58 protein-coding genes and 1 tRNA gene (1 of these 59 running past the window's edge) are annotated in these 56,195 nt (G+C 54.8%); 31 read left to right on the top strand and 28 right to left on the bottom strand.

The features are described 5' to 3' along the window. A protein-coding gene (gene acs / locus WCX19_RS08165) for an acetate--CoA ligase (protein ID WP_373006981.1) crosses the window boundary here: on the bottom strand, positions 1-1,280 show its 5' portion. 619 nt of this gene lie to the left of the window's left edge; the window shows 1,280 of its 1,899 coding nt (coding positions 1-1,280); its start codon is at positions 1,278-1,280; its stop codon lies off the left edge, out of view. A gap of 220 nt (positions 1,281-1,500) precedes the next feature. Here acs and WCX19_RS08160 point away from each other — a divergent pair, with 220 nt between their 5' ends. The 7 genes from WCX19_RS08160 (at position 1,501) to WCX19_RS08130 (ending at position 8,051) form a co-directional block, all read left to right on the top strand. Continuing rightward, a complete protein-coding gene (locus WCX19_RS08160; protein WP_373006979.1) occupies positions 1,501-2,412 on the top strand; it encodes an ADP-ribosylglycohydrolase family protein in 912 nt (303 codons plus the stop codon). A gap of 126 nt (positions 2,413-2,538) precedes the next feature. Then, on the top strand, positions 2,539-3,525 hold the full coding sequence (gene argC, locus WCX19_RS08155; RefSeq protein WP_373006977.1) for an N-acetyl-gamma-glutamyl-phosphate reductase: 987 nt from the start codon (positions 2,539-2,541) through the stop codon (positions 3,523-3,525). Positions 3,526-3,536: 11 nt separating this feature from the next. Then, a complete protein-coding gene (gene argJ, locus WCX19_RS08150; RefSeq protein ID WP_373006975.1) occupies positions 3,537-4,694 on the top strand; it encodes a bifunctional ornithine acetyltransferase/N-acetylglutamate synthase in 1,158 nt (385 codons plus the stop codon). After that, positions 4,694-5,566: an acetylglutamate kinase gene (gene argB / locus WCX19_RS08145; protein ID WP_373007017.1), complete on the top strand. Its 873-nt coding sequence runs from the start codon at positions 4,694-4,696 to the stop codon at positions 5,564-5,566. Before argJ ends, argB begins: the two co-directional genes overlap by 1 nt. A 73-nt stretch (positions 5,567-5,639) precedes the next feature. Continuing rightward, a complete protein-coding gene (locus WCX19_RS08140) occupies positions 5,640-6,077 on the top strand; it encodes a thioredoxin family protein (protein WP_373006973.1) in 438 nt (145 codons plus the stop codon). A gap of 185 nt (positions 6,078-6,262) precedes the next feature. Next, on the top strand, positions 6,263-7,129 hold the full coding sequence (locus WCX19_RS08135; RefSeq protein ID WP_373006971.1) for a cytochrome c biogenesis CcdA family protein: 867 nt from the start codon (positions 6,263-6,265) through the stop codon (positions 7,127-7,129). 121 nt (positions 7,130-7,250) lie between these two features. Next, the gene (locus tag WCX19_RS08130) at positions 7,251-8,051 is read left to right on the top strand and encodes an EFR1 family ferrodoxin (RefSeq protein WP_373006969.1); all 801 of its coding nucleotides are present in this window, start codon (positions 7,251-7,253) and stop codon (positions 8,049-8,051) included. Positions 8,052-8,198: 147 nt separating this feature from the next. Here WCX19_RS08130 and WCX19_RS08125 read toward each other — a convergent pair whose 3' ends face one another. Next, positions 8,199-8,498 (bottom strand): chorismate mutase, encoded by a 300-nt coding sequence (locus WCX19_RS08125; protein WP_373006967.1) that lies wholly within the window; start codon positions 8,496-8,498, stop codon positions 8,199-8,201. A gap of 108 nt (positions 8,499-8,606) precedes the next feature. On the opposite strand from WCX19_RS08125, the gene WCX19_RS08120 reads away from it, so the two are divergent. The 3 genes from WCX19_RS08120 to WCX19_RS08110 all read left to right on the top strand — a co-directional run bounded on the left by WCX19_RS08120 (position 8,607) and on the right by WCX19_RS08110 (position 10,597). Next, positions 8,607-9,269 (top strand): peptidase M50, encoded by a 663-nt coding sequence (locus tag WCX19_RS08120; RefSeq protein ID WP_373006965.1) that lies wholly within the window; start codon positions 8,607-8,609, stop codon positions 9,267-9,269. Positions 9,270-9,722: 453 nt separating this feature from the next. Then, positions 9,723-10,358 (top strand): hypothetical protein, encoded by a 636-nt coding sequence (locus tag WCX19_RS08115; RefSeq protein ID WP_373006963.1) that lies wholly within the window; start codon positions 9,723-9,725, stop codon positions 10,356-10,358. Between the two features lie 32 nt (positions 10,359-10,390). Beyond that, entirely contained in the window at positions 10,391-10,597 is a 207-nt protein-coding gene (locus tag WCX19_RS08110; RefSeq protein WP_373006962.1) for a hypothetical protein, read from the top strand. A 58-nt stretch (positions 10,598-10,655) separates the two neighbouring features. Here the strand turns inward: WCX19_RS08110 and WCX19_RS08105 are convergent, their stop codons facing one another. From WCX19_RS08105 to WCX19_RS08080, 6 genes are all read right to left on the bottom strand, one after another. After that, positions 10,656-11,267: a flavodoxin family protein gene (locus WCX19_RS08105; RefSeq protein ID WP_373006960.1), complete on the bottom strand. Its 612-nt coding sequence runs from the start codon at positions 11,265-11,267 to the stop codon at positions 10,656-10,658. Continuing rightward, positions 11,264-11,890, bottom strand: coding sequence for a flavodoxin family protein (locus WCX19_RS08100; RefSeq protein WP_373006958.1), 627 nt, complete (start codon positions 11,888-11,890; stop codon positions 11,264-11,266). Before WCX19_RS08100 ends, WCX19_RS08105 begins: the two co-directional genes overlap by 4 nt. 416 nt (positions 11,891-12,306) lie before the next feature. Then, positions 12,307-12,951, bottom strand: a complete 645-nt coding sequence (locus tag WCX19_RS08095; protein WP_373006956.1) for a peroxiredoxin — start codon at positions 12,949-12,951, stop codon at positions 12,307-12,309. A gap of 15 nt (positions 12,952-12,966) precedes the next feature. Continuing rightward, positions 12,967-13,359, bottom strand: coding sequence for a carboxymuconolactone decarboxylase family protein (locus tag WCX19_RS08090; RefSeq protein WP_373006954.1), 393 nt, complete (start codon positions 13,357-13,359; stop codon positions 12,967-12,969). Between the two features lie 6 nt (positions 13,360-13,365). After that, on the bottom strand, positions 13,366-13,491 hold the full coding sequence (locus WCX19_RS08085) for a desulfoferrodoxin FeS4 iron-binding domain-containing protein (protein ID WP_373006952.1): 126 nt from the start codon (positions 13,489-13,491) through the stop codon (positions 13,366-13,368). A gap of 134 nt (positions 13,492-13,625) precedes the next feature. Continuing rightward, positions 13,626-13,865: a hypothetical protein gene (locus WCX19_RS08080; RefSeq protein ID WP_373006950.1), complete on the bottom strand. Its 240-nt coding sequence runs from the start codon at positions 13,863-13,865 to the stop codon at positions 13,626-13,628. 132 nt (positions 13,866-13,997) lie between these two features. On the opposite strand from WCX19_RS08080, the gene WCX19_RS08075 reads away from it, so the two are divergent. Beyond that, a complete protein-coding gene (locus WCX19_RS08075; RefSeq protein WP_373006948.1) occupies positions 13,998-14,615 on the top strand; it encodes a flavodoxin family protein in 618 nt (205 codons plus the stop codon). A gap of 133 nt (positions 14,616-14,748) precedes the next feature. On the opposite strand, the gene radC is transcribed toward WCX19_RS08075, so the two are convergent. Then, the gene (gene radC, locus WCX19_RS08070; RefSeq protein WP_373006946.1) at positions 14,749-15,411 is read right to left on the bottom strand and encodes a DNA repair protein RadC; all 663 of its coding nucleotides are present in this window, start codon (positions 15,409-15,411) and stop codon (positions 14,749-14,751) included. Between the two features lie 178 nt (positions 15,412-15,589). Between radC and WCX19_RS08065 the strand changes: the two genes are divergently transcribed. Beyond that, positions 15,590-16,093, top strand: coding sequence for a rubrerythrin family protein (locus WCX19_RS08065; protein WP_373006944.1), 504 nt, complete (start codon positions 15,590-15,592; stop codon positions 16,091-16,093). 67 nt (positions 16,094-16,160) lie between these two features. Here WCX19_RS08065 and WCX19_RS08060 read toward each other — a convergent pair whose 3' ends face one another. Then, a complete protein-coding gene (locus WCX19_RS08060; protein ID WP_373006942.1) occupies positions 16,161-17,459 on the bottom strand; it encodes a LamG domain-containing protein in 1,299 nt (432 codons plus the stop codon). Positions 17,460-17,583: 124 nt separating this feature from the next. Here WCX19_RS08060 and WCX19_RS08055 point away from each other — a divergent pair, with 124 nt between their 5' ends. Next, positions 17,584-18,735 carry an FAD-dependent oxidoreductase gene (locus WCX19_RS08055; RefSeq protein WP_373006940.1) on the top strand — a complete coding sequence of 384 codons (1,152 nt, stop codon included), beginning with the start codon at positions 17,584-17,586 and terminating at the stop codon, positions 18,733-18,735. 527 nt (positions 18,736-19,262) lie between these two features. On the opposite strand, the gene tfrB is transcribed toward WCX19_RS08055, so the two are convergent. Both tfrB and tfrA read right to left on the bottom strand, forming a co-directional pair. After that, entirely contained in the window at positions 19,263-20,726 is a 1,464-nt protein-coding gene (tfrB, locus tag WCX19_RS08050; RefSeq protein WP_373006938.1) for a fumarate reductase (CoM/CoB) subunit TfrB, read from the bottom strand. Next, positions 20,723-22,351, bottom strand: coding sequence for a fumarate reductase (CoM/CoB) subunit TfrA (tfrA, locus tag WCX19_RS08045; RefSeq protein WP_373006936.1), 1,629 nt, complete (start codon positions 22,349-22,351; stop codon positions 20,723-20,725). The genes tfrB and tfrA overlap by 4 nt, the downstream gene beginning before the upstream one ends. Positions 22,352-22,412: 61 nt before the next feature. Here tfrA and WCX19_RS08040 point away from each other — a divergent pair, with 61 nt between their 5' ends. From WCX19_RS08040 to WCX19_RS08020, 5 genes are all read left to right on the top strand, one after another. Further along, entirely contained in the window at positions 22,413-23,810 is a 1,398-nt protein-coding gene (locus tag WCX19_RS08040; RefSeq protein WP_373006934.1) for an aspartate kinase, read from the top strand. After that, the gene (purM, locus tag WCX19_RS08035; RefSeq protein WP_373006932.1) at positions 23,807-24,799 is read left to right on the top strand and encodes a phosphoribosylformylglycinamidine cyclo-ligase; all 993 of its coding nucleotides are present in this window, start codon (positions 23,807-23,809) and stop codon (positions 24,797-24,799) included. Before WCX19_RS08040 ends, purM begins: the two co-directional genes overlap by 4 nt. Positions 24,800-24,894: 95 nt before the next feature. Beyond that, positions 24,895-25,329, top strand: coding sequence for a hypothetical protein (locus WCX19_RS08030; RefSeq protein ID WP_373006930.1), 435 nt, complete (start codon positions 24,895-24,897; stop codon positions 25,327-25,329). Positions 25,330-25,428: 99 nt separating this feature from the next. Then, the gene (locus WCX19_RS08025; RefSeq protein ID WP_373006928.1) at positions 25,429-25,749 is read left to right on the top strand and encodes an AIR synthase-related protein; all 321 of its coding nucleotides are present in this window, start codon (positions 25,429-25,431) and stop codon (positions 25,747-25,749) included. Positions 25,750-26,780: 1,031 nt separating this feature from the next. Continuing rightward, positions 26,781-26,987, top strand: coding sequence for a hypothetical protein (locus WCX19_RS08020; protein ID WP_373006926.1), 207 nt, complete (start codon positions 26,781-26,783; stop codon positions 26,985-26,987). 1,139 nt (positions 26,988-28,126) lie between these two features. On the opposite strand, the gene WCX19_RS08015 is transcribed toward WCX19_RS08020, so the two are convergent. The 4 genes from WCX19_RS08015 to WCX19_RS08000 all read right to left on the bottom strand — a co-directional run bounded on the left by WCX19_RS08015 (position 28,127) and on the right by WCX19_RS08000 (position 31,146). Continuing rightward, positions 28,127-29,617 (bottom strand): ATP-binding protein, encoded by a 1,491-nt coding sequence (locus tag WCX19_RS08015; protein ID WP_373006924.1) that lies wholly within the window; start codon positions 29,615-29,617, stop codon positions 28,127-28,129. A gap of 26 nt (positions 29,618-29,643) precedes the next feature. Continuing rightward, positions 29,644-30,183: a ZPR1 zinc finger domain-containing protein gene (locus tag WCX19_RS08010; protein ID WP_373006922.1), complete on the bottom strand. Its 540-nt coding sequence runs from the start codon at positions 30,181-30,183 to the stop codon at positions 29,644-29,646. Between the two features lie 4 nt (positions 30,184-30,187). Continuing rightward, positions 30,188-30,556 carry a cell division protein SepF gene (sepF, locus tag WCX19_RS08005; protein ID WP_373006920.1) on the bottom strand — a complete coding sequence of 123 codons (369 nt, stop codon included), beginning with the start codon at positions 30,554-30,556 and terminating at the stop codon, positions 30,188-30,190. Positions 30,557-30,648: 92 nt separating this feature from the next. Beyond that, complete coding sequence (locus tag WCX19_RS08000; RefSeq protein ID WP_373006918.1) at positions 30,649-31,146, bottom strand: RNA-binding protein; 498 nt, start codon at positions 31,144-31,146, stop codon at positions 30,649-30,651. Positions 31,147-31,366: 220 nt separating this feature from the next. Here WCX19_RS08000 and WCX19_RS07995 point away from each other — a divergent pair, with 220 nt between their 5' ends. The 4 genes from WCX19_RS07995 to WCX19_RS07980 all read left to right on the top strand — a co-directional run bounded on the left by WCX19_RS07995 (position 31,367) and on the right by WCX19_RS07980 (position 34,063). Further along, positions 31,367-31,597 carry an LSM domain-containing protein gene (locus WCX19_RS07995; protein WP_011991105.1) on the top strand — a complete coding sequence of 77 codons (231 nt, stop codon included), beginning with the start codon at positions 31,367-31,369 and terminating at the stop codon, positions 31,595-31,597. Between the two features lie 11 nt (positions 31,598-31,608). Next, on the top strand, positions 31,609-31,791 hold the full coding sequence (locus tag WCX19_RS07990) for a 50S ribosomal protein L37e (RefSeq protein ID WP_373006916.1): 183 nt from the start codon (positions 31,609-31,611) through the stop codon (positions 31,789-31,791). 9 nt (positions 31,792-31,800) lie between these two features. Further along, positions 31,801-33,231, top strand: coding sequence for an amidophosphoribosyltransferase (gene purF, locus WCX19_RS07985; RefSeq protein WP_373006914.1), 1,431 nt, complete (start codon positions 31,801-31,803; stop codon positions 33,229-33,231). Positions 33,232-33,385: 154 nt separating this feature from the next. Then, entirely contained in the window at positions 33,386-34,063 is a 678-nt protein-coding gene (locus WCX19_RS07980) for a trans-aconitate 2-methyltransferase (RefSeq protein WP_373006912.1), read from the top strand. A gap of 76 nt (positions 34,064-34,139) precedes the next feature. Here WCX19_RS07980 and WCX19_RS07975 read toward each other — a convergent pair. After that, positions 34,140-34,214 (bottom strand) — tRNA-Met (locus WCX19_RS07975). 119 nt (positions 34,215-34,333) lie between these two features. On the opposite strand from WCX19_RS07975, the gene trxA reads away from it, so the two are divergent. After that, on the top strand, positions 34,334-34,735 hold the full coding sequence (gene trxA, locus WCX19_RS07970) for a thioredoxin (protein ID WP_373006910.1): 402 nt from the start codon (positions 34,334-34,336) through the stop codon (positions 34,733-34,735). A gap of 83 nt (positions 34,736-34,818) precedes the next feature. Here trxA and WCX19_RS07965 read toward each other — a convergent pair whose 3' ends face one another. Then, positions 34,819-35,085 carry a hypothetical protein gene (locus tag WCX19_RS07965; protein ID WP_373006908.1) on the bottom strand — a complete coding sequence of 89 codons (267 nt, stop codon included), beginning with the start codon at positions 35,083-35,085 and terminating at the stop codon, positions 34,819-34,821. Positions 35,086-35,210: 125 nt separating this feature from the next. Continuing rightward, positions 35,211-35,768 (bottom strand): hypothetical protein, encoded by a 558-nt coding sequence (locus WCX19_RS07960; protein WP_373006906.1) that lies wholly within the window; start codon positions 35,766-35,768, stop codon positions 35,211-35,213. A gap of 161 nt (positions 35,769-35,929) precedes the next feature. Between WCX19_RS07960 and WCX19_RS07955 the strand changes: the two genes are divergently transcribed. From WCX19_RS07955 to WCX19_RS07935, 5 genes are all read left to right on the top strand, one after another. Next, a complete protein-coding gene (locus WCX19_RS07955; RefSeq protein ID WP_373006904.1) occupies positions 35,930-37,471 on the top strand; it encodes a class I adenylate-forming enzyme family protein in 1,542 nt (513 codons plus the stop codon). A 94-nt stretch (positions 37,472-37,565) separates the two neighbouring features. Then, positions 37,566-38,186, top strand: coding sequence for an RAD55 family ATPase (locus tag WCX19_RS07950; RefSeq protein WP_373006902.1), 621 nt, complete (start codon positions 37,566-37,568; stop codon positions 38,184-38,186). 419 nt (positions 38,187-38,605) lie between these two features. Continuing rightward, entirely contained in the window at positions 38,606-39,532 is a 927-nt protein-coding gene (locus tag WCX19_RS07945; protein WP_373006900.1) for a PAS domain S-box protein, read from the top strand. Positions 39,533-39,787: 255 nt separating this feature from the next. Further along, complete coding sequence (locus WCX19_RS07940; RefSeq protein WP_373006898.1) at positions 39,788-42,610, top strand: PGF-pre-PGF domain-containing protein; 2,823 nt, start codon at positions 39,788-39,790, stop codon at positions 42,608-42,610. Positions 42,611-42,976: 366 nt separating this feature from the next. Next, complete coding sequence (locus WCX19_RS07935) at positions 42,977-45,097, top strand: PKD domain-containing protein (protein ID WP_373006896.1); 2,121 nt, start codon at positions 42,977-42,979, stop codon at positions 45,095-45,097. Between the two features lie 86 nt (positions 45,098-45,183). Here the strand turns inward: WCX19_RS07935 and WCX19_RS07930 are convergent, their stop codons facing one another. After that, positions 45,184-46,086 carry a methionine synthase gene (locus WCX19_RS07930; protein WP_373006894.1) on the bottom strand — a complete coding sequence of 301 codons (903 nt, stop codon included), beginning with the start codon at positions 46,084-46,086 and terminating at the stop codon, positions 45,184-45,186. Next, positions 46,083-47,375 (bottom strand): aspartate--tRNA(Asn) ligase, encoded by a 1,293-nt coding sequence (gene aspS, locus WCX19_RS07925; RefSeq protein ID WP_373006892.1) that lies wholly within the window; start codon positions 47,373-47,375, stop codon positions 46,083-46,085. Before aspS ends, WCX19_RS07930 begins: the two co-directional genes overlap by 4 nt. Positions 47,376-47,550: 175 nt before the next feature. Here aspS and WCX19_RS07920 point away from each other — a divergent pair, with 175 nt between their 5' ends. Further along, positions 47,551-48,810 (top strand): MFS transporter, encoded by a 1,260-nt coding sequence (locus WCX19_RS07920; protein WP_373006890.1) that lies wholly within the window; start codon positions 47,551-47,553, stop codon positions 48,808-48,810. A gap of 58 nt (positions 48,811-48,868) precedes the next feature. Beyond that, positions 48,869-49,375 carry a hypothetical protein gene (locus WCX19_RS07915; protein ID WP_373006888.1) on the top strand — a complete coding sequence of 169 codons (507 nt, stop codon included), beginning with the start codon at positions 48,869-48,871 and terminating at the stop codon, positions 49,373-49,375. A 579-nt stretch (positions 49,376-49,954) separates the two neighbouring features. On the opposite strand, the gene WCX19_RS07910 is transcribed toward WCX19_RS07915, so the two are convergent. From WCX19_RS07910 to ruvC, 5 genes are all read right to left on the bottom strand, one after another. After that, positions 49,955-50,329: a Holliday junction DNA helicase RuvB C-terminal domain-containing protein gene (locus WCX19_RS07910; RefSeq protein ID WP_373007015.1), complete on the bottom strand. Its 375-nt coding sequence runs from the start codon at positions 50,327-50,329 to the stop codon at positions 49,955-49,957. A 74-nt stretch (positions 50,330-50,403) separates the two neighbouring features. Then, a complete protein-coding gene (locus WCX19_RS07905) occupies positions 50,404-52,122 on the bottom strand; it encodes a histidine kinase N-terminal 7TM domain-containing protein (RefSeq protein ID WP_373006886.1) in 1,719 nt (572 codons plus the stop codon). A 144-nt stretch (positions 52,123-52,266) separates the two neighbouring features. Beyond that, positions 52,267-53,274, bottom strand: a complete 1,008-nt coding sequence (ruvB, locus tag WCX19_RS07900) for a Holliday junction branch migration DNA helicase RuvB (RefSeq protein ID WP_373006884.1) — start codon at positions 53,272-53,274, stop codon at positions 52,267-52,269. Then, complete coding sequence (ruvA, locus tag WCX19_RS07895) at positions 53,271-53,876, bottom strand: Holliday junction branch migration protein RuvA (RefSeq protein WP_373006882.1); 606 nt, start codon at positions 53,874-53,876, stop codon at positions 53,271-53,273. Before ruvA ends, ruvB begins: the two co-directional genes overlap by 4 nt. A gap of 5 nt (positions 53,877-53,881) precedes the next feature. After that, a complete protein-coding gene (ruvC, locus tag WCX19_RS07890; RefSeq protein WP_373006880.1) occupies positions 53,882-54,352 on the bottom strand; it encodes a crossover junction endodeoxyribonuclease RuvC in 471 nt (156 codons plus the stop codon). 183 nt (positions 54,353-54,535) lie between these two features. On the opposite strand from ruvC, the gene WCX19_RS07885 reads away from it, so the two are divergent. Next, on the top strand, positions 54,536-55,129 hold the full coding sequence (locus tag WCX19_RS07885; RefSeq protein ID WP_373006878.1) for a hypothetical protein: 594 nt from the start codon (positions 54,536-54,538) through the stop codon (positions 55,127-55,129). A gap of 41 nt (positions 55,130-55,170) precedes the next feature. Here WCX19_RS07885 and WCX19_RS07880 read toward each other — a convergent pair whose 3' ends face one another. Both WCX19_RS07880 and WCX19_RS07875 read right to left on the bottom strand, forming a co-directional pair. Beyond that, positions 55,171-55,836: a TMEM175 family protein gene (locus tag WCX19_RS07880; RefSeq protein WP_373006876.1), complete on the bottom strand. Its 666-nt coding sequence runs from the start codon at positions 55,834-55,836 to the stop codon at positions 55,171-55,173. 234 nt (positions 55,837-56,070) lie between these two features. Next, positions 56,071-56,195 (bottom strand): CxxC-x17-CxxC domain-containing protein (locus WCX19_RS07875; protein ID WP_373007013.1); only part of this gene is annotated, 125 nt, incomplete at its 5' end.

Here is a 56,195-nt window from a genome sequence, read left to right as displayed (position 1 = left end):
GTGGTGATGATCTGCATACCGGTCTCGGTCTGCCACCAGGTATCCACGATCGGGCACCTGCTCTTCCCGATCACCCGGTAGTACCATTCGAATGCCTCCGGGTTGAGCGGCTCGCCGACAGACCCGATGATACGCAGAGAGCTGAGGTTGTACCGGTCCGGCCACGCCTCCCCGACTTTCATGAAGGTCCGGATCGCAGTCGGTGCCGTGTAGAACACCGAGATCTGCTGCTCCTCGATCAGCTTCCACCAGCTGCCGGCGTCCGGGTAGTCCGGGGTAATCTCCGTGATAAACACCGTTGCCCCGACCGCGAGCGGGCCGTACACGATATAACTGTGGCCGGTGATCCAGCCGGGGTCTGCCGTGCACCAGTAGATGTCCCGCTCCTTGAGGTCAAAGACCATCTTCGTGGTATAGTACGTACCGACCATGTAACCGCCGCAGGTATGGACGACACCCTTGGGTGTGCCGGTTGATCCGCTCGTATAGAGAATGAACAGCGGATCTTCTGCGTCCATCACTTCGGCAGGACAGTATGCCGGTACGCCCTCCATGATCCCGTAGAAATCATGCTCCCTTCCCGGGCGGAGTTCAACCGGGGGCTCCCTGCGCCTCCGGTACATTACGATGTGTTCCACGGAGGGTGCATTGTCGATGGCCTCTTTTACGATAGTGATCAGGGGAATTGCCTTGCCGCGCCGGATCGAGATATCTGCGGTGATCACCACTTTTGCCTCCGCATCCTTGATCCGCATGTTCAGCGCGGTGGTCCCGAATCCGGCAAAGACGACGGAATGGACGGCCCCGATCCGGGCACAGGCGAGCATCGCGATGAGCTGCTCAGGCACCATGGGCATGTAGATACAGACCCGGTCGCCTTTTTTCACGCCGAGATTTTTAAGGCCGTTTGCAAATTTCATGACCTCGCCCAGCAGGCGCTGGTACGAATATACCCGCTCCTTTCCCTCCTCTCCCCGCCAAATCAGGGCCACTTTGTTCCGGCGGTCGCCGGTCACATGGCGGTCAAGGCAGTTGGCGGTAATGTTAAGCTGAGCGTTCAGGAACCACCTGGCATAGGGATACTTCCATTCGCAGATCTGATCCCATGGCCGGATCCATTCGAGATCTTTTGCCACCTCCCCCCAGAACGCATCGGGATCGGACAGGAACCTCTCGTAGGTTCTCTGGTAGTCTCCTATCCATGAGGCACGCTTGTACTCCGCATCCGGCGTATAGTACTTCGCGTTCTCCACCAGTTTGACATCAAAGTCTTCGTTCATCTCTCCCCAAATTTTACACTATTAATCATGTTAAATTGTTATATAAATTTTAGTGATCCGGGGATATACCCGGACAGTGAATTTATCTGTATATATAAAAATCTCTCTCCTGTCACCCGATACTGCAGAAATAAATTAAATCCCGCAATTTACGGGCAAATTTGTCAAAATATGAAAATACAAGAATCATTATCTATCGGAGTCTTTCAATATTGTATTAATGCTGGTCAGAATGAAGGGATGCATGCTCGGTGCGGCTGTGGGTGATGCCCTTGGCATGCCAAACGAGAGCACGATGCCCGGTCTTTCCAAGATGAAATACGGGTACCGCAGGGCATACAAGGGGCACCCCAATAACCGTCTTGCCGCCGGCCAGTACACGGACGATACCCAGACCATGATCCTCGTGGCAACGCTGCTTGCTGACGGGAAGTACACGGACGAACGGTACGGGCTTGCCTTAAAGGAACTTTACGCGAGAGAAGTACTCCGGTTCCCGGATGGCTCGGTATCTGCCGCCTGCGATCATATGTTTTCCGAAAAAATTCTTGCGTGCGGCGTGAAGTCCACGACTGCCGGGTGCCTGCCCCCCGCCCTCCCGTTTGCCCTAGCCTACCCCGATATCCATGAAGGTACCGAGCGGGCGGTCCGGGCCTGCTCGGTGACCCATACCCACCCGGCAGCCCACGCCGCGGTCTCCACGTTTATCACGCTGTTGTATTACGCGATCCATGAGAGCCCCGACCCGGTAGACAAAGCCCTGCAGCAGGCGCAGAATGAGGATGATGTTCTGGGCAGCAAGATCCATAACGCCCTCAAACTGGAAGCGGAGGGGACGGAAACCGATACCGCAGTCCTCAGGATCGGCAACGATGTCTCGCTGTACCAGACGCTTCCCATCGCATTTTTCTTAATCAAAAGGTACGAGCGCCCTGCCGACCTCCTGACCGTAGCTGCCCATGTTGGCGGGAACACCGATACGATCGGTTTTCTCTGCGGGGCATACCTCGGGGCGAGCAAGGGCCGCGATGCCATCCCGGCCGACCTGCTGGAGAGTCTGGAAGACCGGCAGCGGATCGAGATCCTCGCCCAGCGGATCTTCGATATTTACACCCGGAAACTCGAAACCTGATCCCCTGCGGGGCACCCGGAAATCCGGGTTAAAACGCTTAATTTTGCTCTCTTTTTGCTTATAACCGGAATCTTTGCATCTCCTCCCCGCAAAGGGTTAAGTTTTCAAAAAAAAATACACTCCTGTATGAAAGTTGCGATTGTCGGGGCTTCCGGGTATGCCGGTGGCGAGCTGGTCCGCCTCCTGGTCCACCATTCTTCTGCGGAGGTTGTCTGCGCCACCTCCCGCAAACTGGCAGGGACACCTCTCGATCAGATCCATCCCCATCTCAAAGGATTCACGAATCTCAAATTTGAGAACCTGGCACCGGATGCCATCGATGCAGATGTGGCATTCCTCGCGGTTCCGCATACCGCGGCCATGTCCATCGCAGGAAAACTCCTCTCGCGGGGCATCAGGGTTGTCGACCTGAGTGCCGACTACCGCCTTCCAAAAGAGACGTTTGAGAAGGTGTACGGCGTCCCGCACACGGATTATTTCCCCGCCCCGTACGGCATCCCCGAGCTGCACCGGAAGGACTGTGTCAACGCAAAGTTTGTCTCAAATCCCGGGTGTTTCCCCACCGGGGCGACCCTTGCCGCGGCCCCCCTCGCAAAGTATGCCCATACCGTGATCTTCGATTCAAAGACCGGAGTAAGCGGGGCCGGGGACAACCCGTCTGCGACAACGCATTATCCCAATGTCGGGGACAATATCAGCCCGTACAAGTGGACCAGCCACCGCCATCTCGCGGAGATGAAACAGGAACTCTCAAAACTCGGGTCAAAGGCGAAGGTCTACTTCACCCCTCACCTCGTCCCGGTGAACCGGGGGATCCTCACCACCGCCCATATCCTGCTCGATGAACCCATGGAGACAAAAGAGGTCGAGAAGCTGTACCAGGACTTCTACAAGGACGAATTTTTCGTCCGGTATCAGAAGCCGATGCTCTCTGCCGTCCGGGGGAGCAACTTCTGCGACCTGATGGTCGAGAGCGAAGGCCTGCGGGTCGTTGTGGCTTCAGCGATTGACAATCTGGTGAAAGGTGCAAGCGGCCAGGCAATCCAGAATATGAATATCATGTGCGGCTTTAAGGAAACCGACGGCCTTGTGGCTGCCGGGATGCTGCCGTAAGGAGGAATACCATGGAATATAAGAGCATCTGTGCGGTCAGGGGAGTTACCGCGAACGGGATAAAGGAAGGAAAGTTCGGGCTCGCCCTGATCCGGGCAAGCGGGACCGCTGCCGGTGTCTTCACCGAGAACCTTGCGCGGGCCGCTCCCATCGAGCTGATGCGCAAACAGATTAAGGCCGGAAAACTCGAGGCCGTCATCGCGAACAGCGGCTGCGCGAATGCGTACACCGGGAAACGGGGGTACAATGACGCGGTGGAGATGACCGAGTACGCCGGGTCAGCGCTCGGCCTTGAGGCAAACACCATCGGCGTTGCAAGCACCGGGGTCATCGGCCGGTACCTCGATCTCCCGCTCATCCGGCGCCAGTGTGCCGGGGTCGCGCTCAATCTCAAAGCAACGCCCGAAGCGGAGGATCTTGCCGAAAAGGCGATCATGACGACCGATACAAAGCCCAAGCATGCGCTGGTACAGCGGGAAGGCTTCACCATCGGGGCGATTGCGAAGGGAAGCGGCATGATTGCGCCCAACATGGGCACCATGCTCTCGTTCATCTACACTGATGCCGAGATCGAGGCAAAACCGCTCAAGGCTGCGCTCAAACTCGCTGCACAGCGGACGTTCAACAGGGTCGTTGTCGATGGCGATACAAGCACGAACGACATTGCGCTCTGCACGGCAACCGGGGAAGCGGGAAAGGCAAACGAGAAAGAGTTCTCGGTCGCGCTTGAAGAGTGCTGCCGCATCCTTGCCCGGCAGATCGCAGCCGATGGCGAAGGGGCAACAAAGCTCCTCGAAGTCACCGTAAAGGGCGCTCCCAAAGAGTCCGCAGCCGCAAAAGTTGCAAAGGTCATTATCGAATCCCCGCTCGTGAAGACCGCGGTCTATGGCGAAGATCCCAACTGGGGGCGTGTCGTGGCGGCAGCAGGCCGGGCCGGCGTGAAATTTGACCCGAACGCGGTCTCGCTCTGGATCAGCGACGGGAAGAACAAGTACCCGCTCGTGAAATCCGGCGAGATCATCGCCGATCTCGCGAAGGCAAAAGCCGCGATGCACGGGAAAGAGGTCATCTTTATTCTTGACCTTGGAGCGGGAAAGGAAGAAGCCACCGCGTGGGGCTGCGACCTCACCGAGAAGTACGTTGAGATCAACGGGAGGTACACGACATGATGAAGCGCGAGGACGTCCTCATGGAGGCCCTCCCCTATATCCAGCAGTTCCACGGCAAGACGATCGTCATCAAACTGGGCGGCCACGCGATGGTCGACCCGGTTGTCCTTGAAAATGCGATCCGGGACGCGGTGCTGCTCCACTACGTCGGGATCCGTGTCGTGCTCGTCCATGGAGGCGGGCCGGAGATCACCGAGAAGATGAAGGCGCTCGGGAAAGAGTCGGTCTTTGTCGGCGGGCTCCGGGTCACCGATCAGGAGACGCTGGAGATCGCCCAGATGGTGCTCGTCGGAAAGATCAACAAGGGCATCATCTCCCTGATTGCCAAATGCGGCGCAAAGGGTGTCGGGCTCTCGGGAAGCGATGGCAACATCATCATCGCAAAGAAGCTGGATCTCCAGAAGGTCAATGTAAAGGGTGTGGAACAGGAAGTGGACCTCGGGCATGTCGGGGAGATCGAATGGATCGATCCGTCGCTCCTCAACACCCTCCTCGATCAGGGGTACATCCCGGTGATTTCACCCATTGCCATCGACCGGTTCGGGGGCAGCCTCAACATCAACGCAGACACCGCTGCCGGGGATATTGCCGTGGCGCTCAAGGCCTACAAGCTGATCAACATGACCGATGTCGATGGTGTCATGGACGCGAAACGAACCCATGTCTTCCGCAGGCTCACGATCAATGAAGCCCGCGATCTTCTCACTTCAGGTGCGATTGGCGAGGGCATGATTCCGAAAGTGACCTCGGTCATAAAAGCGGTCGAGAACGGGGTCAAGTACTCCCACATCATCAACGGGAACGTCGAGCACAACCTGATCCTCGAGCTCTTCACCCACGATGGCGTAGGGACGATGATCTCCCTCCAGTAGGTTTTTTTGCCGGACGGGTCAACACTCCACTAGAGACAAATCCCGCAATCACAAAGGATACAGGTGTCACCGGATGGACAGGATCATCAAGATTTTTATTGCCGTGTTTGCCATAATCGCCGCTGCCACGGTTGCCGTTATTCTCGTAACCTCTTCGGGTACCGCGACGACCACCCCGACCACTGCCGTTGCCGTAGATATCGGTGATGGCAGCACCGTGTTTTTCTTCTATGGCGAGGAGTGCCCGCACTGCAAGAAAATCGAACCCTTCATCGATAACCTCTCGAAGAAATATCCCGATGTCGAGATCCAGAAACTTGAGATCTGGCATAACCAGACCAACCAGCAGATCTATACCTCGGTAAATGCGGCGGCCGGCATCACATCTCCCTCCGGTGTCCCCGAGATCGTTGTCGGGAAAGTAGTTCTTGTCGGGGAAGTCGAGATCCCCCAGAAACTCGAAGCCTACGTGCAGGCCATTGAAAAAAAAAAGGTGAATCCGGCACCATAAGCATAACGCCGGTCCCCTCTTCTTTTAACACTCCCCTCACCGCATACTTTTTCTATGGCGACGGGTGCAGCCATTGCGATGCCGTAAAGCCCTTTGTCGAGGAGACCTCCTCAAAGTACCCGTCGCTTGATCTCGCGCAGCTGGAGGTCTACCATAACACAACGAGCCAGGCCCGGTTCTTTGCCATGGACAAGGCCCTTGGCATTGACTCGCCCGGGGTGCCCACGATAATTATCGGGAACGTGGCACTTGTGGGCGAAGACCAGATCCGGGACCGGCTGGACGCGGCAATCCGGCAGGAACTTGCCTCCCCCACCCGGAATGCAACGGCAAATGGCACAGTAACGGCGAACTGCCCCGGGACGGTCTCGTCCCTGACCGTGCCCCTTGTGATCGTGTGCGCCGGGATCGCGAGCATCAATCCCTGCGGCCTTGCTGTTCTGATCATCCTGCTCCTCTCGATCATCGCGCTCCAGACCCGCCGGCAGGTCCTGATGGTCGGGATCACCTTTATCGCCGCGGTCTTTTTGTTTTATTTCATCGCGGGCCTCGGCTTCCTCTCCTTTATCAACAACTCGGCAACGGGGATCTCGTCCCTTATTGCAACAGCAGCGGCGGCAATAGCGATCGTGCTGGGCCTGGTAAATATCGTCGACGCTGCGGTACGAAAGGAGGGGTTCCTCCTTGCCATCCCGGTGTCAAAGAAGCCGGTGCTTGAGCGGTACATCAGGACCGCGACACTTCCTGCAGCGTTTGTCCTTGGCGTCCTTGTCGGGATCTTCGAACTGCCTTGCGCCGGCGGGCTGTATCTCACGATCCTCGGCCTTGTGAGCAGCACCACGACTCTTGCAGAGGGCATTCCCTACCTGCTCCTGTTCAACCTTATCTTTATCCTGCCGCTGATCGTGGTCCTGCTGGTGGTCGTCTTCGGGCTACCCCCGGAGCGGGTCAATACCTGGCGGCTCGAGAACCGGCGGATGCTCAGGTTTGCCATTGGCCTTGCGATGGTGGCTGTGGGCCTTGTGATCCTGCTGGTCCCCTCGTTCCACTAGCGGGTGCACAAAAGGAGTACTGGTGCACCGGATGGATTTCCCGTTCAGGTGCAACAGATCCTATTAAGCATCCCGGGGTGGATGACTTCTTTATTAATCCCGATAGGGGGACAGGGCGTCCATGAAAAACGTGATCTATTATTTTACCGGCACCGGCAATTCGCTTGCCATTGCACAGAAGATCGCTGCTGCACTGGAGGACTGCGAAGTAATTCCGGTAGCATCGCTGAAAGATTCCCAAACGATTGCCCCGGTTGCAGACCGGATGGGATTTGTCTGCCCGGTATACTTTCTGGGCCTGCCCCTGATGGTGGCAGAGTTTGCCGGCCGGCTCGATCGTTCCCGCGCCGGTTATACCTTTGGGGTTGTCACCTTTGGCGGGAGCGGGAGCGAGCCGACGCTCCGGCAGCTGGACACCCTTATCAGGAAACAGAACAAGCGTGGCCTCGACGCCGGCTATTTGGTGAAGATGCCCGGGAACTATATCCTCATGTACGATCCCCCGTCCGGGAAAAAACAGGAGGAGATCTTTGCAGCGGCCGACAACCTGCTGGGAGAGATAATCCCGGCCATCGGACGGTGCGAACACCATAAACTCCCCTGGTCGCTCATCGGTGCGCTCATCCATGCGGCAGCCTACCCGTGGTTTGTCTCCCATGCCCACAGGAAGGCACGGGAATTTACGGTTACTGACGCCTGCACGTCCTGCGGGACCTGTGCAGAGATCTGCCCGGCGAAAAATATCGACATCGTGGAGGGTCGGCCGGTCTGGAAGGACCGGTGCGAACTCTGTTTAGGGTGCATCCATCTCTGCCCGGCACAGGCAATACAGGCAGGTAAAAACACGACCGGGCGGCCGCGGTACCGGAACCCGGAGATCACCATTGCCGATATGAAAGCAAAAAATCAGGGCAATCCTTAAGGCCGCCATCGGTGTGCCCGGACGCTGATGCGACAACCGGGGCGTGGGCATCTGAAATCCCTGGCGGGTGGGATCCGGATCCCGCCTGCATCCGCGAGCGTGTGTTTTCACAAAAAAACATCAGTAACTGCAAAAAAAGAATGAAAATTATCGGACTATTCTTTTTGGCGGGACGGATTTACCCATTGTCGCACGCTGTTCTTTCTCGTTCATCGAGATCAACGTCTCAAAGATGGTTTTTACCGGGACAGGATCGATATGATTTGCCTTTGCGAGTTTCATCACGTACTCCAGCACATCCGTTTTCCGCTGGTTGTCGTGGACCGGTATCCCTTCTGTCTGCTTGACTGCTGCGACTTTTTTGGCCAGGTTCTGCCGTTGTGCGATGAGGTGGATGATCTCCTCGTCGATCTGGGTAATCTGCGCACGGACCTCTTCAATCGTCATACAAAAGTACAATTGCCGGAAAAAGGGATAAACGTGATGACAGCGCCGCGTGGTGTCGGACACGAAAACAGATATGACTCAACACACCCTATCTGATCCGGTGGTCTCATGCTCGAACGAATTACCCGGCGCGAGGAAGCTGACCTCTTTGTCGCGTGGATTGCTATATCCATCTCATTTGCGATTATCTTTATCTCGCCCGGCGGGTTTCTGAACTTTAATTCCGGCCGTGTCAGTGCCTTTACCGCTCTTGTCTACTTTGGGATGTCGCTTATCGTGGTCTTTTTCGGATTCATCCTCCACGAAATGGCGCACAAGTTTACCGCGATAAAATACGGGTACTGGGCCGAGTTCCGGAAAGACAATATGATGCTCCTTGTCGCAGTTGCCCTGGCCTCCCTTGTGGGTGTCGTGTTTGCAGCCCCGGGTGCGACGATGATCTACAACATGCGGGCCGATGGCAGGCAGATCAGCCGGGAGGAGACGGGGAAGATCTCGGCTGCCGGACCGATCACGAACCTGATCCTCTGTATCCCGTTTGCCGGGCTGCTCCTCTACGGGGGTATATCCTCGGGTTTTGGAGCAAACATCTTCACCCTTGTCGGGATCATTGGGCTTCAGGTCAACGCGATGCTTGCGGCGTTCAACATGTTGCCGGTCAGTGTGCTTGACGGCAGGAAAGTGCTCGCGTGGAACCCGGCGATCTTTGTGATCCTGATCGTCGCCGCGTTTGGTGTCCTTGTGGGATCGTTCTATCTCGTAACGATCTAACTTTTTTATGAAAAAAATACCTCTTACTATCAATTAATTAAAAATTGTGCTTTGTAGAACTCCCGCGAGGGGAGCATAAAAAACGCTCTTTGAGGCTCCACCCCCGCCTCTGTGGCATCCCCCATTTACGATAGTGCTGTATTACCTGTAGGCAATACTTGTGAGATTTTTCTGACAGGTAATACCGAGTGCATCGCACTGCGACCCGTTCCCCCACTGTGACTGCCTGAACGCTAGCGGTGAAGACCATATCATTTGGCAGCTTCGGGAACCTACTGGATGAGGAAATCATACGAGATTCCACAAAGAGATTTAAAAAAAACGAATTGGTTAAAGAAAAAGATCTCATAAATCAATAAAAAATCTTAATAATTTACTTGGGGTGAATTATGTCTAGAGAAAAAATAATATATTAAAGGTTTAACAAGAGAGTTATACTTTAGAGGAATGATTTTGCGATTTCTTGAAAAAATGATTAAGAAAATTGAGGGGTTACTCGCCGAATCGGAGTTAAATTTTTTCTGGGGATTTTGTCTTTCAATGACATTCTACATTTTTCTTTGTATCATGTTAATAATTCAAAATTCTAGCAAAGATAGCCTTCAGTTAGTCCTTATGTCAATTCCGAGTTTCTTACTAGTTGTTGTCACACTGGCTTACGTATTATTGACTCAAAAGTTGGTCAAAACAAATCAAGCTCTCTTTGATGCGCAATCATCACCCTGCGTTATTGCATATTCATCACTCATTCCTGATGGCAATACCGGTTTTATTTATTTAAATATTGAAAATGTTGGGCCCGGAGTTGCTCGAAATATTGTTTTTAAAATTATTCCGTCTGATTTACGTATATTAGATGGAGATTTTAATTCACATTCGTTAATTAAAACCGGAATTTCAATATTGGGGCCCCAACAAAGACAACGAATGAAATTGTGTGGTGCCGATCTCGATGGCAATTGTGAACGGTTCTTTTTCCCTGAGAATATCCCAAAATTTCAAATAATAATTAATTATGAAAATTCTCTCGGAAAAAAAATAGGACCGGAAATTTTTATTATTGATAAGGAAATGTACAAAAATCAATAATTATCATATATTTTCAGAATTGGAGGGTATTTATGACAAGAATTCTTGAATTGGAAGACCGACTAGATGCGTTAGAGAAGTATGTTAAGAGACTTGATGAATGTGAAACAAAAATTAAGACATTAGAAGGAAAGATCGCAAAATTGGAAGCTGAAATTAAACGATTGAACAAAAAAACTAATCCTAACCAGATAAATCAAGATTTAGGGCATCAATTCCTATTACGAGGAGGACATTAAGGATTAAATTTAATTATTGATCCCATTACTTTGAGTTTCTTTAAAAAAGTTATGCCATTCACGGCCCCGGGTTTTTCAGTTTTTCCATATCCCGCACGACCTTCACGCCCTTTTCGTATGCCTCTTTTAACGCGGTTGGATGGTTTTTGATCCCGTTGTACATATCCATGTTGTTCGCAACAATATTTTCAGAATAGTCAAACCCCGTACCGTGGAAGAGGGCCGTGATCGCCGGAAAAGCGCTGTCGAACACGTGTGCCTGGTTCTGCCCGGCGGTCGAAATGAAGACACCCTTATGTTGTTTGATGTGGTCTTCGGAGAATTCCAGTGTTTTGAGGATAAATTTTCGTGCCCAGAGATACTGCGCCCGGTCGATAAACCCTTTGAGCTGGGCGGTGATTCCCATACTGTAGATGGGGGAGGCGACCGCGACGCAGTCGGCGGCAAGGATCCGGTCAAAGAGGCCCGGGGCATCGTCGTTTACGATACATTTGCCGGTCTTGTGACAGGCATTGCAACCCCGACAGGGGGAGTAATTGAGATCGTTGAGCACCACTTTCTCCACGATTGCCCCCGCTGCCCGGGCCCCGTCAAGGAAACTGTCAAGAAGCGTCTCGGTGTTCCCGTGCCGGCGCGGGCTGCCGGATATCCCAAGGACCGTGACGGTCATTTTCCGGCTCCTGCACCCAGCCGGACTTTGAGTTCGGTAATAACCGCTTTCCCGAGAGCCTCCGCATCTTTTCGGGCTGTGGGGTGACGTTCGATCGCTCCTTTTTCATCCACGCCGTTTACCATCAGGTAGCGGATGTCTGCGTCCTTTATGTCGATCACGTGGTAAAAGCACTTGACCGAGGGCACCGCCGCGTCAAAGACATGCGGCCATGTCTGCCCGGCCGTCGCGAGGAAGACACCCATGCGTTTCCCGATCCGCTCCGGGGGAACAACCGGAAGTTTGAGCACATATTTCCGGGACCGGAAGACCTGCGCCCGGTCCACGAGCATCTTTACCTGCGAGGCAAGGCCCATGCAGAAGATAGGGGAGGAGAGGACAATGCAGTCCGCTTCGATAATCTTGTCGTGGTACGTGTCCATCCCGTCGCGCTGGATGCACTTGTTGAGTTTCTCGCACGCGTTGCACCCCCGGCAAGGGTTAATGTTTGCCTCGGTGAGCGGGACCTTCTCAACAGTCACGCCCGGTTCTTCTGCCATGGATGCGAGCGTCCAGTCAAGCAGGGTCTCCGAATTGCCGTGCCGGCGCGGGCTTCCGGCAAACGCGAGGACTTTTACGGGCATAGATGATGCTTGGCGATGGTGGCACAAAAATCATTGGATGCGGTACCGCGGGTACGGTTTCCTCCCTTTTCGTGTGCATCAGCGATCAAGCCGCAAAAACCGTAGTGAGATGTACATCTGATTATCAGATGTAAACTTGATTATCACATGTACATGTGACAAAATTCTCACAGTTCACGACGGGAAGCCGGGCCGGAGGGGGGTGGGGGTACCCCTCCGAAAAAAAAGAAGGGGCCGGTCATTTTTCATGAAAGGGGCGAGGGACCCCCCGGGGGGTCACCTCACATGAGGGTGCGACCCCTTACCGGTTATTTTTGTTTTCCGGAAATCCCGCAGCAGATGTACGGTAATGGTGCATCAACAAAAATCTTAAAAAAAATCAAAAACGGGAGTCCGGAACGGTACTTCCGGCCCGGTCATACGCTCTTAAAACAGAGATACCAGTCCTTGCACTCGTACCCTTCGCTCAAACGCTTCTCCATCTCGGCTGCGGTCTTTGGCGGCGCCACGACCACCTTGTCACCCGGCTGCCAGTTCGCAGGCGTCGAAACCTTGTACTTGTCGGTCGTCTGGAGCGCTTTAACAAGCCGGATTATCTCTGGCATGAACCGGCCATTCTGCAGCGGATAGTAGATCATCGCCCGCATGATGCCCTTGTCATCGATGAAGAACACGCACCTTACGGCGGCCGTCGAGCTCTGCGCCGGGTGGATCATGCCGTACTTCTTTGCCACTTTCATGTTGAGGTCGGCAATGACCGGGAACGGGATGGCAACACCCATCTTTTCCCTGATGTTTCTCACCCAGGCAAGGTGCGCCGACACGCTGTCAACCGATAACCCGATGAGTTTCACGTTGAGCGCCGCAAGTTCATCGTGAATCGCGGCAAACGCCATGAACTCCGTTGTACAGACCGGGGTAAAATCGGCGGGATGCGAAAACAGCACCACCCATTTCCCTTTCAGGTCAGAGAGTTTGATCGGGCCCTGCGTGGTCTCCGCTTCAAAGTCCGGCGCAGGTTCACCCAGCACCGGAAAACTTATGCATGCTTCTTCCGTCATTCCAGCAGCCTTTGGTTACTTCTTCATCACTTCATCAAGCTGGGCCTTGCCATAGACATAGGCCGGCATGCCCGACAGGAGGAATGTGACCCGGAGCGCCTCTTCCACCTCGGCTTTTGTGACACCGAGATTTGCCGCCCCTATCAGCTGGGCATGGACCGCGTGCTGGTCGCGGAGTGCCGCTGCAATCGCAATCGCGATCAGCTTCTTGGTCTTCCTGGTGAGCTTGCCATCATCCCAGATGTGATCTTCCAGTTTGATAACGAGGTTGTACATCCCGGGGTCGTTTACCGTCAGTTCCTTGAAGAACTTGGGCACTTTTCCGATCTTCTTTCCAAGGCTTTTGAGTTCTTTTTCGGTACCTTTCCTTACTACAGGTTTCTTTGTAACAGGCTTCTTTACTACCATACTCATTCACTCTTCCAAATTCATGGGTTCCCCGCAGCAGATCAGTTCTCCGCCGCCGGCTTCTTTCACGATCACAACATTCCCGCAGATCTCGCACTTGAAGACCTGCCCTTCCGCGGATACGTTCACCATACTCTCAATTCATCCTTTCGTTAAACGGGTTGATCCACATGCACGTGCTTTTTTCGCAAACAGGCCCCGAAAATTCCCCAACGGGCCTCCCGGGCATTCATAACTGGCAGTACCGTTGCCGGAAAAATAAGAAATTACTGGAAACTCTTACCGCGTCTGGGCGGATTCTTTGCATCTTCAGGAGTCTTGATGTCCGGGCGGATGTGGGTCATCGGGAAACACTGGTACTCCTCACAGGAACAGGCCGGGCATTTGCGGAGATCCTGCTCGCTCTTGTCGAGAGTGTACTCCTTGCCGCAGTCAATACACACGTACTTTCCCGGCCCGACCTTCTGGCCTGCCGTATACGTCTTTTGTTCGGTCAGATTTATCACCAGACTTCCCTTCTATGTCAATAATATATATCAGTTGTGTTCGTACACCCGTGCCCGTCGCCAGCGGACGTTTCTGTCGTCCTTTTTTTAAGAATGCGAAAGCTATATTGCGTTTTTTTCCCCAATGCTGGTATGGTAAAAAAGATCATCGGGCTTTTAGGCAGCCCGCTCCCTGAAGGCAATACCGCACAACTGCTGACACGGGCGATGCAGGGTGCCAGGGACGCCGGCTGCGAAGTGGAGCTCATCCCGGTGACCTGCTTAGAGTTTCAGTCCTGCCAGGAGATGTTTTTCTGCCGGGATCATGAGACCTGCATCCTTGACGATGACATGCAGCAGATCTTCCCGAAATTTGCAGACATGGACAGCTTGATCCTTGCTACTCCGGTGATGACGATGGGAATTCCCGGTACCCTCAAATCGTTCATAGACCGGTTCCAGGTTTTTTTTATGGCCAAGTACCACCGGAAAAAGCCACTGGTTTCTCCGGCGAAAATGGCGGGGCGGAATGGTCTTTTCATCTCCATCTCCGGTATGGATATACCGGAAGTGTTTGTCGGGGCAAAACTGACCGTCAGGGCTTTTTTTGATATCATCGACTGCCAGTACCATGATGAGCTCCTGATAAACGGCATGGACCGGATCAAGGATATCAGGACGCGGCCGGATCTGCTCGATGCGGCGTACAAAAAAGGATTTGCCCTGGGAACGTCGCTTGCTGTACCCGGGCCGTCCCCGGAGAATGAATGAATTGATGTCAGATTTCGTCCACTCCATCCTGTAAAGGGGACCCGGCGGACCAAAAAATTGACCGATAAGGATACCGCTACGGTACATCAGAGATTATTACTCTTTCCGGGCCGCCGGTCTTTTGACCCACAGATTATACCAGCCCTTTCTCTTTCATGCTGGAAAATCCGGTCTTTGTGATGATGATATGGTCGAGTAACTGGATCCCAAGCAGGACCCCTGCCTCCTGAAGTTGCCGGGTGACCGCGATGTCCTGTGCGCTTGCTTCAAGCGATCCTGACGGGTGGTTGTGCACGCAGATAACCGATGCCGCCCGGTCGGTGATCGCCCCGACAAATACCTCGCGGGGGTGGACAAGGCTGTGGTTGAGAATACCGATCGTGACAACACGGTTGCTGATCACTTCACCAGCCCCGGTAAGACTGATACAGATGAAATATTCCTGTGGTTTTTCCCGGTAGGTGCCTACGAGCGGCAGGATATCCTCTGGCTTTTTGATCGTTATGGCGCCGGTTGGTTCGTACCTGCGGCGCCCGAGTTCAAGGCAGGCCATGATCTGGGCGGCTTTTGTCGGCCCGATACCTCCGATGGCCAGCACGTCTTCATACCGGATCTCCCGGGTATGATCGCAGAACATCGCCGCAATATCCCGGGCGATCGTCCGGACATCCCGGTTTATCACACCTCTTCCGAGAATGGCCTCGATGAGTTCGGTGTCGGTGAGTGCAGCCACGCCTTTTATTGCGATTTTTTCCCTCGGGCGGTCATGCTTGGGGACATCTTTCATTTTTTTCATGATATGACCCGGGACAAAAATACGCGGGCAGGCACCTGTTCATGCATACGTATGCGTGGTTTTCCCGCATCTAAAACTTCTTTCATTTATTCCGGCAAATGCCGGGCTCCGGACCAGTCTGTGCACGGTTATGCCTCATGAAGAATCTATAAGTAACACTCGGACTATACCTTCCCGTATGACAACCCAAAAGAATGCAATGGACGCATTTGCCGGGGAATCGCAGGCAAACCGGAAGTATCTTGCGTTTTCGGAAAAAGCCGCTGCTGAGGGGTTCAAAAATATTGCCACTCTTTACAAGGCAGCATCAGAGGCCGAGGCCATACACGCAAAGAAACTCTTAAAAGTGCTCGGGGCAATCAACGCCACCGATAAGAACCTCGAAGGCAGTATCGAAGGCGAGACCCACGAGTATACCTCCATGTATCCCGCTTTTGTCAAGGAGGCTGAAGCCGAGAAGAAGAGCGATGCGGTGCTTGCGTTTACCCTTGCCATGAAGGCCGAGGAAGTGCATGCAGGCCTGTACAAAAAGGCGCTTGCGGCGCTTAAAGCCGGTCACGATCTCGGCAGGGAAACGATCTACCTTTGCCCGGTCTGCGGCAACATCGAGATTGGAAAGGCCCCTGACAAGTGCCCAATCTGCGGGGTATTCGGAAAACAGTTCCGGGAAATTACCCTTTAACTTTTTTTTATATACTGCTTCGTGTATCCGCACCCGCCACCCCGCATCAGGTAATGGCGTCAGATGTTTATGGTTTGCTGCGCCGCTTATGGGCCCAGACGATGACCACTATAAGAGCAATCAGTGTCGCCCATGATGCGGAGTAGATCATGATGATCGGGTATTCGAGGATTACCTTTGGCAATGACGATACCGGGTTTGTGGTCTTTTGTTCCGTGCAGGTGAACGTGAGGCTTACACCCGCCGGGAACCGGGCCGGGCCGCCGAAGTAGTGCACGAGCACCGTGGCATTGCCCGATGCAATGGTGCCGGTGACCGGAGCGTTGTTCGTTGCCGGGAAAGCGACCGCCCGGGTGATCCGGGTATCCTGGTCTTTGAGTTCCACGTACCATTCGTCGGGATAGGTTTTTGGATAGTCATCCGTGGCACGCACGGTCAGCTGCGAGCCGGGAGGAACAAAAATATGCCAGATCCCCTCTTTGCTCCGGTTTGAAAAGGTCAGATCCGTTGTGGCAGTCTCTCCGGTACCGAGCGTGAGTGTGCCCGAGGGAAGAATGGCAGGTGCCGTGTTGTTGGCAAGTGACAGGATGCCTGTTCCCGGGGCAACAGTACACTGGAACCGGTCATCCATGATCGCCCCGTAGGTGAGCGCCCGGTTGTAGATCCTGACTTCGTCGATTCCACCGATTAGATAGTGAGGAGCGTTTTTACCGGGCGTCTCTGCCGGCCCTGCATCAGCGCCGACCTGGACAGAATTGGGATCTGTGTAGTGGATTGTGCCGGTTGCATTTACCTGGTTGCGGAGAATGCCATCAAGATAGATTTTTGAGGTCAGGCCGTCATAGGTGCCGGCCACGTGGTGCCATTGTCCGGGAACAATACTTTCGTGCGGGACGGACACGGACACTTCACCGGTCCTGTCAAGATTAATCGTCCACCAGAGATCGTCTCCGTCAGCGAACCCGAGCCGGTACCCCCCATCATTATAATACGCAGAGAGCAGCGTCTGCGGTGTCGTATCGTCCACGTAGAACCAGAGAGAGGCCGTGATGGCATCGGCAGGATGGTTCAGGGATGTGTACGGAATGGATACATAATTTGCATTTCCGTCCAGTACCAACGCTTTCACACATCCGCTGTTCTCAACCCGGACTGCGTTGCCGTGGATTGTTCCGGTGTTTCCGTGCCCGGATGCGTCAAGGGCGAGAGTGCCACTTCCCTCGTTGAAGTTGAGATAGACCACCGGAGCATCGGAAACCGGGGTTGTGACTGATGCTGCGGCGGCGACAGAGGTACTGAGCAGTACCACAAATACAATCCCCAAAATAATTTCCCAGCAGTGTTTACGGCCGGCGTACGTGTGCATGGTACTGTACCTGTATGAAGGGTGTATTAGGGCTCACGGGAAAAGAAATTTGCGCTTCTGAGGAATTGCTCCTCACCATGCAACTGCACAATGTTTATATCCGCGAAAAAACCTCTTCGCATTCATGAGCATGGTTACCGTTTATTCCACCAAAAACTGCCCATACTGCCGGATGGCAAAGGCGTTCCTCGATAAGCAGGGTGTGACCTATACCGCCATCGATGTCGGAGTAGATGCAGTTGCGGCCCAGAAAATGATTACTCTTTCGGGCCAGCGCGGGGTACCGGTTATCACGGTCGATGACGAGATCATTGTCGGGTTTGATTCCCGGCGGTTGAACGAGCTGTTCGGGACGCCTGCGACAACCGATACCTACGATGTCCTTATCGTGGGCGCCGGCCCGGCCGGGCTGACCGCCGGGGTGTACTGTGCACGAAAACTTTTAAAGACTCTTATCGTGTCGGAAAATATCGGCGGCCAGGCGCTGGAGTCATGGGCGATCGAGAACTACATGGGCTACCGGATGGTCACCGGCGAAGACCTGATGAAAAAATTCGAGGAGCAGGTGCGCACGCTCGATGTCCGGCTCGAACTCATACGGGTGAGCGGAATCGTGCAGGCCGAGGGAATTTTTGAGGTCACGACTGCATCCGGGGCTCTCCTGAAAGCAAAGAGCCTGATCCTGACGCAGGGAAAACAGCCAAAGAAACTCGGCGTGTCGGAGGAAGAGAAGTATCTCGGGCGCGGGCTCTCGATCTGTTCGACCTGCGACGGGCCGCTCTACAAGGAAAAGAAGGTGGCGATTGTCGGCGGCGGGAACTCGGCTGTCCAGACTGCGATCGAGATGAGCGGGATCGCGTCGTCCGTGAGCCTGATCGTGAGGAGTACGATCAAGGCGGATCCGGTCTACTTAAAAAAGCTCGAAGAGATCAAGAACATCACCGTGCACCAGCACTCGCAGATTACCGGGCTTTCGGGCGACCAGTTCCTCGATCAGATCACGATAAAGACGGAGGGCCAGCCCGACCAGAACATCGGGGTCGATGGAGTCTTTATCGAGATCGGCTGGACCCCGAACACGGAGATCCTTGACGGCCTCGTGGATTTAAACGACTTGGGCGAGATTATCGTGGATGTCGATGGCAAAACGAGCCGGGCCGGGGTTTTTGCGGCCGGGGATGTGACCTCGGTGAAAAGCAAGCAGATTATTATCGCGGCCGGGGATGGGGCGAAGGCTGCGCTTGAGGCGTATGAGTATTTGATGAAAACTAGGTGATTTTTTTACGGTTATCCGTGTACGTGCCGGGTGTAGTTTCAATCCTTATTCTCCCGGAGGGTCGAAGTTTTTTTTATCGATACGGAAACGGGTTTGGAAAGGGCAAATCAATTAAAAATTCTGCATCCTATAAAAATCCTCCGACGTGAACCCTCCCGAATCCCCTCCGGCGCCCCATATCCGCGTTCTTTTCGATCCCACATCCGCCAGCACCTTTTCTAAAAAACCGGCCGCAGGAACGCTGCTATTAGGTGCCGGGGCTCTCCGACGTGAACATCCCTTTTGGATCCCGAATAAGTGCCGGTTTTGGATCCATGAGTGACTCCCGGCCGGAAAAGTGAGGTAATCGGAGCCTGAATCGGGCCCGGAATACCCGGTGTCACCAGGGGTGGTTTCCACAACCCCCTGCCCCCGGTGCGGGATGTCGAATCTCAATAATGGTGAGGCAGATAAAAAAGCCCCCGGGCGCTTTGACTCTGGCGGTACATGAGAGGGGCGACGAAAAAAATATAATGTAATTTCACTGCTTACTTCTTTCCCGCCCGCCGGTCCTTCTCCCGGTACCCCTCAAGCAAAACCGTCATGATATTCTTCACCGGCTTGTCCGTGTGGCTTGCGATGTGGAACTCGCAGAACGGGCAGGAGGTGATCACGATATCGGCCCCGGTCTTTTTGATCTCCTCGCCCCTCCGCTTCCCGAGGGCTGCCGCTTCCTCCGGCACGCCCGACTTCACCCCGCCGCCGGACCCGCAGCAGATGGATGGCATCTCGACAAGATCGACCACCTGCCGGATCAGCTGCCGGGGCTCTTCCTTGACATCCTGTCCCCGCATCAGGTGGCAGGGATCATGGTAGGTCGCCTTGATGGGGAGCCGGGCCGGGGGCTCGATCCCGTATTTTGTGAGCAGCTGGTTGATGTCCAGCACCGCAAACGGCGTTTCGTAATCGTGCTTGAGGGTCGAACCGCACCCGGCGCACATCGTCATCACGGTGTCGATCCCCCGGGACTGGAACGTGTCGATATTACGCTGCCTGAGCGAATCGGTGATCGCCAGCTGCCCGGTCCGGATCAGGGGCGAGCCGCAGCAGATCTGATCGTGAGGGATGATCACCCGGATGCCGTTTCTTTTGAGGACTTCGATCGCATCGAACGCGGACTGCTGCTGGCGCATGTTGTACATGCAGCCGACAAAAAATCCCACGGTTGCCCTGGCCGGCCCGAAAGGCTCGATCCTTTCACCGACCTGCTCCATGAACGTCGGCGTGGTCCGTACGACACTCCTGCCCGTCTCTTTGATGAGTGCGGCGACTTCCCGGTGCCGGGGGAGCGTGAAGCCCCGCTGGTTTGCAAGCGCCCGGAGTTTCTCGATTGCCTTCCCCGGGATTTTGATCTTCTTCGGGCAGGCCTTGTAGCACGCCTGGCAGCTCGTGCAGTTAAACAGGCCGTCCCGGATTGCGTCCGGCACCCGGTCACCGGTGTCACGCGGGTCAAGGGCGAGCCGCATCTCCTGCCGCATCGCGGTAGGGCCCAGGAACTGTGTCACGTCCATCGCCGGGCAGATCGAGACACAGGCCAGGCACTCGATGCAGTCCCGAAGAGGTTTTATCGCGTCGATCTCTTCTTTTGTCGGCAGTTTGGTGTCCGCTCCTGCCGCCGGTCTGAACGATGCGATCTGCTCGATCTTCGGGAGAAGATCCACAACGAGATCCCTTTTTACCGGGAGGTTCAGGGGCGCAATCGTGATGTCATCTTTTGCCTCTTCCATGCAGGCAAGGACCGGTTCGCCGTTCACCCGCACGGCACAGCTTCCGCACTGCCCGGAACTGCAGCAGTACCGGTACGCGAGCGTGGGATCGATCGTATCGTGGATCGCGTGCAGGACATGGAGAACCCGGGCGCCATCGTTCACGCTGACCGTGTAGGACTCATACCGGGATTCTTTATCCTTTTTCGGGTCAAAGCGCTGGACGGTTACGTGGAGTTCCTTCATGCCGCCACCTTCCTTTTTTCAATCCCTTCGCGGTTTTTCGCGATGAACGTGTGGCCGTAGGGCGAGTGCGCCGCGTCCCATTCCTGGGCAATGTCGATCCGCATGTGGGCGCCCCGGGACTCGGGCCGGATCAGCGCCGAGCGGCAGATAAGCGATGCCGTCAGGCACATGTTTTCAACAATACAGCAGTCCGCGAGGTTTTTCGTGGACGCTGCCTTAAGGGAGGCCTGCATGAGCCGGCTTGTTACGGCAAGCGCATTTTTGAGCCCGGCCTCGTCCCGGGAGATCCCGGCGCCCTTCCACATGGCCTGCTGGAGTTCGGTTCGCACAACCGCCGGATTTTCTGTTCCCGCGAGGAACCGGTCGAGCCGCTCTTCCTGCCGGGTAATCTGGGCCGGGTCGATCTTCTTTACCCTTTTCTCCGCCCGTGCTGCAAATTCCCCGGCGCGTTTCCCGAAGACCTGCGTGTCGGCAAGGGCATTCCCGCCAAGACGGTTTGCACCCTGCACACCCCCTGCCGATTCTCCGCAGGCAAAAAGACCCGGCAGAGTGGTTTTGCATTCCGGTGTGATCTTCAGGCCCCCCATGATGTGGTGGGCGGTCGGGGCGACTTCCATGGGCTCGGTCCGGATATCCACGCCGTACTTGAGGAACTGCTCGAGCATCACCGGCAGACGACTCTCGATCTGCTCCCGTGAAAGGTGGGTTACATCGAGATACACCCCGCCACGCGGTGTGCCCCTTCCTGCCGCAATCTCGGTCGCTATCGCCCGGGCGACCACGTCCCGGGTCGAGAGCTCCATCCGATCGGGATCGTATTTTTTCATGAACCGCTCGCCGAGCCGGTTCTTGAGGAGTCCCCCCTCGCCCCGAACCGCTTCCGTGATGAGCCGGCCCCGTGCATCGTACGGGTACACCGCGCCGGTCGGGTGGAACTGGACCATCTCCATATCGACGAGTTCCGCCCCCGCCCGGTATCCCATTGCAAAACCGTCGCCCGTCCCGCTTGACGAGTTCGTGGAGACATCGTAGACCCGGGATCCTCCGCCAGTTGCAAGGATCGTGCTGTCGGCCGTGATAACAACGATCGATCCGTTTTCGTCGAGCGCGATAGCACCTGTGACCCGGTCTCCGTCTTTGAGCAGGTCTATCACGGTCACTTCCTGGAGTTTTGTCACATCTGAAGCATCAAGCTGCTCCATTAAGGTCATCATCATCTCATGACCGGTCCGGTCGCCTGCGTAGCAGGTCCGGGGGAACCGCTGGCCGCCGAACGGGCGCTGGGCGATCTCATCCTTGTCCGTAAAATCAAAAACCGCGCCCCACCGGATCAGGTCGGCCATGCGCAGCGGGGATTCCTGCACGAGGATCTTCACGAGATCCGGGTCGTTTAAGAATGCTCCACCTTTGAGCGTGTCCTCGTAGTGGATCTCGCAGGAGTCCTCTTTTTTCAGCACCGCGTTGTAGCCTCCTTCGGCCATCGTGGTGCAACCGCCTTTTCCTGCGATGGTTTTTGTGACAAGCACCGTGTCGCCATGCCCGGCTGCTTCAATTGCCGCCCGCACCCCGGCGCCGCCGCTGCCGATCACCAGCACATGGCAGTCCACCACGTTCTCTGCATGCATATTATTATTCTGTGCGTCGTATGGTTACATAAATAAATGGTACATGCCAGAGTGAACCAAAATGAAATTGCTGATGAAATTTGGCGGGACTTCCGTTGCCGATGCGCAGTGTATCAAACGCGTTGTTGACATCCTCGAAAAACACCATAAAGCCGGCGACGAAGTCGCGGTCGTGGTCTCTGCGCAGCGCGGTGTGACCGATCAGCTCATCGCCCTTGCAGAAAAACTTCCCACTGCACAGAACTGTTCGGAGGTTGCTCCGCTGATCGCCGCGCTCCGACAGCGTCACATGACCACTCTTGAAGGGGCTGCACCGGATTATGTTAAGGAAGTCGGGGCTGTCATTGAAAAGCGGCTCGCGAGCCTCCAGCACATCCTTTCTGCTATTCACAATCTGCGAGAACTCACGCCCCGTTCAAAAGACTACGTCATTTCATTTGGCGAACGGCTGCTTGCCCCGATTGTCGGTGCGGCGCTCCGCCAGCGCGACATCCCGTCGACCGTTTTTGACGGCTGCGAAGCCGGCATCCTCACCACTCCCCAGCACGGCGAGGCGACCGCACTCGTTGAAAGCGACGAACGGATTAAAAAGAAGATCGAACCTCTCTTAAAAAAAGAGATTCCGGTCATCATGGGGTTCATGGGCTGCACCGAGAGCGGGATCATTACGACACTCGGGCGGAGCGGATCGGATTACTCCGCGTCCATTATTGGGGCCGGTATCGATGCGGACGAGATCTGGATCTGGACGGATGTCGACGGCATCATGACCTCCGACCCCCGGGTGATAAACGATGCCCGTGTCCTTAAAAGCGTCTCATACATCGAGGTCATGGAACTTTCGTACTTCGGCGCAAAGGTCATGCACCCGCGTTCGATTGACCCGGCGATGAGAAAGAACATCCTTGTGCGGGTGAAAAACACGTTTAATCCCGATGCACCCGGCACGATGATCGTGAGAAACGGCCACCGGGACAGCCGGGTGGTAAAGGCGCTCACCTACATCGACAAGGTCGCCTCGATCAATATCAACGGCGCCCAGATGATCGGAAGGCCCGGCGTCGCAAAAGCGATCTTCTCTGCCCTTGCCGACAAGGAAGTCAACGTTATGATGATCACGCAGGGCTCAAGCGAGGCAAACATCTCCTTAATCGTTGACGAATCGCACCTCCCGACCGCGGTGGCGGCCTTAGAATTTCTCGTAAAGGACGGCATCGTGCGTGAGGTGACGCACAACAAGGATGTCTGTGCGGTGGCCGTGGTCGGGGCCGGTATGGCCGGTGCAGCCGGGACCGGCGGCCGGGTCTTTACGGCTCTAGGCCGGGCCGGGATCAACCTTATGATGATCTCGCAGGGGTCAAGCGAGGCGAACATCTCGTTTGTGGTTAAACAGGAGGACGGCCCGCGTGCGGTACGGGTACTGCATGACGAGTTCCGGCTCTCGGAGGAATCTGAATGACAGAGAATGCATACCGCGATGCAGGCGTCGACATCGATCTTGAAGCGACCGCGATAAAAGCGCTGATCAAAAACCTAAGTTTCAAACGGAAAGGTAGCTACACGATGCTCGGGAACGTCGGGCACTTTGCCGGCCTGATTGATTTCGGTCCCAAAGCCCTTGCCCTCACCACCGATGGCGTGGGGACAAAGATGCTCGTTGCAGACAAACTCCAGGACTGGAGCACGGTCGGGATCGACTGCATCGCGATGAACGTGAACGATCTCTACGTGATGCACGTGGAGCCGATCGCTTTTGTGGATTACATCGCGACCGACCGGCTCTCGATCGAGAAGATGGCGCAGATCGGTCTTGGCCTCAACGAGGGGGCACGGCAGGCAAACATCGATATCGTGGGCGGGGAGACCGCTTCCTTAAAGGGCCTCGTAAACGGCCTCGACCTTGCCGGCACCTGCATGGGGGTCCAGGCCAAGGACCGGATTGTTACGGGCGACAAGATCAGGCCCGGCGACAAGATCATCGGCGTTTCCTCAACCGGCGTCCACAGTAACGGCCTCTCGCTCGCCCGGAACATCGTGGAAAAATACGCGGACTATGACCAGAAACTTTCGAGCGGGAAGACGCTCGGCCGGGAACTCTTAACACCGACCCGGATCTACCACGAGAGCCTGCATGTGGCCGACACCTGCACGGTGCACGGCATGTGCCACGTCACGGGCGGGGGACTCTTAAACTTTTTGAGGCTCAGCAAGTTCGGGTTCCGGTTCGACAACCCGCTCACGCCCCCGGAGATCTTCCGGTGGATCCAGGAGACCGGGAAGATCTCGCCGATCGAGATGTACCGGACGTTCAACATGGGCATGGGGTATGCCTATGTCGTCCCGCCCGAATCTGTTGATGCGGTGACAAAACTCGTGGACGGCGCCCGGGTGGTCGGGGAAGTTATCGAGAAACCCGGCGCATGGCTCGGGGATGTGCAGGTTACCTGAGCCGGGCCCGCATAAAAGAGGGCAATCTTTTTTTCGTATCAGGGAAAAAGGGATGTATCCGTAAAGAGAACTGGCGGACACCAAGGTATTAGACCATGACGACCGATTCCGGCTCAGACCCCTCCCAACCCCGGAGATCCCACATTGTCCTGTCTGTAAGGACAAAGCGGCAGATTGGGGAGCTTATCGGTAAGTGCGAGTACTGCGGTACACTGTACCCCGCTGATGCCCTGGACATCTGTCAGATCGGAATGCTGTCGGGATCCCCCCACCGGCACGATGAAAACCCGGCCCATGCGATCATTGTTCTCTGTGAGGAACACTCCCGGCAGGTGCATGAGGGGAAGATCCTAAAATCCCACCTTAAATCAAGTGTCACAAAACGCCCTGACCGAACAAAAAGGGAGCTGCGGGAGCTGTTGCAGAAGCACGACCGGACCTATGAAGGCAACGGTGTCAGGGAGATCCGGCACCCGGACCGGTTCGGTGTCGAGGCGTTTATCCGGGGAAAATCCGGGTCCCGCAGGTGACTTCTGAAAATCCCCAAATTCCCGTCGGGTCCTCTTATGCGAGTTTTTTAATTTTTTCATCGAGTGTGCTGTTGAGGGCTCCCCCCGACGCACGGGCGCATGCATGTCGCCGACACCTGCACGGTGCACGGGATGTGCCATATCACGGGCGGCGGCCTGCTGAACTTCCTGAGGCTCAGCAAGTTCTGGTTCCGGTTCGACAACCCGCTCACTCCCCCGGAGATCTTCCGGTGGATCCAGGAGACCGGGAAGATCTCGCCCATCGAGATGTACCGCACCTTCAATATGGGCATGGGGTATGCGTATGTCGTGCCGCCGGAATCTGTTGACGCGGTGACAAAACTCGTGGACGGCGCCCGGGTGGTCGGGGAAGTTATCGAGAAACCCGGCGCATGGCTTGGGGATGTGCAGGTTACCTGAGCCGGGATTTTTTTCCAACGGGATTTTTATAAAAAATTATGATACTTTAATCCAATCATAGTAATTTGGATTAATTTCAACCATGCTGGTTACATATATCTTGTTTCCTGATATTTCACCAAATTGAAGGCGACAATTGTTTTTATTAGTGCTATATTGGGATTGGTAACAAAAGTTAAAACCTTGATAACGGGAATCACCACTATCTACTATTTCATATGTTCCGCTCCGCAAATTTGGATTCTGATTATCTGGCATAAGGAAAGTTCCGTCTGGATTCAGCACCAATGTTTGAGTATTATCCTTGCTTTTATATGTCCCAGCGACGCTCGCATTCTGTATCGAGGATGTGCAACCACTGACAAAGATACCGACAATAAGACAGAACAATATGATTATTATGATTTTCGTTTTCATATTTGCCTTTGTATGTCTGGCACACGATAACGTTTTCGATTTTATCGCCTTCGTTTGATAACTCACCCTACCTACCATCCCCACACTCCGACGGAGACCCTCTCCCGTGAAGGAGATTTCTCGTGTAAAAAGGGGATGAAATCGCGAAAAAGGGGGCCTGTTGTTTTACGATCTCCCGGATCTGTTGTCAGATTGGTGGGAATCGGCATGAACTGTGCAGGTTACCTGAGCCGGGATTTTTTTCCAGCGTGATTTAAAAAAAAGCCTGACACAGTTACCAAACTTTTAAAAAAAGGCCGCGAAGGTTATCGAAAATTTCGAAAAAAGTTCGTTGAAGTTACCGGACTTTCCGGAAAATGGCCGGCTCAAGCAACTGAACTTTTTTTTAAAAAGCGCGGAACCTACAGGCACGGGCATTTGAGAAGAGTGATATCACCTGTTTGCATACATGTTTTCCAGATATATTCGCATCTCCAGAAAAAATGGCTGAAGCGAAAAAAAATATTTATGAAGTAAAGCGACATCCTGCAAGATCTAGCAACTCAAGTGCAAATCCATGAACTACTTTTCGAAAAAATTGATATCTGTTACGATGCAGAAAGACAGTGAGGAATATGGAAAAAATCAACATTTGTAAAAATTGTAGATACTGGCAAAAGGATGAAAGATATATCATGTTGATGAAAGCCGCAGGATTTTCTGACGTTGACGAGAAAGAGACACGGGGTTATTGTAAAAGATACCCTCCATCCCGAAAGGAAGGCTCTCAGGTGTGGCCTGTTGTGGGGGAGGAGGATTTTTGTGGCGAATTTAAAAGGTAGGGCTATATTGGCTGGTATGAAAAACTCGGAATCTACAAGGGGAGTTTCGTTTTTTCATACCCGCCAAAAAATTATTGTTTTATATAAGCAACGCCACCAGAAGGATACAATAATTTACTACCTGAAATTTTGTAAAAGGGAACGCTTACAATTTGACCCTGACACGGGTCGGTAGACCCCATGCACATCGCTAGGTCGTCACCACTGACATAATATGTTCCAGTCTCCTTCCTCATTGTCGTGCCTTGAATGTAAGTTCCATCGGAATTTAACACTAGTGTGGCATTCTGGTTACTTATGTATGTACCAGCGACACCAACATTCCCGATTGTAGCACAACCGCTCACAAAAATGCTGACAATAAGACAGAACAATATGATTATTATGATTCTTGTTTTCATATTTGCCTTTGTATGTCTGACGCACGATAACCTTTTCGATTTTGTCGTCTTCGTTTGATTACTCACCCTACCCCCATCCCCCCTCTCCGACGGAGACAATCTCCCGTGAAGGAAATTTCTCGTGTAAAAAGAGGACGAAATCGCGAAAAAGGGGGCCGGTTGTTTTGCGATCTCCCTGATGTATTGTCAGATTGGTGGGAATCGGTATGAACTGTGCTCAAAAAAGGGACCAAATAGGCCCAAAAGGACGGTCGATCTTTTGCCGGATGGGCTGGGGCACATGGAACTGAAAAAAAGGGCTGTTTTGGGGGTCGGATCTGAGAAGCCTACCATTTGATTACATCGTAGATTCTGATGCATGTCCCCTTAGGCCCCTTTGCTCAATGAATAATATGTGCCGTTTCCTGAACACTTCCCGGTTTTTTCAAATACCCCCTTCGAATGTGCGGGTCTGGTGCGTTCCCGGGACTTGATGCACTGAGTCGTGTGATTCATTTCTTGAGTCGTTTGACCGAATGGGTTTCCGGTAAGTTGCTGCAAACGTACCATCATTTTTCCCCGTGCACTAAAGTCATATGTTACCTTTCTGAGTCGTTTGACCGGAAGGGGTGCGGAACTGCGTGAGTGATATGACCGAAATCTTTCACGCCGGTAGGGGGATATAAGTGGCGCTATTGGCGCTTATATGGCGCTTTTGTAATCCGGCTATCCATCATTAAATTTACAAGGCCCCGGGGTTCATGGCGCTTCTGGCGCTTTTCTGGCGCTTTTACCCAGGACATAATGAACTCCTTTTCCGTGAATTCCCCTCTTCTCAAAGATCCCTTTTTCAACGAGCTCTTTGAGGTCACGGGTGGCATTACGCATGGATATTTTTACGAGGTCCTGATACTCTGAATTATTAATACTACCTTTTTCTTTCACGAATTGGATCGCTCGTTTTTGACGTTCATTGAGTCTGAATTCTGCCAGCACCGCATCGGTCATCCAGTCTCTCCAGAGGGTGACAACAAATTCCCCGCCGCTCTGGGAAAATTCCGGTTCCGGAAGCCCCGAGTCTCTGCATCCGGTCGTCATCTGGATTGTTCCATATCCGATTTTTTCGATATAGTGCGTGAAGTAAAGAGGAAGAGCAATCCGGTGGTTGCGTGGCCGGGAGCTATGCTTAATCTTCAGGTCTTCGAAGGTAAGGTCCGGGGGGAGGCTGCCGGGATTTCGCACTTCAATCCGATCTGAAAAGACACTCACCTGCACGCTTGCTGCCGAGGTATAATCCCGGTGAGCAACTGCATTGACCACCGCTTCCTGAATCACTTCTTTTGGAATCTCGTACCTTGTTTCACTGACCGGTGCTGAATCACGGGGAGGCACAGAGCGATTGATTTTTGAGAGAACAAAATCCGTAGCCTGGTCCACCTGATCAAAAAGAGTTCCGGTAAATATCTGATGGGAGGGTATCGGCTTTGCGACCACCGTTCCATGATAGTGCATGCATTTGATTTCGGCGGTCGGCATGAACCTCTGGGGCTTTGTGCCGAACAGGAGAATCGCCGCATTGCTGGGTTGGGATTCCTCCAGCAAATCCAGATGTTTTAGTACCTGTTCGGTCGGGGTTCCCGGGTTGAGGGGAAAACCTCTTTCTTTTTTTGCTACAGGAATAAACCATGCGACTTTCTCATCGGAGATATCATGTAACGTCGCTCCGGGACAGGCGGATTCGTCGAATGGAGTACAGGAGATAATTTTGCTGTCACACAGGAACTGGACTAATGCATCATACAATTCTTTTTTCAATTCGTCAATAGTGGTGAAACGCCGTCGCACAACATGAGGTGCTGCCCTGCTGATAAGTTTCTGCATTTTCGGATGACGCTTACGGTCATCGTTGCCCTTCACAAAAATTAACCGGTATTTGCTCTTCTCTGTTGCCCGTTCAAATTCACGTTCGGTGGGGGAAAATCCGTGCTTGTTCTCCGGGCCGTATTCGTTGCCAAAAATTCCCAGGTAGATTGAGCACCGGTCCACTTCGTCCAGATAGAGTTCGTCCGGTTTTCGATCAAGCGCCGGAAGATCCTCGAAGAGGAATGGTTCAAAGTAAATCCGGAGCAGCCGATCCGTCTTGATGTAATCACGGATAGCTGCCCTCTCTTTATTTAATTCCTTTTGCACACTGCTGACAAATATGCCGATTGGTGTCATCTTCCTGCTTGTTGCGGTCGTCATTGTCATGTGCGTACTTGTCCTGATCAGGCCCTTTAGTCCCCGCACGCATCCGGATCATCAGCCACGAATGCTTTTTTCTCCGCCTTATCAGAGACAAGCACGCTGTTTCCCATCGGGTCCTGGATGATCAGGGTAACCGGCAGCCCGCCGGTTTTGATGCATTCGATCGTTTCCAGGAGCACGCGGCCATTCTCTTTCTCGGTCCCGTCCCCGTCTTTTACCGCGAGCTTGATGGCCTGTGCGCTCCGGTCGAGCACGCCCTCGACATTGGTCACGAACCCCTCGCAGGCCGGGCCCGGGTCGATCCGGACGCCGAGCTCCGGGATCTCGATCATGCCGGTCATGCTCCGCACCACGCGCACATCAAGGTCTTCTTTTGTCGTGACCGGCATCTCGTACCGCACCGGCCCGGCATCTTTTAAGAGCTGCGTATCCACGTACCGGTACCCGCAGGACGGGCAGATGGCAGAGATAATGAGAATATCAGAAAAATAGGGAATATTTTCCGTCTGGTAGAGATATTCTATTTCAGTATTGCAGTATGGACACGGTCCCGGAACGATCGTGCGCAAAGGGTTATGCCCCGCCAATCTTGTCGCGCGAGATCTTCACGGACATCGGTGTGAGGACGACATACCGCTGGTCGCCGAGGCCGATGATATCCCCGTTCACATCCTTTGCGACTTCCTTTAAGTCCTTTAAGACACGCTCGTACGAGATCTTGTCCATTTTCAGGCGCGAGATATCGACGATCACAATATTCCCGTTATAGACCTCGTCCTTGACCCGGGGGGTGTCCTTGAGATCCGCAATTGTTGCAATTTTTACCAGGAGCGCGGGGGAACCGCTGCCGTGTTCCTCGTAGGAACTGAGGTCAAGTTCCATGTAATCATCGTCGGAACTGGTGGCATTTTTCCCCAAAAGTGTGTCAATGATCTTAACCATAAAAAAACTGTACGGAGAAAATTATTTAATGGTATCGATGTAAAAGGCAGAAACGGCCGGATTTCCCCTCTTTTTCTGACATTTCAAAAATGTTACAGTTCAAGGTTCCAGAGTTCATCGCCGACATGGTGGAAATTTTTGCACATCTTTCCCTGTGCGCTTGCCCGTAGTGCCGGCCCGTCCATGAGCGCGACGCCGATAGCGAGCGGCTTTTTATGCCGTTCGTCAGCAATCTGGACCGGGCTCCCGGCCACGATGTCATCGCTGACTGTGACAATTCCCGGCCGCATTATATCTGCGCCATTTACCACGTACGGGATTGCACCGGCATCGACCGTGACCATCCGCTCGGGGAATGGAATCTGGACGGCCCCTTTGAGCGTGGGAAAGACCCAGTCCCCGGTGTCCATGAGTAGGGGTTTTTTATTCACAAGGTAAAGCGCGACATCTGCGTTCGTTTCAATGATCTCGATCATCTCGGCATGAAAGAGCGTGGCAGATGGCCCGATCTGGAGTGCGAGCCGGGAGAGCAGGTCTTCTGCCTGGCTTTTGCGAATGGAATGCCGTTTTTTTACGATAATTTTTTTCATTGTCCTGTTCCTACATTCTCCCGGGCAAGGGCTAAAAATTTTTCCCGGCCCGGAACAGGTATACAAGTTTACCGTGAAATCCGTCAGGAATTTTCGGTACCGGGCTTCTCGTTCGAGGGCACCGGAAACCTTCTTTTCCCATGCCGGTCTACGCTATGTTTAAGTAGAGTGCTCACTCAAATATATTACTCCAGAGCGATGGTAATACAGGGTATTTAGTATGACCAAGAGACCGTTGGATATTTTAGATCTGGTGCTGAACCGCCAGCCCGTTATCGTCTCCCTCAAAGGCGGGAGAGAGATCCGGGGAGTTCTTCAGGGTTACGATGTTCATATGAACCTCGTCCTTGACAAGGCTGAGGAAACAGAGAACGGGCAGGTAGTAAAGGTAGGCACGCTTATCGTCCGTGGAGACAACGTGATCTATATCTCGCCATCGCTGGAATCATAGGGTGAAATAACATGACAAAAGGCACACCATCAATGGGTAAGATGAACAAGTTTACCCACATCGCCTGCCGGCGCTGTGGCAAGATCTCGTTCCACGCCCAGAAGAAAGTCTGCTCTTCCTGCGGGTTTGGCAGAAGCACCAAGATGCAAAACTACAAGTGGCACAGCAAGCGACCAAAAACTCCGACGCATTAGAGTAGTACCATGTGTGGTATCGTTGGCATCGTCGATGCTGGCGGTGTTTCCATCCAGCTTTACTATGCCATGTATGCACTCCAGCATCGTGGCCAGGAGAGCGCCGGAATATCCACATTTGATGGGACAAGTCTCTGTAAGTTCAAGGGGCAGGGGCTTGTCGCTGATGTTTTTTCCCCGTCTGTTTTAAAAGATTTGAAAGGCACGGCCGGTATCGGCCATGTGCGGTACCCGACAACCGGTGCAAACCTGCCGGAGAATATCCAGCCGTTGAATTTCCAGTTCAAGGAGCATTTCATCTCGGTTGCCCACAACGGGAACCTGGTCAATACCTGCGAACTCCGGCGGGAGTACGAGCAGGCCGGCCAGATGTTTACGACCACGACCGATACGGAGATCATCGCGAAGATCTTAATCGAAGAGATCACCGCCTCGGGCTGCGTGGAGGACGCGGTGCATCTCTGCATGAAACGGATGCAGGGCTCGTACTCGGTCGTGATCATGATCGACGGCGTGATCTACGCGTTCCGCGATCCCCTTGGCATCAAGCCGTTCTGCCTAGGGAAAATCGAGAAAGGGTATATCGTCGCGTCCGAGAGCGTGGCGATCGATGCCTTAAACGGGAAGTTCCTCCGCGATGTAAAACCCGGCGAACTGATCCGGATGGACAGCGAGGGTGTGCGGTGCACGCAGATCGCGGTCGCGGGCAGGCGTGCCCACTGTATCTTCGAGTACATCTATTTTGCACGGGCGGATGCCGTGATGGACGGGGTGCTCGTGTACGATGTGCGCCGGGCGATCGGCCAGCAACTCCACGAGGAGGCGCCGGTAAAAGCGGATTCTGTCGGCTCGGTGCCGGACTCCGGGACTGCCTACGCGATCGGGTACGCGGAACGATCCCGGATCCCGTTCGTGGAGAGCCTCATGAAGAACCGGTATATGGGCCGGACGTTCATCATGCCGACGCAGCAGGCGCGGGAGCGGGCGGTCCGGATCAAGCTCAACCCGATCCCGGGCCACTTGAAGGACAAGTCCGTGGTGCTCGTGGATGACAGCATCGTGCGGGGCACGACATCAAAGAGGATCATCGAGATGATGCGGGACGCAGGTGCACGCGAGGTGCACATGCGGATCGGTTCTCCCGCCATCAAGGCGCCCTGTTATCTCGGCGTCGATATGCCGACCCGAAAGGAACTAATCGCAAGCGACAAGGCAGAAGAGGAGGTCCGGCGCTGCATCACGGCGACCTCGCTCCATCACATCTCGCTTGAAGCCCTCGTAAAAGCGATCGGGTTTGACCGCGAGGATCTCTGCACCGGGTGCCTCACCGGCTGCTACCCGGTGCCCATCGATGGCGAGACCGCAAACCCCCGGCAGGTGGATTTCGTGGACGGGACCTTCCAGTCCAAACTTGAATCGTTCGAAGCCGGGACCTCGTAACGGCGGTCCCCGGTTTTATTTTCCCTATTTTTCACCGGAATTCCCGCGTGGCAGAGTGGTACCTTTTTTGCCTGCACAGACTAACCCGGTGTAAGGAACCCGGCGAGCTGCCCGGTGGCAATTGTTTACGGGTTTTATTGGGAGCAAGAGGAGCATGGAGCATATCAGGAAGGCCTTCGATGCGGTTGCGACAGGATACGACGCCCAGCGTGAGTATGTCATCCCCGACCTGCGGCAGTTTTATGGCGCTGCGGTCTGGGCAGCCGAAAGTCCGTCCGCGTCGCCTGCAATTCTCGATGTCGGTGCAGGGACCGGGCTTTTAAGTGCCATGCTTCTTTTAAAATATCCTGCCTCAACGATCACCCTGCTGGATATTTCGGAGAAGATGCTTGCTGTTGCAAAGGAACGGTTCTCCGGCTGCAAAAATGTTGTTTTCCGGACCGGGGATTATTCCCGGGTGGATCTCAGCGGACCCTACGATCTCGTCTGCTCGGCGCTCTCGATCCACCATCTCGAACCGGCAGACAAACGCCGGCTCTTCGGGCGGATATTTTCCGTGCTTGCACCAGGCGGGGTATTTGTCAATGCTGACCAGGCCGAGGGGGAGACGCTGTACTTCACCAGGAAGTACCGGGATTACTGGGATGCTTTTTTACAGAGGGGGCCGCTCGACACACAGGAGTCTGCGGAGATCCGCCGGCGCCGGGACACGCTGGACAAGAACGAGAAATTATCCGTGCAGCTTTCGTGGCTGCACGAGGCCGGTTTTTCCGATGTGGATGTCGTGTACAAAAACCGGAATTTCATTGTGACTGTTGCACGGAAAGAATAATTTTTAGCCCTGTGTCAGCAGGATTTATCCGTCACAGGTACGAGCACCGGCGTTTCCGGGTGACAAAAAGGAAAAGTAGCGAGGGATGGATTTGAACCATCGATCTTCGGGTTATGAGCCCGACGGGATATCCTGACTACCCTACCTCGCTTCCTATAATCAGGACTATAATATAGATGGCAGGCGCTGATATAGTTTACTAAAAAAGGACTGTCGGAAGACCGGTCCCGTTCGCTAGATTCAATTATCAGCGCTTCCCAATTTTCACCTATGGACGATAACGAACTTGAGGCGATCCGCGAAAAAAGGATGGCGGCATTAAAAGAAAAGATGGAGCGCCAGAGCGTGACAGGCGCCGTGATCACGGTCGACCAGCTGCACTTTGGCGACCTGCTCCGGCAGCACCCGGCGCTCGTGGTCGATTTCTGGGCCGAGTGGTGCGGGCCGTGCCGGCGGGTCGGGCCGGTCATCGAGGAGCTCGCGCAGGAATTTGCCGGGAAGGTCACGTTCGGAAAATGCAACACGGACGAGAACCAGCAGCTGGCGATGCAGTTTGACATCTCGGCGATCCCAAACATCGTCTTCTTCTCGCACGGCAGGATGATGGACCGGGTGATCGGGGCGTACCCCAAGGAAGCGATCCGGGAAAAAATTATACGGAATTTCCCGTGAACGGGACACGCGGATTTTATCCGGGAGCACACCCGCCGGATTCCGATCCACCGGATTAAAAAACAAATTTTCCTGATGCTGTTTTATTCACAGTACGGATCGTTTAAAAATTCTTCGTAGACTTTCTTTGCCGGCCTGCCGCCGCGATGGCTCCCGTGCGACCGGTGCTGTGACTCCGCATGTTCTTCCTCGTTCTCTGCAGCATCGAGATTTTCCCCGGCCGGTTCCTGGGGCCGTGGTTCCGCTACCGGATGGGGCGGCTGGTTATGATGATCCCGCATGTGATGGGGATACGTGCCCCGTTCGTGGTGCTGGCGGGGCGGTTGTTCCTGATGCGTTTCCTCAGCCATAGATATCAGTTATCATACGGGTCACGATACAAAAAACTTATTGTTCCCGGCCCGGCTCCCGGGCATGGGACATGTTCCACCGGGCAGGATCACCGGTACAGCTACCGGTGTGGCAGCAGCCCAGGTCACTCCCCGGCATACAGTGTTCCCTCCTGGATCTCGATGATGAGGGCTCCTAGTTCCTCGACAACCTTGAGCAGGTCCGGGCCACCGGTGATCACCGGACTCACATTATCAAATTCGCCAATCGAGAGAACCCAGGCATTTCCCCAGACCTCAAACCGGGACAGGTGCTTTTTCCAGAAAATACCTGCAATGAGCAGGATAACACCGATAACGCTACACGCGATCCCACCGTACTCCGGGAGCGTGTTCCCTTTCAACCCGATAGCCGTACTCAGCCCTGCAAGCAGGACAACAATTCCAAAAGCGATGAGACCGATACGGAACCTCATCGACTGTACGACACCGACTCCCCTGATGTCAGCGAGGTTGACCTGCTGGAAGAGGGATTCTGTTTTTGGGTCAAAGAAACTCTTGACAGAAGAGTAGGCGACAAGTCGTTTGCTGGTCACGGCAAGGCTGACCTTAGCCTTCACCGGAAAATACAACCGGAAGCCGTCGTACTCCTTGATCAGGGTCTCATTCTGCGCAAACCCGATAAAATTACGAATATCTGCCATGTCCGCACCGATTCCTCAGGGGTACCTTTGGTACACAATTATTACAAAATTGTGGTCGGGAGTATGATGAGGAACTGCCAGTACTCCCTTCCATCAATCGATAAAATGAACACGTATATACGTCAACGTCTAATTATTATCATCAGTTCGGACCAGCGGCCATGTCTAATGTTACCACGCTTCTTGATGCAAAGAGTGTTCCCGAAGCAAAAGCGGCCCTCATCTGCCCGTCGCGGAACGAGACGTACAGTTATTTACAACTCCGCATGGAGATGAACCGGGTCGGGAACGGCCTTTTGCGTCTTGGAATAAAAAAAGGCGACCGGGTTTGCATCTATCTCGACAGTTCGCCCGAGTACCTGATCAGCTATTTTGCGATCTGGCGGATCGGTGCCGTGGCCGTCCCGACAAACATTGTGTACCAGGGAGAGGAACTGCTGCATGCAGTCAGCGATGCCGGTGCCAGTGCGATTATCACGGATGTGCGGGGTGTGGGCATTGTCGCGGAAGTACAGAAAAAAGCCCCGGCCCTTGCCCATATCATCTGTGTGGGAGGAACGGGAACCGGTGTTGTTGCGTGGGAATCGTTTCCCCCGGCCCCTGCATCCATGCGGGCGGCCAACTGCGCGATGGACGATCTCTGCCACCTCCAGTACACGGCCGGGACGACCGGAAAACCCAAAGGCGCCATGCTCACCCACGGCAACTGGATGACGGCACTTGACGCGGAGAGGGAAGCCCTCCGGCTCAGGCCGGACGATGTGTATCTCGGGATCTACCCGATGGGCCACGTCGGATTATCGTGGGGATTTGCCGTGCTGCGGGCCGGCGGGACGTTCGTGATGATGGAGCGTTTCGAGCCGGAGCATTACCTTACGCTTGCCGAAAAGTACCGGGTGACGGTCCTTGCCGGTATGCCTCCGGTCATCCATACGCTCGTCCACAGCGCACCGGGTACAGAAGACCGGCTCCGCACCGCCCGGCTCATCATCTCGGGTGGGGGCCAGTTGCTGCCCGCGGTCTGGGAGGCGTTCGACAAGCGTTACCATATCCCGGTCGCGAACTCGTATGGCTTATCGGAAACGATCGTGATCGGGTCCGGCACGACCACTATCCCTGAGTACCCCGATCTCACCCGGCACTACCAGAGTGTGGGTGTCGCTGTCGGTTACACGGAGGTCAGGGTCGTGTCCGTGGACAATCCGGAAACAGAGATGCCCGCAGGAGAGGTTGGCGAGATCGCGCTTCGCGGGCCGTCCGTTGCACAAGGTTACTGGAACCTGCCCGAGGCAACAAATGCCGTCTTTCAGGCAGACGGCTGGTTTTTGACGGGCGACATCGGGTACATGGATGCTGACGGCATACTCTACATCACTGACCGGAAAAAGGACATGATCATCATGTCGGGCTGGAAGGTCTATCCGACCGAAGTGGAGAACGTGGTCGTCCAGCACCCGGCGGTCGCGGATGTGGCGGTCTTTGGCGTCCCGGACGAGCGGCGGGGTGAAATCCCGGTGGCAGCGGTCGTCGTGAAGGCCGGCACCACGCTTACCGAAGAAGAGTTTGAATCGTTCTGCCGTATCCATCTTGCCGGCTACAAGGTTCCGCGCCGGCTTATCATCGTAGACGCCCTTCCCCGGGTGCATGGCTGGAAACTCCTGCGCCGTACCCTGCGGGAAAAATTCGGCGGAATCCGGTCATAAAGCAGGATTACAAAAATATTCTGCGACAAAAACGGCTCAATTTTCGGAACCTTTTTAACCATCCGACCAATAATGTTAGCCGGAGCACCCGAACGTGGAGACAAAAAGTCGGATTGCTGATGTCTCGATCAACGGCAGGCCAAAGAAGCGATCTACTGGCATCGTGGGCCTCAACCTTCTTCTGGAGGGGGGGTTTCCCGAAGGATCGATTATCATGGTGTACGGCACGCCGCTTGCCGGTGTTGACCTTGCCGCGATGCAGTTCTGGAAAGTGGAAGGTGAAGAGGGCACCTACCTGATGAACGACGGGGACGTGGAGACGGGCATGGTGGATGCCGATGAGCTTCACCCTGAGATGTACCTCCCCCAGATGATCGGCGGGAGAATCGTCGTTGATTCTTTTTCAACTATTGTAATAAAATACGGGATCGACACGGCACTGAAATTTTTGCGGCTCGCACGCGATGAGATGCGGAAGCGCAAAGCAAATATGATGTTTATTGTCTATTCAAATGTCCATACCCCCGTCGAGATGACACGGATCATGCGTGCAGCGGATCTCGTGGTGGAACTCAAAACAGATGTTCACCAGAGCGAGATCGAGCGGACGCTTGCCGTGCACAAGATCCGGGATGCCGCCGCCCCCCAGCGTCTCCTGCCGTTCATTATCACGGAGCACGGGATCGAAGCATCGACGACATCGAGAGTCGTGTAGGTGCCGGTGTACCTGATAATCTCCTGCTTTGTTTATAGCGACAGTGTCTGATCCATGAACCGAAGGGCCGGATCGTTTCCTGCGATCACCTGTAGGGGAGTGGATGATTTCGGAAGATCTGCGGAAACGGACCGAAAACTTCATCTCAACACTCCGGTCCCGCGACCGGACGATTTTCAGCAAAAGTTCGGGCAGGCATCGGGAAATTAAAAAAACAATCTGGTTAAGACCACGGGATCCTGGAAGAAGTACGACCCGTTCGTTTTAGGAAACGATCTTAAAAAAGGGGTTTTGAGGATGAAACACGATCCGGGCACGGGGACCACATCGATTCGTATTAACGCAAACCCGTTCAAGATCTAATAAGAAAGTATTCTGCAATGGCTTTCCGGGGAATTTTGGTTTTCCCGGGGGTTACCATGACCGCAAAACCTGATTCTGCCACCCTGATCTTCGACCTGCTCAAGAAAAATCCCCGGGGCCTCAACATTCTCCAGATTGCGGAAAAGACCGGGATCAACCGCATGTCCGCAGGCCGGCACCTGGACGTGATGGCCGCACAGGGCCTTATCGATATCCAGATGGTCGGAAACGCCAAGGTGTATTTCCTCTCAAAGCGGATCCCAGTCACCACGTACATGGAATACACCTCAAAACACTACTGCATCACGGACAGCAGCCTCAACGTTGTCCAGCTCAACAAGTGGATCCCGGATACGGTCGGGATGGCCGAAGAGGATTTTATCGGCCGCTTCCTTCCCGAGACCCTCGAAGGAGTGGTAGTCAACGTGGACGAGTGCAGGGTGGCGATGGAAAGAGCCCTTGCCGGCGAGGCAGGCACCGTCATTGTGGAAGAGGACTTCCGGGGGACGCACAAGTTTTTCGAGATCCTGCACATGCCGGTCCAGTTCCCGGACGGCTCGCTCGGCATGATGGCAGTAAGCCAGGATATCACGGACAAGAAGAAACTCGAAATTGCGCTGCGGGAGGAGGAAAAGTTTTACCGGGATCTTGTGGAGCATATCCCGGATACCGTCTTTTCTGCCGATGCCGAAGGGAGGATCACCTATATCAGCCCCCGGATCGCGGAGTACGGACGTGCACCGGACGAACTCTCCGGCAAGCCGTTTTTTGACATTGTCGTACCCGAAGACCAAAAAGCCGTCCTGACCGGGTTTGCCGCCACCCTCAAAAAAGGGACGGCGACAGGAATCCGGTTCCGGATAGCGGACAAAAAGGGTCGGGTGGCGTGGATCGAAGGGTCCTTCATGGCCCTGACGGATGCAGCGGGTGCCTGTACGGGGATAAACGGCGTGCTCCGCAGTGTCCCGGGGCAGCCCCGATAAGGCCGAATGCAAAATTCCATAAAGAAGTAAGTTATCTGGCTCACGAGGCAAATCGGTACCGCCAGTCCCAAGTGATAATCACTAGTGATTCGCAATTTTTTTAAGAGTCATATTATCCCAGATCCTAAAAGAAGAATCCCTTCGAATGGTTCCTGCCGGGATTACTTTACCATATACTAGGGACCGGTCGTTTGATGGGATTTTTTTTAGAAAGGATCTGTGACAGGCCCGGTGCCGGAAACGTGAGGATATGATATGACGAGAATATTTTCAAACGGTTCGGGACGATCCATCCCTATTCAGGTATTCCTGCTGATCGTGATCATAGCGCTTGCACTGGTGGCGCCGGCCCTGGCCGATCCGGTAGTTACCATAGATAACTCGTCGGCAACGGCAATCGCAGGTAACTTAAGCAAAGTCGATGACGGCGGAACGCTGATCCTCATGCCCGGGGTCTACCGGGAGCACGATCTTACGATCCCACGCAACATCACCATCAGGGCCGACACCGCCAACGGCGGCAGCTCAGCAGACACGATCATTGACGCCCGGGGTTTGGGCAGGATCTTCAACGTAAATACCGGCACCGGTTCCCTTTCTCTCGACAACCTGGCCCTGCAGAACGGTGCGGTGACCGGTGAGAATGGAGGAGCAATCAATGCCTCCGGGGAGGTCTCCATCACCTCATCCACCATCACGAACTGCTCGGCTAATGCCGGTGGCGCTGTCTCCACACTGGGCAATCTCACGGTGACGGCCTCAACAATATCCGGCTGCACCTCGTTAGGGAGCATGGGCGGTGCCATATACACCTATGGGAATACCACGCTCGTGTCATCCAGCATCACGAACTGCGCAGCGCAATATGGCGGTGGTATCTACGTGGCGAACTGGGGAATACTGATCTCGTCAGAGATATCCAACTGCACGGCACAGAGCGGCGGCGCTGTCTCCGCAGGGAGTGGCGGAGTAATCATGGAGTCGTCCGTGATATCCGGCTGCTCGGCACAATACGGCGGAGCGATTGGAACGGATGGCGATGTAACGATGACAGGTTCATCCACCATCACCAACTGTTCGGCATCAAAAACCGGGGGCGCTATTAATGCCGGGGGGGTGGTAACGGTCACCTCTTCATCCATTACCAACTGCTCGACGGAGGGGGACGGCGGTGCTATCCTGGCATACAATTCTGACGCCTCGGTGACCTCGTCCACTATTGCCAACTGCTCATCTAATGATGGCGGCGCTATCAACACAGAGGGCGATCTCACGGTGACAGCCTCAACAATCTCCGGATGCACTTCGGGCGACTTAGGCGGTGCCATATACTCCTATGGCAATACAACGCTCGTGTCATCCAGCATCACGAACTGCTCAGCACAATCTGGCGGTGGTATTTACGCGGCGAACTGGGGAATACTGATCTCGTCAGAGATATCCAACTGCACGGCACAGAGCGGCGGGGCAGTCTCCGCAGGAAGTGGCGGAGTAATCATGGAGTCCTCCGTGATATCCGGCTGCTCGGCACAATATGGCGGAGCGATTGGAACGGATGGCGATGTAACGCTGACCGATACATCCACCATTACCAACTGTTCGGCATCAAAAACCGGGGGTGCTATTAATGCCGGTGGAGTGGTCACGGTAACCTCTTCATCCATCACGAACTGCTCGACGAAGGGGAACGGCGGCGCTATCCTTGCCTACCGCAATTCTGATGTCACTGTAACCTCGTCCACGATTGCCAACTGCTCGGCTGCCTATGGCGGTGCAGTCTTCTATGGCGGCCCACATATGCTTCCCAAGGGTTCATGCACCATCAGCTTTTCCCGGCTGGTAAATGACAGCAGCCAGGGTTATGCGGTCAATGCCACAATTCCCGTCACCGCCACGAAGAACTGGTGGGGCACGAATAGTCCACACTTTTCGACCTTGGTACATGGTCCGGTATCGTATGACCCCTGGCTCGTGATGGACATCTCCGCTGCACCGTCATCAGTCACAACCTCCCGGACCTCTTCAGTCCGGGTAACTATCACCAACACCTCTGCCGGCACTGATACCGCGGCTGGGGGAATTTTCGTCCCGGACGGGATCCCGGTTGCCTGGTCTTTTACCGGCGTTTCCGGTCTTCTCCAGCCAACTTCGGGAAACCTCGTGGCCGGTGCGGGCACCACCACATTTGCACCGTCTTCGGCAGGGAATGCAAACATCTCTGCCACCGTTGACGGCCAGACCGTTTTTGTGCCGGTAACGGTCACCTCTTCTGACAGCACCGATGCCGATACCTCCGGGGACTCCGGCCGGGGCACATCGTTTGCGGTAACTGCACCCGGAACCCCGGCCGGCGGCACGATGACCTTTGCCGTCAATGAGCCGATCAGCGCCGGCAGCACGGACTATACGTATGCGATCACCACGGTGAGCATCGTACCTTCGGGAACGCTTGGCTCAACCGATCTCACCGTCACCGATACCGGTGCGACCTCGCACGCACCGGACGGCCGGACCATCGCCGGGATCGTCGCTATATCACCGGTCGCGGTCAACCCGTCCGCGATCAGCTCGGGCACGATCACGTTCGCGGTTTCCGGTGCATGGATTTCGGCGCACGGTCTTGCCCCGACAGATATCGTTCTGATGCGGTACCATGATGGCACCTGGGCAGAGCTGCCCACGACGTACCATTACACGTCCGGGAATGCGTATTACTTCACGGCGACAACACCGGGTTTCTCGTACTTTGCTATCGCGGCCCGGGCCGGCACAGCCTCCGCCAATGTGACCGTGACAGAACCGGCGGCCGCATCCGTCCCGGTCAGCACAACACAGGCTGTAGTTGTTACCTCACCGGCCCCGGCATCCATGAAGACTGCCTCTGCCGGGACATCCGCCCCGGTCACAACCGCAACCACCGCTGTACCGGCCGGTGCCACCGGTTCGTCCGGCATCCCGGTCCTTACGATAATCCTTGCCGGTATTGGCGGGATTGCAGTGGTGGCAGTCGGTGCGGTCCTCGGCCGGCGCTGGTGGATACGGCGCCAGAACCCGGCGCTCTTTACGAAGTACGATTAATAACGCCTGCATCCCAATTCCCCGTCCGTTCATTTCATCGGACGGGCCGTTTTTTTAGACACCCCGGATCATCCTTGAAATCTTGAGGATCCACGAGGAAAACGCAAGGATAAACCAACGGTTATCTTTCCGCAAAAATTATCGTATATAAGAAAAATTCAACGATTTTTTATCCGTCTATCGATAACTCATATCCAAATACTACCCGGACATTTAACAGGATCTGAAAATCTCTCACCGATTGGGGTCTATTCTGATTTGTTCAATTTATAAGTTCGACATATCCCTTTTCTATCAAATATTTCACACGAGCCATGTATCGAATATAATAATAAGATATATGCAGGATCATACGAGTGATATGCAATGGTATTTACTTTGCAGGCAGTTGACAAATGGGTTGTATCAGCAGTCTTGCTTGTGCTGGTTGTTGCACCATGTACCGCCAGCGGTCCCAGTTCCTTCTCATACACGTTAAGCGGTGTCTACACCCTCAACGGTGCAACCGCAGATGAGACAAACACAACTATTACTTCAGCCACCGATGACGTGTCCGCAGTATACGTCCTCAATAGTGGCGATCTGACCATGATCAACCCGACCATAACAACAAGCGGGGATACTTCTTCAAACGATGACAGCAGTTTCTACGGTCTCAATGCTGCTGTCCTTGCAACATCAGGCAGCACGATAAAGATCTCCGGCGGTACCATTACTACGAGTGGCAGTGGTGCCAACGGCGCATTTCCGACCGGTACCGGATCAACCATCATCCTGTCAGATGTTACGATCAAGGCTACCGGACGTGGTGGTCATGGGGTAATGGCCACAAATGGCGGTGTGCTGACCCTCACGGATGTTGATATCACAACAACCGGGGTAAACAGCGCACCCCTGGCAACGGACCGCGGTAGCGGCACATTGACGGCAACGCGGGGAACAGTCCTCTCATCCGGCACGGACTCACCTGGAATATATTCGACAGGAACAATCACGGTCAACGATGCCACCGTAACGGCAACCGGTGCAGAGGCTGCAGTTATCGAGGGCTCCAACGCCATTATCCTCCACAATACTACCCTTGCAGGGGGAGTTACGAAAACGGGGGGTACCATGATCTACCAGAGCATGTCAGGTGATGCTGCTGTTGGACTAGGGACGTTTACGATGACCGATGGTACTTACACGGCTACGGCGGGTCCTGCATTCTTCGTAACGAACACAAATGCCGTTATCAAGCTGACAGATACGAAGGTAACCTCACTATCGGGTGTTCTCATTAATGCCTCCGGGACGAACAACTGGGGCAATTCCGGAAGTAATGGAGGGATCGTTTCTTTCACAGCGGACAACGAGGATCTGGCGGGTAACCTGATCACAGACAATATCAGTTCAATTGCCGCCACACTAAAGAACAGCTCATCATTGACCGGTTCCATCAACTCGGCCGCATTGATCCTTGACTCATCCAGTTCGTGGCAGGTGACTGGAGATTCGGTACTGACAACCCTCTCGGATTCCACAGGGATATCGGGCACCACCATCACCAACATCTATGGTAACAGCCATACGGTCACGTATGATTCAAGTCTTGATGCAAACAGTGCGTTGGGTGGGAAAACCTATACGCTTGCCAATGGGGGAACGTTAACTCCAGCATCTGCATCTACAGTAATACCGGTTGCCGATTTCACGGGTACTCCTACATCCGGCACAGCACCCCTGATGGTTCAGTTTACGGATACCTCAACCGGTTCTCCCACCTCATGGATCTGGACATTTGGCGATGGGTCGCTCACAAATGCCACCCAACAGAACCCGATGCATACCTATACATCGGTCGGTACCTATTCAGTTTCCCTGACCGCAACGAATGCATATGGCAGCAATACCACAACAAAGAGCGGATATATCACGGCATATTCGGGCAGTGGGATATCTGCAAGCGAGATTGGTATCTTCCGGGACACCACCGGCTCCTGGTATCTGGACTACAACAACGATGGAACGGTCGATAAAGCGGTGAAGTTCGGGAAGAGCGGGGACATCCCTGTGGTCGGTGACTTCAACGCTGACGGAATATCAGATATCGGCGTGTTCCGCCCCTCGGCCTGCTCCTGGTATCTTGATTACAACTCTGACGGGACTGCCGACAAAACGGTGAAGTTCGGCACAAATGGCGACACGCCGGTAGTCGGGGACTGGAACAATTCCGGTATCACCGGTATCGGTGTCTTCCGGAACACCACCGGCTCCTGGTATCTGGACTACAACAACGATGGAACGGTCGATAAAGCGGTAAAGTTCGGGAAGAGCGGGGACATCCCTGTGGTCGGTGACTTCAACGCTGACGGAATATCAGATATCGGCATGTTCCGCCCCTCGACCGGCTCCTGGTATCTTGATTACAACTTTGACGGGACTGCCGACAAAACGGTGAAGTTCGGCATGAATGGCGATACTCCGAAAGTGGGTCACTGGGTGTAATTTCGGCCCGGCATACTTACTTTTTTGCCATCGGATATCACCAGAGGGTTGTGATAAATTAAAGGTTAATATGAGGTATATGGCAGTTACAGCGCGAGGCGTACTTCCTTTGCGGCTTCTGCCATGTTCTTGAGTTTCCAGAATGCCGCTTCGCGGGATCTCATCCGCATGCCGCAGTCGGGATCCACGAGCATCGTTTTGGCACCGAAGATCTCGACGCCTTTCTCGATCCGCTTTTTGAGTTCCGGGACCGTCTCCACGGTTTCCGAACTGGAATCGACACAGCCGAACCCGATCATCCGCCCGGCAAGATCCCGCGATCCGAAAAGGTCGAGGTTTGCCGGGTTTTTCGAGAACTCAAAGTCCAGCACGTTCACGTTAATTTTTAAGATGTCGTCAATCACATTTTCGAGATTGCCGCAGACATGCATACAGGTCGGGACTTTGATGGCGCCGGCGATCAGATCGATCGCCTGCTTTCCCACGGCAAGGTCTGCGACCCCGGTCGAGAAGATCGGTTCGTCGATCTGGATAAGCGTGACGCCGGCGGCCTCAAGGTATTTTGCCTCGACCGCGAGAGCCGCTGCAAGATCGAGCGCCAGCTCCTCCTTGTTCCGGTACATCGGCGTGCTGATGTGGAGGCCGTGGGCGAGCGTGGACGGGCCGGTGATGATGCCCTTGACGTACGGGGATTTTGACCGGGCGTATTTTGTGTCGCTCGCGGTGATCGCTCCGGATGCCGGCTGGATTTTCCCGACAACATCCTGTCCCTTGATGCCGGGCAATTTGCCGGAGAACACATTGATCATATCGCCCCGGACCTGCCCGTCCGAGATGATGTCGATGCCAGCGTTAACCTGGTCGGCAACCGCGGTCTCGACCGCTGATTTTAACGGGTCAAAAAGGGTTTTGAGGCCGGATCCTTTGACCACGGGGTAACTGCCCACAACCGTTGTCGCTAATACCTTGTTGATGAAATACGCCTTCATGGGACAAGCCGGTGCATGTCACGCGGGAAGAGGACTGCTTCGCGGACGTTCTGGAGCCCGAGCATCGTCATGATCAGCCGCTCTGCGCCAAGACCCCATCCTGCGTGGGGAGGCATCCCGTACCGGAACGGGCGCAGGTAGAACTCGAAGCTGTCGGGCGACAGGCCTTTTTTCTTGATCTGCTGTACAAGGAGGTCGTACTGGTGGATACGCTGGGCGCCGCTCGAGAGTTCCATCCTCGGGTGCATGAGGTCGAACGCCTTGCAGATCGAGGGATCGTCCTCGTACGGCATCGCGTAGCAGGGCCGGATCTCGGTCGGCCAGTCGGTGATGAAGTAGTGGGCACCCATTTCGTCGCCGATTGCGTGCTCGGCCCCGGCGGATATATCGTCGCCGTACTTGATCGGCTCGCTGCTCTTCTTCTTCGCGATCTCGATCGCCTCGCAGTACGGCAGCCGGGTAAACGGTGCCTTTGGCACGGCAAAGTCGTTAAGTTCGAGGTTTGCCAGCTGGTCGCCGCAGCTCCGGTTCACGTACTCGTAGGTCTTGACGATCAGGTCTTCGAGGATCTTCATCACGTCATTGTGGTCCGCGTACGAGACCTCGATATCGATACTGGTCGCCTCGTTCAGGTGCTTGGTGGTGTTGTGCTCCTCGGCCCGGAAGATCGGCCCGATCTCGACGACCTTCTCGAATCCGCCTGCCATCATCATCTGCTTGTAGAGCTGCGGGCTCTGGTTGAGGAATGCCTCCTTGTCGAAGTACGCGATGGGGAAGAGTTCGGTCCCGCCTTCGGTTGCGGCGGCGACAATCTTCGGGGTGGTGATGCTGATGAAATCTTCCTTGTGGAAGAAGTTGTTCACCGCGTGCAGTGCGGCGCTCCGGATCTGGAAGACCGCGGCGACACGGGGCCGGCGGACATCGAGGAACCGGGCGTCGAGCCGGGTATCGAGTTCAGCCCCGACTTTTTCCGAGACATCAAGGGGCAGCGGGGTTTCCGCGAGGCTGATGATCTCGAAGGTGTCGGGCACGAGTTCCCTGCCGCCCGGCGCCTTTTCCACAGCCTTTACCGTGCCGATGACCCGGACCACGGATTCACGCGAGACTTTCTTTGCCGCGGCAAGCACGGCTTCCGATACTTTCTTTTTCGGGATGGTCACCTGGAGGATACCGGTCCGGTCGCGGATCAAAAAGAACGCGAGTCCCCCGAGGTCTCTTTCCTCGTGGACCCATCCGCAGATTTCCGCATGGCCGGTCTCCGGCGTGACTGATTGTATGGGTATGCGCATCAAAATCGTAGTACAATGGGACGGGGGGGATAATGGATTTTATGGGCGCGAACCGGGTCGCCCGTGTCAATTCAGAAGGTTTATCCGATTTCCTGTGCGAGGAACATAATCACCTAGGATAAAGACCCCACACTCCCCAGCGGGACACGCGTGGCGGGCCGGGCGATGATAGCAGATGCTGCTCAACGAATATGAAAAGCCGACAAAAACCCATCGCACGATCTTCTGCCTGGCTTGGGCAGGCTGGGTTTTTGATTTCTATGACCTGCTGCTCTTCTCGTTCCTCTTGATCCCGATCGGCGCCGAGTTCCATCTTTCCAGTGTCTCGCTCGCGCTCGTGATGGGGGCATCGCTCCTTGCCACGGCCATAGGTGGCATTATCTTTGGTGCTCTTTCGGACCGGTTCGGGAGAAAGAGCGTGCTCCAGTGGACGATCCTCGTCTACAGTCTCGGGACGTTTGCCACGCTGTTTTCCACGTCCCTCATCTGGCTGCTTGCCTGCCGGATCGTGACCGGCCTCGGGGTCGGCGGGGAGTGGGCGGCCGGCCAGACCTACATTGCCGAGACCTTCCCGGCAAAGGACCGGGGCCGGTACGGATCGCTCCTGCAGACCGGGGCACCGGTCGGGATGATCCTTGCGGCCCTCTGCGGCGGCCTGCTCTCGCCAATCATCGGCTGGCGGGCGTGCTTTGCCCTCTCGGTTCTCCCGGCCCTGATCGTGATTGCGATCCGCCGGTACCTGCCCGAGTCCGATGTCTGGGAAGAGGCCCGCGCTGCCGGGCTGGGCACGCAGGCATCCCGGCCCGGCATCCGGGATCTCTTCTCGCGGAACTACCGGAAGATCTTTTGCCTTGCCCTCGTCCTCTCAATCTTCGGGATGTCTGCCTACTGGTTCGCGTACTCGTGGCTCCCGGGATATCTTGTCCAGCAGCGCAACTTCTCGCTTGCGGCATCAGCTGTCTGGGTGATCATCGTGCAGGCCGGGGCATTTGCGGGGTACCTCAGTTTTGGGATCGTGGCCGACCGTGCGGGACGCCGCCCGGCGTTTACGATCTACGGGATCATCATGGCGACCGGGCTTGCGCTCGTGACGCTCGGCTGGGACCTGATCGCTTCGTCTCTTGCGCTCGTCCTCCTCTCCATGCTCGCGGTCGGATTCGGGACCGGGTTCTTCGGGGGCTTTGGCCCGCTGTACGCGGAGCTCTTCCCGACCCCGGTGAGGAACCTTGCGATGGGCTCGGCGTTCAACATCGCCCGGGGTGTCCAGTTCTTTACACCGGTCATCATCACGCTGATAGGTGCAGCCTTCGGCCTTGCGGCCGGGATCTCGGTTGCCGCAATCTTTGCCCTGCTCGTCGCCCTCTGGATCTGGACATTTCCCGAGACAAAGGGCCGGACGATCCGGGACGTGGACTCACAGGTATCTCCGGATTAAAACGATCTGCCCGATCCGACCCTACATGTTTATCGCCAATTCCGGAGCACGTGATAGTATGACGGATCATCCACCCCATGCGGCCGCCAGCGATGATGGCGGTCAGAAATCCAGAAAGCTCCTGATCGGCGTCATTGCCGGCATTATCATTGTGATCGTCGCTGCCGTGTTCCTCACGCTTAACGTCACGGTCACAACCGGCGTTTCCGGGGACAGCCTCCCGTACGTGACCCACTATAACGTGGCGCTCCCGGACGGGGAAGCGGTGACGATTGGGAGCAGCCGGATCGCGGTGATGGCGTACAACGATTCGGTCACGACCGATGTCGATGGCAACCGCGAGCAGCTGGTCGTGGGCCAGACCCGGATCATCAGCCCCCGGCACGCGAAGATCACCACGCTCGGCATCCCGCTCTATAATGCCGATTTCCAGTTCACCCTTCAGTACCTGGGCTCGACCGGGACGAAAGACAACTTTGACCTGACCGTGAAGACCTCGCAGCAGATCCCGACGTTTTTGCTCGACCGGCTGATGCCGGCTTCGGTGAATGCGAAGCTGGCGTAAATGGCGACAGGAAATATTTTCGGGACTTGTGCAAATACATCCTCTTTTTTTTTAGCCGCCCGCACCGCTTAAAAAAAGTTGTGGGGGGCAGGGGCCCCACCCCCCTCCCCATTTATTTTTCCGGAAGGGGTCACCCCCCCTCCCATCTGCCGGGCCAACAGGGGGTACCCCCTCCCCTCCTTTTGCCCGGTCCGGTACACAAACCACACCTCCAAAATACCGTGGACAAAAATATTCCGTCGGACGCTCTACGCGAAGTCCCGGGTATTTCTCATGCAAAAGTCGCGAGCATCCCACGGATGGATGGAGGGGGTGATCCCCCTCCCCCCCCTCATATATTTTTTTGGGAAGGGATCACCCCCCTCCCCTTTTGCCGGTCCGGGTGGGGGTACCCTCCCCCCACCTGCAAGGAGTTCCGCCACACCCGCGACAGATCAATGCTACTATTAATACGAAAAATCACTGCAAAAATAATTCCCTGCCCGCCATGCCTCTAAAGTGGCCCTGATGCGGGGAGCCCTCATTACTCTGTTTTTTTAGCGGCATTCATGGTCCTGATGTGAGTGTCCGGGGGCTCTCTTAAAACAGCGTCTTCTGGGAATGGTTCAGCTTGATGTGCTGAAGTGCGGCGGGAGTCGTCTCCCGGCCCTGCGGGGTACGCTTCACGAACCCGATCTGGATGAGGTAGGGCTCATAGACTTCCTCGATCGTCCGGACTTCCTCCCCGACCGAGATTGCAATCGTCTTGACCCCGACCGGGCCGCCGGAAAAATCATCTGCGATCACCGAGATGATGCGCCGGTCGATATCGTCAAGCCCGAACTCGTCGATCTGGAGCAGTTCTAATCCGCCTCTCGCAATATCCGCAGTGATCGTCCCGTCGCCTTTTATCACGGCAAAATCCCGCACCCTTCGCAGGAGCCGGTTCCCGATCATCGGTGTCCCCCGGGTTATTCCACGTTCTCCCTGAATTTCTCTCTTTTAGATCACTATTTTACGCGAGGTTTGTACGGACATTAATTTCCCGGTCAGGTCGGCCGGTTTTCCTCCGGGAGGACACGCCATGCCTCCGGCGGGACAAAAATCTCAAACCTTGCCCCGCTGCCCGGCCTACCGGTCTCCGTTATGGTAAAGCCGGTGATCGACACTATTTCCCGGGACAGAAAGAGGCCAAGGCCGGTGTGTGTCCCAAACCCCCGGGTAAACAGCCGGGGCTTGTCTTCGTTCCGTATCCCTACACCGTCATCCTCACAAACGATCCGGAATCCTTCCCCACAAACCCCGCCGGTAAACGTGATGCGGGAGATCGTCTTGCCATAATTAATGGCGTTACTGATAAGGTTGGAAAATACTTTTCCCAACATCGGGTCGGCAAAGACGTCTATTGCCGGCACCTCGTTTCGTATCGCGATCTTCCCGGGAACTGCCTGCGCGACTGCCCGTGCAATGACTGCCGGCAGATTCTGCCACTGTGCCGCTTCCGCCCCAAGGTTCTGGTATTCCCGGGTAAACTCGATCTGTTCCCGGATCTTTGCGATGATCTCGCGCTCTTTTGCGTAGAATTCTTCCGTCTCCTGCGTCGATGTCGCCGTGGAACCAAGCTCGATATAGCAGTCCAGGGCCGTGATATGGTTGAGGATGTCATGCCGCGTGATATTTGTCATCAGCGCGAGTTTCCTGCTGGCGTCGGCAAAGGCAGACTCGGCCTGTTTTCTCCGGGTGATGTCCCGCAGCATGATCAGGGAGTACCATGTTCGCCCGGGGATCCCGGGATCAAACGGGGTACAGGCAGCCTCGTAGTACTGCGGCCGGCCGGATATCCCGAGGGAAATCTCCCGGATGAGGGGCCGGTCATTTGTTTCCCGGGCAAACGGGAACCGTATCTCCGGTGGCATCACCCCGTTAACCGGTTGGGCGATCAGCCGGCCCGGGACGGATCCGAGGATGCGCTCCGCTGCCGGGTTCAGATCGATGATGTCCCCCCGGTCGTCCACCACGATGACGCCGTCGGCGATGGTGTGGAAGACCCGGGAATACGCCACCGGCATGAGCGACAGGAGCTGGTACCTGGTGATCCCGTATGCGGCGATCAGAGCGGAGAGCGAGAAGAGCAGGGGCGCGAGATCCACGTGGGGAAACGGCCCCCATCCGGCCACATACACGATGTTTGCTACAAAGGGAATCGTACAGGCCACAAGAAGAATTGCCATCTGGTAACGGTAGATGGCATATGTGGCCGAGATGCGCGAAACGACCAGGACAAGGCCGAGCACCGATAGTGCATACGAATACCCGATAAAGATCCAGAAGAGCGGCCCGTGCAGGTAAACCCCGACAAACATCCCCTGTTCAAGGACAGAGACGATACTGGTATAATAGAGATGATGCAGGGGATTTGTCAGGACAACGGCAATTGTCACGACCGGGACCAAAAAAAACAGGGAGATCGTTTTTCTGGAGAGGTACCGGGAATTTCCGGTGTAATAGAGGACAATTAGAAACCATGCCACCGGGACGGTGACCATCCCCGGGTACTCCACACAGACAAAAAGGAATTTTGCGGCTGATGAGACGCTTAAAAATTCCCCGGCGTCACCCAGGTTCCAGAGCGTGGCGGCGGCAAAAAGAAGGGTGAAGTACGGGGCGACGGGGGATTTCCAGCGACGCCAGCTGATGATGGCAAAGGTCGCGGTCGCTGCGGCAGACAGCAGGAACAGGAGAATAACCGGAGAAAACTGAAGTTCCACAATCCACCAGACAACGTTGTTCCTGAATTGGTCTTATTATGATTATTATCACGTATTTTCTGGGACTTAAGGATTTTCAATCCAGAAGTGCCGGGAGAAGAAGGAAAATCCGGATATGATACAAAACGGGATATCGCCTTCTTTTTAAAACAGCGTCTTCTGGGAATGATTCAGCTTGATGTGCTGTAGTGCGGCGGGAGTCGTCTCCCGGCCCTGCGGGGTGCGCTTCACGAACCCGATCTGGATGAGGTAGGGCTCATAGACTTCCTCGATCGTCCGGACTTCTTCGCCGACCGAGATCGCAATCGTCTTGACCCCGACCGGGCCGCCGGAAAAATCATCTGCGATGACCGAGATGATGCGCCGGTCGATATCGTCAAGCCCGAGTTCATCGATCTGGAGCAGTTCTAATCCGCCTCTCGCAATATCCGCAGTGATCGTCCCGTCGCCTTTTACCACGGCAAAATCCCGCACCCTTCGCAGGAGCCGGTTTCCTATCCTCGGTGTGCCCCGGCTCCGGGCAGCGATCTCGGCCGCCCCTTCGGGAGTGATCGGGATCTTAAGGATAGCAGCACTCCGGGTCACGATCCGGACAAGATCCTCCGGGGAGTACAGGTTCAGGCGCACGAGGATCCCGAACCGGTCCCGGAACGGCGAACTCAAAAGCCCCTGCCGGGTCGTCGCCCCGATCAGCGTGAAGTGTTCGAGCGTCAGCTTGATCGAGCGGGCGCTCGGGCCCTCCCCGATCATTACATCGATAAAGAAATCCTCCATCGCTGGGTAGAGGATCTCCTCGACTACCGGGTTCATGCGGTGGATTTCATCGATGAAGAGCACATCTCCCCTCTGGAGTGCGGTCACGATGGCGGCAATGTCCCCCGGTTTTTCAAGCACCGGGCCGGTCGTGGTTCTTATCGCCGCGCCCATCTCGCGTGCGATAATATGCGCGAGGGTCGTCTTCCCAAGGCCCGGCGGCCCGGCAAACAGGATGTGGTCGATAGGCTCACCTCGCTGCCGTGCCGCCGCGATCGCGATCCGGAGCGCATTTTTTGCCGGCTCCTGCCCGACAAATGCATCGAGCGTTGCCGGCCGGAGCGTCACATCCTCCTGCTCGTCGGGCGTGGGTTCCGGGGAGATAATCCGCTCGCTCATCGCCGCTCACCCTCCTTGAGAAGCACGAGCGCCGCCTTGATGAGCGCCTGGATCGTGGGCTCTGTCATTCCCGCCGCCGCTGCCCGCACCGCATCGTACGCCGCCTGCTCGGCAAACCCAAGCGAGACAAGAGCGCTTGCCGCATCCCTGACGATCCTGTCCGGTGTCCCGGCCGGGGCAAGCGCCATTGCGTCCTGCACTTTTTTCATCTTGTCCCGGAGTTCGAGGATCAGCCTCTTTGCACTCTTTGGCCCGATACCCGGAATCCGGGTCAGGCACTTTTCATCCCCGGAAAGGATCGCGAGGACAAAGTCCTCAAGGGAGATCCGGGAGAGGATATTGAGCGCGATCTGCGGGCCGATACCCGTGACCCCGATAAGGATGGTGAAGAGTTCGAGTTCGCTTGTATGCAGGAACCCGTACAGAGTAATCGCGTCCTCGCGCACGGCCATGTACGTGTGGAGTTTCACTTTCCCGGGCGCGTGGGCGATCTCGCGAATCTCCGGCTCCGGCACGTGTACCCGGTAACCGATACCATTGACCTCCAGCACCACCCACCGGTCACCGGTCGTGACCGGTGTTCCATCCAGATACGCAATCATTCTTACTATCTCATGACGTGGATATGACATAAGGCAATCGAAAGGCCGTCCGCAGCGTCATCCGGCGTTGGGATCTCATCAAGGTGGAGGAGCCGTTGTATCATCTGCTGCACCTGCACCTTGTCAGCCCGGCCTGACCCGGTGATCGCCTGTTTGATCTGGTTTGGCGTGTACTCCGTCACCGGGATCTTCCGCTGCTCTGCCGCGAGGAGGACGACGCCCCGCACTTCGCTCACTCCCATCGCGGAGGTGATATTTTTTGAAAAAAAGAGTTTTTCCATCGCAAGAGCGTCCGGGGGATAACGATCGAAGAGGGACTGTAAGCCGGTATAGATCTCAAGCAGGCGCTCTGCCGGCCGGGTCCCGACCGGAGTTTCAATGCACCCGTAGCAGACCGGCGCCGGGGTGCCCCGGTCCAACCGGATCACGCCGTACCCGAGCCGTGCAAGTCCGGGATCAATCCCTGTCACTATCATGAACTGTACCTTCCCCGGCAGTACCTGGTTATCTAGTGTTACGACACCCGCCCATAAAATCCTCTGTCCGCGCGCCTTTCCGGTACTATCTGCTTCATACAACTCTCCGGATTCCCCTTTTCTGGCAAATTGAGGGATAAATACTATTTAGGGCGGCGTATAATATGGGGATAGTGATGATTTATGAAGACTGCTAAACGTCCGACTTACTCGTTCCTCATCCTTGTGATCGGGCTTATCCTTATCAACACGCTGCTGGCATGGCTTTCCCTTAAGATTTCCCAATTTATCAGTCCCTCTCTTTCAGCCAGTGTTTCGATGGTCTATATTGCCGTTGCATTCATGCTGATCTTTACGCTCTGGTTTGGCATGTACGGAGCGATAGCCGCGTATGTCGGCACTTTCATTGGCACGGGTCTTCTCTCCGGGATGCCGGTAACTACTGCGCTCTACTTCTCGCTTTCGGGCCTCTGGCAGGTACTCATCCCCCTTATTGCATTCCGGATATTTGACGTACACGTCGACATGGAGTCCAAGCGCGATCTCTTCCACCTCATCCTCTTTGGCACAATCATTAACAATCTCATTGGAGCGGCGTGGGGTTCGGTGACACTGGCGATCGGGGGGATTAACGTGTGGTCGCAGGTTCCGTCCACGTTCCTGTTATGGTTTATCGGTAATGTGATCGTAACAATCATCATCGTCCCGCTGGTGCTCCGTCATTTCACGCCCCGGGTTGAAAAATCAAAAGTTTTTGTTAAAAATTACTGGTATTAACCGGTTCTCTTTTTTTATTGTTACAGGACACGTGTATTCCTTCACGAGGTTTTTGATTGGTCTCGCTGGAATGGCCGGGTGCCGGGATAAAAAGTCCATATGATAATCCGCATGACGATAGGGACAACAAGGTATGCAAGCATGGAGTATGCGGGAGAACACAGGGCTATTGCAATTCCCGTGCATGCAGCAATAATAAAACTGATCCGATTCAGCGCAGAATCCCGTGCACGATGCGGTTGAACCGATCCGTTCTGGAGAGAGGGGGTGCGGATAATATACTGCCACTGGATAAAGAAAAGGAGACCGAGGATCAGCATATTGACATGGAATATGAGCGCTGCGATCTGGACGTGCGAATAATCCCCGGACAGGTTGGTCGTAAACGGCACCAGTACCACAAAGATCAGGATCAGGATATTGAGCCAGAGTAGAATTTTGTTGACAGAATGGAGGAAATGGAAGTGTTCGTGGTGGACTATCCAGAAACTTGCCAGGACAAAAAACGCGATTACGAAGCTGAGAAATTCCGGGAACATTGTGCCAATATAGTTTGGCAGTTCCGTTGCAGCCTCTGCTTTTGGGATGACAGGTACGGAAAGACTCACGGCAAGCAGGGTCATTGCAAATGCAAACACACCGTCTACCAGTGCCTCAAGCCGGTTTTTTGAGATAAAGTTATTCCCTGAATTTTCCTGTGCTTCCATACTCTTACGTTAAGCGGATTCACGTATTATTTTCTTGTTTTTTGCTTCTGGTATACTCCCATGACTTAAAGATCCGGATAAATGGTATATCACACAATCCGCAAGTAAAATGTCCCCGTGTATTATTACTGCCATGATTACAGTATTGCCGAGGTACAATCGGGCGTGCGACGCAAGCGTCCGCTCATAAAGAGAACTTCTCAAAAAGAAAAAAAATAAACAGGATTAATGTAATCAGAACCGGGGTTTCCGGTGTTTGGGCAGGCAGTCCCTGCAGTAAACCGGCCTACCCTCAGTTGGCTTGAAGGGGACTTCGCACTCTTTTCCGCAGTCTGAACAGACTGTCTTTGTCATTTCTC

The sequence above is a fragment of the Methanoregula sp. genome (assembly GCF_041663825.1).
Taxonomy (GTDB): domain Archaea; phylum Halobacteriota; class Methanomicrobia; order Methanomicrobiales; family Methanospirillaceae; genus Methanoregula.
This window is presented reverse-complemented; position numbering and strand designations above follow the sequence as displayed.

What these genes read in the sequence shown, in the direction of transcription:
- WCX19_RS08160 (WP_373006979.1), top strand. Translation starts at nt 1,501, where the DNA reads ATGCTGGTCAGAATGAAGGGATGCATGCTCGGTGCGGCTGTGGGTGAT.
- argC (WP_373006977.1), top strand. Translation starts at nt 2,539, where the DNA reads ATGAAAGTTGCGATTGTCGGGGCTTCCGGGTATGCCGGTGGCGAGCTG.
- argJ (WP_373006975.1), top strand. Translation starts at nt 3,537, where the DNA reads ATGGAATATAAGAGCATCTGTGCGGTCAGGGGAGTTACCGCGAACGGG.
- argB (WP_373007017.1), top strand. Translation starts at nt 4,694, where the DNA reads ATGAAGCGCGAGGACGTCCTCATGGAGGCCCTCCCCTATATCCAGCAG.
- WCX19_RS08140 (WP_373006973.1), top strand. Translation starts at nt 5,640, where the DNA reads ATGGACAGGATCATCAAGATTTTTATTGCCGTGTTTGCCATAATCGCC.
- WCX19_RS08135 (WP_373006971.1), top strand. Translation starts at nt 6,263, where the DNA reads ATGGACAAGGCCCTTGGCATTGACTCGCCCGGGGTGCCCACGATAATT.
- WCX19_RS08130 (WP_373006969.1), top strand. Translation starts at nt 7,251, where the DNA reads ATGAAAAACGTGATCTATTATTTTACCGGCACCGGCAATTCGCTTGCC.
- WCX19_RS08125 (WP_373006967.1), bottom strand. Translation starts at nt 8,498, where the DNA reads ATGACGATTGAAGAGGTCCGTGCGCAGATTACCCAGATCGACGAGGAG.
- WCX19_RS08120 (WP_373006965.1), top strand. Translation starts at nt 8,607, where the DNA reads ATGCTCGAACGAATTACCCGGCGCGAGGAAGCTGACCTCTTTGTCGCG.
- WCX19_RS08110 (WP_373006962.1), top strand. Translation starts at nt 10,391, where the DNA reads ATGACAAGAATTCTTGAATTGGAAGACCGACTAGATGCGTTAGAGAAG.
- WCX19_RS08105 (WP_373006960.1), bottom strand. Translation starts at nt 11,267, where the DNA reads ATGACCGTCACGGTCCTTGGGATATCCGGCAGCCCGCGCCGGCACGGG.
- WCX19_RS08100 (WP_373006958.1), bottom strand. Translation starts at nt 11,890, where the DNA reads ATGCCCGTAAAAGTCCTCGCGTTTGCCGGAAGCCCGCGCCGGCACGGC.
- WCX19_RS08095 (WP_373006956.1), bottom strand. Translation starts at nt 12,951, where the DNA reads ATGACGGAAGAAGCATGCATAAGTTTTCCGGTGCTGGGTGAACCTGCG.
- WCX19_RS08090 (WP_373006954.1), bottom strand. Translation starts at nt 13,359, where the DNA reads ATGGTAGTAAAGAAGCCTGTTACAAAGAAACCTGTAGTAAGGAAAGGT.
- WCX19_RS08085 (WP_373006952.1), bottom strand. Translation starts at nt 13,491, where the DNA reads ATGGTGAACGTATCCGCGGAAGGGCAGGTCTTCAAGTGCGAGATCTGC.
- WCX19_RS08075 (WP_373006948.1), top strand. Translation starts at nt 13,998, where the DNA reads ATGGTAAAAAAGATCATCGGGCTTTTAGGCAGCCCGCTCCCTGAAGGC.
- radC (WP_373006946.1), bottom strand. Translation starts at nt 15,411, where the DNA reads ATGAAAAAAATGAAAGATGTCCCCAAGCATGACCGCCCGAGGGAAAAA.
- WCX19_RS08065 (WP_373006944.1), top strand. Translation starts at nt 15,590, where the DNA reads ATGACAACCCAAAAGAATGCAATGGACGCATTTGCCGGGGAATCGCAG.
- WCX19_RS08060 (WP_373006942.1), bottom strand. Translation starts at nt 17,459, where the DNA reads ATGCACACGTACGCCGGCCGTAAACACTGCTGGGAAATTATTTTGGGG.
- WCX19_RS08055 (WP_373006940.1), top strand. Translation starts at nt 17,584, where the DNA reads ATGAGCATGGTTACCGTTTATTCCACCAAAAACTGCCCATACTGCCGG.
- tfrB (WP_373006938.1), bottom strand. Translation starts at nt 20,726, where the DNA reads ATGAAGGAACTCCACGTAACCGTCCAGCGCTTTGACCCGAAAAAGGAT.
- tfrA (WP_373006936.1), bottom strand. Translation starts at nt 22,351, where the DNA reads ATGCATGCAGAGAACGTGGTGGACTGCCATGTGCTGGTGATCGGCAGC.
- WCX19_RS08040 (WP_373006934.1), top strand. Translation starts at nt 22,413, where the DNA reads ATGAAATTGCTGATGAAATTTGGCGGGACTTCCGTTGCCGATGCGCAG.
- purM (WP_373006932.1), top strand. Translation starts at nt 23,807, where the DNA reads ATGACAGAGAATGCATACCGCGATGCAGGCGTCGACATCGATCTTGAA.
- WCX19_RS08030 (WP_373006930.1), top strand. Translation starts at nt 24,895, where the DNA reads ATGACGACCGATTCCGGCTCAGACCCCTCCCAACCCCGGAGATCCCAC.
- WCX19_RS08025 (WP_373006928.1), top strand. Translation starts at nt 25,429, where the DNA reads ATGCATGTCGCCGACACCTGCACGGTGCACGGGATGTGCCATATCACG.
- WCX19_RS08020 (WP_373006926.1), top strand. Translation starts at nt 26,781, where the DNA reads ATGGAAAAAATCAACATTTGTAAAAATTGTAGATACTGGCAAAAGGAT.
- WCX19_RS08015 (WP_373006924.1), bottom strand. Translation starts at nt 29,617, where the DNA reads ATGACAATGACGACCGCAACAAGCAGGAAGATGACACCAATCGGCATA.
- sepF (WP_373006920.1), bottom strand. Translation starts at nt 30,556, where the DNA reads ATGGTTAAGATCATTGACACACTTTTGGGGAAAAATGCCACCAGTTCC.
- WCX19_RS08000 (WP_373006918.1), bottom strand. Translation starts at nt 31,146, where the DNA reads ATGAAAAAAATTATCGTAAAAAAACGGCATTCCATTCGCAAAAGCCAG.
- WCX19_RS07995 (WP_011991105.1), top strand. Translation starts at nt 31,367, where the DNA reads ATGACCAAGAGACCGTTGGATATTTTAGATCTGGTGCTGAACCGCCAG.
- WCX19_RS07990 (WP_373006916.1), top strand. Translation starts at nt 31,609, where the DNA reads ATGACAAAAGGCACACCATCAATGGGTAAGATGAACAAGTTTACCCAC.
- purF (WP_373006914.1), top strand. Translation starts at nt 31,801, where the DNA reads ATGTGTGGTATCGTTGGCATCGTCGATGCTGGCGGTGTTTCCATCCAG.
- WCX19_RS07980 (WP_373006912.1), top strand. Translation starts at nt 33,386, where the DNA reads ATGGAGCATATCAGGAAGGCCTTCGATGCGGTTGCGACAGGATACGAC.
- trxA (WP_373006910.1), top strand. Translation starts at nt 34,334, where the DNA reads ATGGACGATAACGAACTTGAGGCGATCCGCGAAAAAAGGATGGCGGCA.
- WCX19_RS07965 (WP_373006908.1), bottom strand. Translation starts at nt 35,085, where the DNA reads ATGGCTGAGGAAACGCATCAGGAACAACCGCCCCGCCAGCACCACGAA.
- WCX19_RS07960 (WP_373006906.1), bottom strand. Translation starts at nt 35,768, where the DNA reads ATGGCAGATATTCGTAATTTTATCGGGTTTGCGCAGAATGAGACCCTG.
- WCX19_RS07955 (WP_373006904.1), top strand. Translation starts at nt 35,930, where the DNA reads ATGTCTAATGTTACCACGCTTCTTGATGCAAAGAGTGTTCCCGAAGCA.
- WCX19_RS07945 (WP_373006900.1), top strand. Translation starts at nt 38,606, where the DNA reads ATGACCGCAAAACCTGATTCTGCCACCCTGATCTTCGACCTGCTCAAG.
- WCX19_RS07940 (WP_373006898.1), top strand. Translation starts at nt 39,788, where the DNA reads ATGACGAGAATATTTTCAAACGGTTCGGGACGATCCATCCCTATTCAG.
- WCX19_RS07935 (WP_373006896.1), top strand. Translation starts at nt 42,977, where the DNA reads ATGGTATTTACTTTGCAGGCAGTTGACAAATGGGTTGTATCAGCAGTC.
- WCX19_RS07930 (WP_373006894.1), bottom strand. Translation starts at nt 46,086, where the DNA reads ATGAAGGCGTATTTCATCAACAAGGTATTAGCGACAACGGTTGTGGGC.
- aspS (WP_373006892.1), bottom strand. Translation starts at nt 47,375, where the DNA reads ATGCGCATACCCATACAATCAGTCACGCCGGAGACCGGCCATGCGGAA.
- WCX19_RS07920 (WP_373006890.1), top strand. Translation starts at nt 47,551, where the DNA reads ATGCTGCTCAACGAATATGAAAAGCCGACAAAAACCCATCGCACGATC.
- WCX19_RS07915 (WP_373006888.1), top strand. Translation starts at nt 48,869, where the DNA reads ATGACGGATCATCCACCCCATGCGGCCGCCAGCGATGATGGCGGTCAG.
- ruvB (WP_373006884.1), bottom strand. Translation starts at nt 53,274, where the DNA reads ATGAGCGAGCGGATTATCTCCCCGGAACCCACGCCCGACGAGCAGGAG.
- ruvA (WP_373006882.1), bottom strand. Translation starts at nt 53,876, where the DNA reads ATGATTGCGTATCTGGATGGAACACCGGTCACGACCGGTGACCGGTGG.
- ruvC (WP_373006880.1), bottom strand. Translation starts at nt 54,352, where the DNA reads ATGATAGTGACAGGGATTGATCCCGGACTTGCACGGCTCGGGTACGGC.
- WCX19_RS07885 (WP_373006878.1), top strand. Translation starts at nt 54,536, where the DNA reads ATGAAGACTGCTAAACGTCCGACTTACTCGTTCCTCATCCTTGTGATC.
- WCX19_RS07880 (WP_373006876.1), bottom strand. Translation starts at nt 55,836, where the DNA reads ATGGAAGCACAGGAAAATTCAGGGAATAACTTTATCTCAAAAAACCGG.